Annotated in this window: 51 protein-coding genes and 2 pseudogenes (1 of these 53 running past the window's edge); 34 read left to right on the top strand and 19 right to left on the bottom strand. The window is 31.7% G+C overall.

Annotated elements, in window-relative coordinates; translation table 11 throughout:
- The 4 genes and pseudogenes from dnaA to IF125_RS05695 all read left to right on the top strand — a co-directional run.
- Positions 1 to 1100, top strand: the 3' portion of a protein-coding gene (gene dnaA / locus IF125_RS05710) for a chromosomal replication initiator protein DnaA (protein ID WP_171621777.1). Its footprint begins 325 nt before the window's first position; only the last 1100 of its 1425 coding nucleotides appear in the window; the start codon falls outside the window, past its left edge; its stop codon occupies positions 1098 to 1100.
- 18 nt (positions 1101 to 1118) lie between these two features.
- Entirely contained in the window at positions 1119 to 1565 is a 447-nt protein-coding gene (locus IF125_RS05705; protein ID WP_225541813.1) for a low molecular weight protein-tyrosine-phosphatase, read from the top strand.
- 9 nt (positions 1566 to 1574) lie between these two features.
- Complete coding sequence (locus tag IF125_RS05700; protein WP_171621575.1) at positions 1575 to 2282, top strand: SAM-dependent methyltransferase; 708 nt, start codon at positions 1575 to 1577, stop codon at positions 2280 to 2282.
- Positions 2283 to 2467: 185 nt separating this feature from the next.
- Positions 2468 to 2628 (top strand): annotated as a pseudogene (locus IF125_RS05695) (HU family DNA-binding protein); the annotation flags it as partial.
- A gap of 33 nt (positions 2629 to 2661) precedes the next feature.
- Here IF125_RS05695 and IF125_RS14325 read toward each other — a convergent pair.
- The 6 genes and pseudogenes from IF125_RS14325 to IF125_RS05665 form a co-directional block, all read right to left on the bottom strand.
- Positions 2662 to 2951 (bottom strand): annotated as a pseudogene (locus IF125_RS14325) (integrase core domain-containing protein).
- 165 nt (positions 2952 to 3116) lie between these two features.
- Entirely contained in the window at positions 3117 to 3458 is a 342-nt protein-coding gene (locus tag IF125_RS05685; protein ID WP_171621578.1) for a transposase, read from the bottom strand.
- A 239-nt stretch (positions 3459 to 3697) separates the two neighbouring features.
- Positions 3698 to 3820, bottom strand: a complete 123-nt coding sequence (locus tag IF125_RS14320) for a transposase (protein ID WP_225541812.1) — start codon at positions 3818 to 3820, stop codon at positions 3698 to 3700.
- A gap of 109 nt (positions 3821 to 3929) precedes the next feature.
- On the bottom strand, positions 3930 to 4364 hold the full coding sequence (locus tag IF125_RS05675; RefSeq protein ID WP_225541811.1) for a hypothetical protein: 435 nt from the start codon (positions 4362 to 4364) through the stop codon (positions 3930 to 3932).
- 81 nt (positions 4365 to 4445) lie between these two features.
- Complete coding sequence (gene secA / locus IF125_RS05670; RefSeq protein WP_171621581.1) at positions 4446 to 7568, bottom strand: preprotein translocase subunit SecA; 3123 nt, start codon at positions 7566 to 7568, stop codon at positions 4446 to 4448.
- Between the two features lie 127 nt (positions 7569 to 7695).
- On the bottom strand, positions 7696 to 7917 hold the full coding sequence (locus tag IF125_RS05665; RefSeq protein ID WP_019976296.1) for a DUF2795 domain-containing protein: 222 nt from the start codon (positions 7915 to 7917) through the stop codon (positions 7696 to 7698).
- A gap of 168 nt (positions 7918 to 8085) precedes the next feature.
- Here IF125_RS05665 and IF125_RS05660 point away from each other — a divergent pair, with 168 nt between their 5' ends.
- The 6 genes from IF125_RS05660 (at position 8086) to IF125_RS05635 (ending at position 16749) form a co-directional block, all read left to right on the top strand.
- Positions 8086 to 9027 (top strand): NAD(P)H-dependent flavin oxidoreductase, encoded by a 942-nt coding sequence (locus IF125_RS05660; protein WP_225541810.1) that lies wholly within the window; start codon positions 8086 to 8088, stop codon positions 9025 to 9027.
- A 173-nt stretch (positions 9028 to 9200) separates the two neighbouring features.
- Positions 9201 to 9878, top strand: a complete 678-nt coding sequence (locus IF125_RS05655; protein WP_225541809.1) for a response regulator transcription factor — start codon at positions 9201 to 9203, stop codon at positions 9876 to 9878.
- 3 nt (positions 9879 to 9881) lie between these two features.
- Entirely contained in the window at positions 9882 to 11219 is a 1338-nt protein-coding gene (locus tag IF125_RS05650) for a sensor histidine kinase (RefSeq protein WP_225541808.1), read from the top strand.
- Between the two features lie 72 nt (positions 11220 to 11291).
- Positions 11292 to 12542: a TolC family protein gene (locus IF125_RS05645; RefSeq protein ID WP_225541807.1), complete on the top strand. Its 1251-nt coding sequence runs from the start codon at positions 11292 to 11294 to the stop codon at positions 12540 to 12542.
- A gap of 4 nt (positions 12543 to 12546) precedes the next feature.
- Positions 12547 to 13638: an efflux RND transporter periplasmic adaptor subunit gene (locus IF125_RS05640; RefSeq protein ID WP_225541806.1), complete on the top strand. Its 1092-nt coding sequence runs from the start codon at positions 12547 to 12549 to the stop codon at positions 13636 to 13638.
- Between the two features lie 3 nt (positions 13639 to 13641).
- On the top strand, positions 13642 to 16749 hold the full coding sequence (locus tag IF125_RS05635; protein ID WP_225541805.1) for an efflux RND transporter permease subunit: 3108 nt from the start codon (positions 13642 to 13644) through the stop codon (positions 16747 to 16749).
- 78 nt (positions 16750 to 16827) lie between these two features.
- Here IF125_RS05635 and trxB read toward each other — a convergent pair whose 3' ends face one another.
- Together trxB and holA are read right to left on the bottom strand one after the other, a co-directional pair.
- The gene (gene trxB / locus IF125_RS05630; protein ID WP_225541804.1) at positions 16828 to 17772 is read right to left on the bottom strand and encodes a thioredoxin-disulfide reductase; all 945 of its coding nucleotides are present in this window, start codon (positions 17770 to 17772) and stop codon (positions 16828 to 16830) included.
- A gap of 68 nt (positions 17773 to 17840) precedes the next feature.
- A complete protein-coding gene (gene holA, locus IF125_RS05625) occupies positions 17841 to 18851 on the bottom strand; it encodes a DNA polymerase III subunit delta (RefSeq protein ID WP_225541803.1) in 1011 nt (336 codons plus the stop codon).
- A gap of 3 nt (positions 18852 to 18854) precedes the next feature.
- Between holA and IF125_RS05620 the strand changes: the two genes are divergently transcribed.
- Complete coding sequence (locus tag IF125_RS05620) at positions 18855 to 19307, top strand: type I restriction enzyme HsdR N-terminal domain-containing protein (protein ID WP_225539425.1); 453 nt, start codon at positions 18855 to 18857, stop codon at positions 19305 to 19307.
- A gap of 41 nt (positions 19308 to 19348) precedes the next feature.
- Positions 19349 to 19882: a DUF7832 domain-containing protein gene (locus IF125_RS05615; protein WP_225541802.1), complete on the top strand. Its 534-nt coding sequence runs from the start codon at positions 19349 to 19351 to the stop codon at positions 19880 to 19882.
- Between the two features lie 55 nt (positions 19883 to 19937).
- On the opposite strand, the gene can is transcribed toward IF125_RS05615, so the two are convergent.
- The 3 genes from can to IF125_RS05600 all read right to left on the bottom strand — a co-directional run bounded on the left by can (position 19938) and on the right by IF125_RS05600 (position 22631).
- Positions 19938 to 20582, bottom strand: coding sequence for a carbonate dehydratase (gene can / locus IF125_RS05610; RefSeq protein WP_171622307.1), 645 nt, complete (start codon positions 20580 to 20582; stop codon positions 19938 to 19940).
- Positions 20583 to 20625: 43 nt separating this feature from the next.
- On the bottom strand, positions 20626 to 22170 hold the full coding sequence (locus tag IF125_RS05605; protein ID WP_225541801.1) for a SulP family inorganic anion transporter: 1545 nt from the start codon (positions 22168 to 22170) through the stop codon (positions 20626 to 20628).
- A gap of 104 nt (positions 22171 to 22274) precedes the next feature.
- A complete protein-coding gene (locus IF125_RS05600) occupies positions 22275 to 22631 on the bottom strand; it encodes a hypothetical protein (protein ID WP_171622308.1) in 357 nt (118 codons plus the stop codon).
- Between the two features lie 204 nt (positions 22632 to 22835).
- On the opposite strand from IF125_RS05600, the gene IF125_RS05595 reads away from it, so the two are divergent.
- From IF125_RS05595 to IF125_RS05565, 7 genes are all read left to right on the top strand, one after another.
- Entirely contained in the window at positions 22836 to 23654 is an 819-nt protein-coding gene (locus IF125_RS05595) for a hypothetical protein (RefSeq protein WP_171622358.1), read from the top strand.
- 183 nt (positions 23655 to 23837) lie between these two features.
- On the top strand, positions 23838 to 25724 hold the full coding sequence (locus IF125_RS05590) for a S9 family peptidase (RefSeq protein ID WP_225541800.1): 1887 nt from the start codon (positions 23838 to 23840) through the stop codon (positions 25722 to 25724).
- 172 nt (positions 25725 to 25896) lie between these two features.
- A complete protein-coding gene (locus IF125_RS05585; RefSeq protein WP_225541799.1) occupies positions 25897 to 26598 on the top strand; it encodes a hypothetical protein in 702 nt (233 codons plus the stop codon).
- A 5-nt stretch (positions 26599 to 26603) separates the two neighbouring features.
- A complete protein-coding gene (locus tag IF125_RS05580; RefSeq protein ID WP_225541798.1) occupies positions 26604 to 28793 on the top strand; it encodes an ATP-binding protein in 2190 nt (729 codons plus the stop codon).
- Positions 28783 to 29337 (top strand): biliverdin-producing heme oxygenase, encoded by a 555-nt coding sequence (locus IF125_RS05575; protein WP_225541797.1) that lies wholly within the window; start codon positions 28783 to 28785, stop codon positions 29335 to 29337. The genes IF125_RS05580 and IF125_RS05575 overlap by 11 nt, the downstream gene beginning before the upstream one ends.
- Positions 29338 to 29459: 122 nt before the next feature.
- On the top strand, positions 29460 to 30629 hold the full coding sequence (locus IF125_RS05570; protein ID WP_225541796.1) for a thioredoxin family protein: 1170 nt from the start codon (positions 29460 to 29462) through the stop codon (positions 30627 to 30629).
- A 127-nt stretch (positions 30630 to 30756) separates the two neighbouring features.
- Positions 30757 to 32025, top strand: coding sequence for an alkaline phosphatase family protein (locus tag IF125_RS05565; protein ID WP_225541795.1), 1269 nt, complete (start codon positions 30757 to 30759; stop codon positions 32023 to 32025).
- 105 nt (positions 32026 to 32130) lie between these two features.
- On the opposite strand, the gene IF125_RS05560 is transcribed toward IF125_RS05565, so the two are convergent.
- Positions 32131 to 32688 carry a TlpA family protein disulfide reductase gene (locus IF125_RS05560; protein ID WP_171622314.1) on the bottom strand — a complete coding sequence of 186 codons (558 nt, stop codon included), beginning with the start codon at positions 32686 to 32688 and terminating at the stop codon, positions 32131 to 32133.
- A 184-nt stretch (positions 32689 to 32872) separates the two neighbouring features.
- On the opposite strand from IF125_RS05560, the gene queA reads away from it, so the two are divergent.
- Genes queA through IF125_RS05540 form a run of 4 tightly spaced genes read left to right on the top strand, consistent with a single transcriptional unit; the run spans position 32873 to position 36933 of the window.
- Entirely contained in the window at positions 32873 to 33922 is a 1050-nt protein-coding gene (queA, locus tag IF125_RS05555; protein WP_171622360.1) for a tRNA preQ1(34) S-adenosylmethionine ribosyltransferase-isomerase QueA, read from the top strand.
- A gap of 7 nt (positions 33923 to 33929) precedes the next feature.
- Positions 33930 to 34979: a 23S rRNA (adenine(2503)-C(2))-methyltransferase RlmN gene (gene rlmN, locus IF125_RS05550; RefSeq protein ID WP_225541794.1), complete on the top strand. Its 1050-nt coding sequence runs from the start codon at positions 33930 to 33932 to the stop codon at positions 34977 to 34979.
- 11 nt (positions 34980 to 34990) lie between these two features.
- A complete protein-coding gene (locus tag IF125_RS05545) occupies positions 34991 to 35944 on the top strand; it encodes a hypothetical protein (protein WP_225541793.1) in 954 nt (317 codons plus the stop codon).
- A gap of 56 nt (positions 35945 to 36000) precedes the next feature.
- Positions 36001 to 36933, top strand: a complete 933-nt coding sequence (locus IF125_RS05540; protein ID WP_171622361.1) for a polyprenyl synthetase family protein — start codon at positions 36001 to 36003, stop codon at positions 36931 to 36933.
- Between the two features lie 88 nt (positions 36934 to 37021).
- Here IF125_RS05540 and IF125_RS05535 read toward each other — a convergent pair whose 3' ends face one another.
- From IF125_RS05535 to tsaD, 3 genes are all read right to left on the bottom strand, one after another.
- Positions 37022 to 37375 (bottom strand): hypothetical protein, encoded by a 354-nt coding sequence (locus IF125_RS05535; RefSeq protein WP_225541791.1) that lies wholly within the window; start codon positions 37373 to 37375, stop codon positions 37022 to 37024.
- A 93-nt stretch (positions 37376 to 37468) separates the two neighbouring features.
- On the bottom strand, positions 37469 to 38179 hold the full coding sequence (locus tag IF125_RS05530; protein ID WP_225541790.1) for an RsmE family RNA methyltransferase: 711 nt from the start codon (positions 38177 to 38179) through the stop codon (positions 37469 to 37471).
- Positions 38179 to 39198, bottom strand: coding sequence for a tRNA (adenosine(37)-N6)-threonylcarbamoyltransferase complex transferase subunit TsaD (gene tsaD / locus IF125_RS05525; protein ID WP_171622319.1), 1020 nt, complete (start codon positions 39196 to 39198; stop codon positions 38179 to 38181). Before tsaD ends, IF125_RS05530 begins: the two co-directional genes overlap by 1 nt.
- Before the next feature lie 63 nt (positions 39199 to 39261).
- On the opposite strand from tsaD, the gene IF125_RS05520 reads away from it, so the two are divergent.
- From IF125_RS05520 to IF125_RS05490, 7 genes are all read left to right on the top strand, one after another.
- Positions 39262 to 43857, top strand: a complete 4596-nt coding sequence (locus IF125_RS05520; RefSeq protein WP_225541789.1) for a translocation/assembly module TamB domain-containing protein — start codon at positions 39262 to 39264, stop codon at positions 43855 to 43857.
- Between the two features lie 212 nt (positions 43858 to 44069).
- The gene (locus IF125_RS05515) at positions 44070 to 44540 is read left to right on the top strand and encodes an Lrp/AsnC family transcriptional regulator (RefSeq protein WP_171622321.1); all 471 of its coding nucleotides are present in this window, start codon (positions 44070 to 44072) and stop codon (positions 44538 to 44540) included.
- Positions 44541 to 44572: 32 nt separating this feature from the next.
- Positions 44573 to 45274, top strand: coding sequence for an NUDIX hydrolase (locus IF125_RS05510; RefSeq protein ID WP_171622322.1), 702 nt, complete (start codon positions 44573 to 44575; stop codon positions 45272 to 45274).
- Positions 45275 to 45283: 9 nt separating this feature from the next.
- On the top strand, positions 45284 to 45766 hold the full coding sequence (locus IF125_RS05505; protein ID WP_171622323.1) for a hypothetical protein: 483 nt from the start codon (positions 45284 to 45286) through the stop codon (positions 45764 to 45766).
- A gap of 211 nt (positions 45767 to 45977) precedes the next feature.
- Positions 45978 to 47393 (top strand): L-serine ammonia-lyase, encoded by a 1416-nt coding sequence (locus IF125_RS05500; protein ID WP_225541788.1) that lies wholly within the window; start codon positions 45978 to 45980, stop codon positions 47391 to 47393.
- A 265-nt stretch (positions 47394 to 47658) separates the two neighbouring features.
- On the top strand, positions 47659 to 49548 hold the full coding sequence (locus tag IF125_RS05495) for a DEAD/DEAH box helicase (RefSeq protein ID WP_225541787.1): 1890 nt from the start codon (positions 47659 to 47661) through the stop codon (positions 49546 to 49548).
- A 117-nt stretch (positions 49549 to 49665) separates the two neighbouring features.
- Positions 49666 to 51363 (top strand): AMP-binding protein, encoded by a 1698-nt coding sequence (locus IF125_RS05490; RefSeq protein ID WP_171622326.1) that lies wholly within the window; start codon positions 49666 to 49668, stop codon positions 51361 to 51363.
- A gap of 72 nt (positions 51364 to 51435) precedes the next feature.
- On the opposite strand, the gene IF125_RS05485 is transcribed toward IF125_RS05490, so the two are convergent.
- From IF125_RS05485 to IF125_RS05475, 3 genes are all read right to left on the bottom strand, one after another.
- Positions 51436 to 51759: a hypothetical protein gene (locus tag IF125_RS05485; protein ID WP_171622327.1), complete on the bottom strand. Its 324-nt coding sequence runs from the start codon at positions 51757 to 51759 to the stop codon at positions 51436 to 51438.
- On the bottom strand, positions 51749 to 52096 hold the full coding sequence (locus IF125_RS05480) for a phage holin family protein (RefSeq protein ID WP_171622328.1): 348 nt from the start codon (positions 52094 to 52096) through the stop codon (positions 51749 to 51751). Before IF125_RS05480 ends, IF125_RS05485 begins: the two co-directional genes overlap by 11 nt.
- 62 nt (positions 52097 to 52158) lie before the next feature.
- Positions 52159 to 52518 (bottom strand): YtxH domain-containing protein, encoded by a 360-nt coding sequence (locus IF125_RS05475; protein WP_171622329.1) that lies wholly within the window; start codon positions 52516 to 52518, stop codon positions 52159 to 52161.
- 101 nt (positions 52519 to 52619) lie between these two features.
- Here IF125_RS05475 and IF125_RS05470 point away from each other — a divergent pair, with 101 nt between their 5' ends.
- Together IF125_RS05470 and murB are read left to right on the top strand one after the other, a co-directional pair.
- Positions 52620 to 53822 carry a pyridoxal phosphate-dependent aminotransferase gene (locus IF125_RS05470; RefSeq protein ID WP_225541786.1) on the top strand — a complete coding sequence of 401 codons (1203 nt, stop codon included), beginning with the start codon at positions 52620 to 52622 and terminating at the stop codon, positions 53820 to 53822.
- A gap of 13 nt (positions 53823 to 53835) precedes the next feature.
- A complete protein-coding gene (gene murB, locus IF125_RS05465) occupies positions 53836 to 54855 on the top strand; it encodes a UDP-N-acetylmuramate dehydrogenase (protein ID WP_171622331.1) in 1020 nt (339 codons plus the stop codon).
- A gap of 59 nt (positions 54856 to 54914) precedes the next feature.
- On the opposite strand, the gene IF125_RS05460 is transcribed toward murB, so the two are convergent.
- On the bottom strand, positions 54915 to 56120 hold the full coding sequence (locus IF125_RS05460; RefSeq protein ID WP_225541785.1) for a helix-turn-helix domain-containing protein: 1206 nt from the start codon (positions 56118 to 56120) through the stop codon (positions 54915 to 54917).
- A 175-nt stretch (positions 56121 to 56295) separates the two neighbouring features.
- Here IF125_RS05460 and IF125_RS05455 point away from each other — a divergent pair, with 175 nt between their 5' ends.
- Positions 56296 to 56823 carry a hypothetical protein gene (locus IF125_RS05455; protein WP_171622333.1) on the top strand — a complete coding sequence of 176 codons (528 nt, stop codon included), beginning with the start codon at positions 56296 to 56298 and terminating at the stop codon, positions 56821 to 56823.
- 34 nt (positions 56824 to 56857) lie between these two features.
- Positions 56858 to 57355 carry a hypothetical protein gene (locus IF125_RS05450; RefSeq protein ID WP_225532425.1) on the top strand — a complete coding sequence of 166 codons (498 nt, stop codon included), beginning with the start codon at positions 56858 to 56860 and terminating at the stop codon, positions 57353 to 57355.
- Positions 57356 to 57671 lie beyond the last annotated feature (316 nt).

The following is a 57671-nucleotide window of genomic DNA, read 5'->3' as shown; positions in this document are numbered from 1 at the left end:
TTGAAGCGCCAATGAATTTACAGGCGGGTAAAATGATGAATCCTTTTATTATCCCAGGATTACAAAAACTTAAAATTGATTCACAGTTAAATCACAATTATACCTTCAGTAATTTTATCGAAGGAGAATCAAACCGATTAGCTCGTGCTGCTGGTCGTGCGATTGCCAAACGTCCAGGAGGGACTTCGTTCAATCCACTTTTTATTTATGGTGGAGTAGGATTAGGAAAAACTCATTTGGTGCATGCGATAGGTTTAGAAGTAAAAGATTTACATCCAGAGAAAACGGTTTTGTATGTTTCGACAGAGAAATTTACACAACAATTTATCGAAGCTGTAAAAAATAATAATCAAAATGATTTCATTCATTTTTATCAAATGATTGATGTTTTGATTATGGATGATATTCAATTTTTATCAGGAAAAACAAAAACACAAGAAGTTTTCTTCCATATATTTAACCACTTACATCAAAGAGGAAATCAAATTATTTTGACTTCGGATAAATCTCCTGCAGATATCCAAGACATGGAAGATCGTTTGATTTCTCGTTTCAAATGGGGATTATCAGCAGATTTGCAAAATCCAGACTACAATACACGTCTATCTATTTTGAAACAAAAATTAGAAAATGACGGAATCGAATTCCCTGACGAAGTAATGGATTATATCGCTCAAAATATCGATACAAATGTGCGCGAATTAGAAGGTTCTTTGAATTCTATCATTGCACAAGCAACATTAAATAAACGCGAGATTACGTTAGATCTTACAGCACGTACACTCTCTAAATTGGTGCAAACGGCTCGTAAAGAAATTTCAATTGATTATATTCAAAAAACGGTTTGCGAATATTTTAAAGTGAAGATGGAAGATATTCAATCTAAAACACGTAAACGCGATGTGGTCCAAGCACGTCAATTGGCGATGTATTTTGCAAAACAATACACAAAAGCCTCGTTAGCGAGTATCGGTTCTCAAATTGGTAAACGTGATCACGCAACTGTTTTGCATGCTTGTAAAACAGTTAAAAACTTACAAGAAACAGACAAACAATTCCGTGGTTATATCGAAGATATTTCGCGTAAAATTGCTGATTAAATAGTTAATACTTTTTCTATGAAAATTTTAATGGTTTGTTTGGGGAATATTTGTCGTTCTCCCTTGGCAGAAGGTATTTTACAAGCAAAGGTTGGCGACAATCATTGGGTAGATTCTGCTGGTACAGGAAATTGGCACGTTGGCGAACAACCAGACAGACGCTCCGTTGCAGTGGCAAAGAAATATGGCGTTGATATTTCCGATCAACGTGCGATGCATTTCAATCCAATCTTTTTCGAAGAATTTGATTTGATTTTTGCAATGGATAAACAAAACTCGATCGATTTGCAGCAATTAGCTCGTAACGAAGAAGAAAAAGAAAAAGTAAAATTAATTCTGAAAGAAGGGACAGGTCTTGCGCACAATGTACCTGATCCTTATTACGATGGCGAAGATGCTTTCGAGCATGTTTACCAATTATTAGATGAAGCCACTGACGGTATCATCAAAAAATACAATCTTTAAAAAATAATTATGAATACGGCTAAAGTTTATTTGATTCCTTCGCTATTAGGCGAAAGCGAACACAGTAGAGTATTGCCTTTATACAATCTTGATATTATTCGTTCGTTAACTACTTTTGTCGTGGAAAACGAGAAATCTGCACGTAAGTTTATCAAGCAAGTTTGTCCCGAAAAAGTACAAGCCGATTTAGATATTTACATTCTTAACAAAGATACAGAACCAGAAGAGCTGTTCGATTTGATTAAATTATTGGACAAAGGAATCTCCTTGGGTATTATCTCCGAAGCTGGTTTACCTGCTGTTGCCGATCCGGGTGCACAGTTGGTAAAGGTGGCGCAACAAAAACGAATTCAGGTTGTACCTTTAGTAGGTCCATCGTCGATTCTTTTGGCTTTGATGGCCTCTGGAATGAATGGTCAAAACTTTGCGTTTCATGGCTATTTACCTATCGATAAAACCGAACGTAAAAAGAAATTAGCACATTTAGAAAACGAAAGTGCAAAGACTGGAATTGCTCAAATTTTTATGGAAACGCCTTATCGTAATAATCAAATGGTAGACGATTTAACGAAAATTCTTCGTGCCGAAACCAAGATTTGTGTGGCGTGTCATATTACTTTAGACGACGAAGATATTCGTACCTTATCAATCAAAGAGTGGAAAAATGAACAATACGATTACCACAAACGTCCCGCAATTTTTGTGATGCAAGCTTAAACTAATTTTTTAAACTAATAGATCAACACTTCGTGTCGCTTTTCACGAGTCGTTGTTTCAAAGTAAATAAAATAGCCAACTTCCATAAGTTGGCTATTTTATTTAATCATTTTTTGTGTCTTGTTGAGTATTAATAAAAAAAAATAACTATCTTAATACGAATTAATTAACCAAAACAATATGCTATGGCAATAAAATTTAACTTAGTAGAAAAACCGCAACTAGGAGTAGATAGAGGAGGTGTAAAAAATGGTATGCAAGCGCAAAAACAGATGGCGAAGTTAGCATCGACGAATTAACAGCAGAAATAGAAAAGTTCTCTGCACTTTCTGAAGCTGATATTCGAGTGTAATCTTCCCTTAACTAGCTACATTCAAAACTAATGATTCCACTGATTATTACTACAATTATCTTGCTGAAATGTTGGAAATTCACTTGTATTCGGTTTATTTATTTTTCCATATTTCAACAAAAACTTGTGCGGAGTAAGGTATCCGAGGCTTGCGTGCGGTCTCTCATTGTTATACATCCACATCCAAGCTTGAGAGAATATGTTGAATTGCTTGATTGTTGAAAACTAAAACAATCCAAAACTTCTTGTCTAAATGTACGATTAAAACGTTCGATCAAACTATTTTGCGTCGGTTGACCAGGCTGAATATAAATCAATTCAATAGACTGATTATGACACCAATATTTTAGTGCGTTTGCAATAAATTCTGGTCCATTATCGACTCTTATTCACTCTGGTTTTCCTCTCCATTGAATTAAATTCTCAAGTTCTCTTACTACTCGTCCTGAAGGTAAACTTGTATCGATACAAATACTCAAAATTTATCGATTAAAATCGTCTATAATATTCAAACTTCTCACGCTTTTTCCGTTTTCTAAACTATCATGCATGAAATCCATACTCCACGTTACATTTGGATAAATCGGGCGCAAAAGTGGCTCTTTTACCCGTGCTGGTAATCGTTTCTTGCGTTTATTCCTCAAATTTAGACGCATCATTTTGTAAACACGATAAACTCGTTTATGGTTCCATGAATAGTTCAACTTTCTAAGCCGATGAAACATCAACCAAAAACCCCATGTTTTGTTTAAATCCGCTAATGAAGAGAGTTCTTGAATGATTAAATCGTCCTGATTGTTACGTTTGGGACGATAATAAAACACCGATGTGCTGATACAAAACAATATACAAGCCTGACGAAGACTGAGTTTAAATTCCTCGCGAGAAAAATCAACCAGTTCGCGTTTTTCGTCAGGCGTTAGAGCTTTTTTTCGATAACAGTTTTTAAAACCGTATTTTGAAGGGGTGATTCTGCAACAATCTTTTTATATTGGACTAATTATTTCTCCATTTCTTTTAACTGTTTGAGTTGATTAGCATCCATTCCCGAATATTTACTCTTTCATTGGTAAAAAGTCGGTTGACTGATTCCGTATTCACGACAAATTTCCAAAACGGTTTTGCCTTTGTCCTGTTCAGAGATAATCTTGATGATTTGTACTTCTGAAAATTTGCTTTTTTTCATACTTCATAATTTAAAAAATATTCTACTTTTATGCGTAGCTTTTTTTGGGGAAGATTACAAAAAGGCAAACCTTAATTTGCCTTTTGTATTATTGTGAATGTTTTTGCACTCATTTCAAATAAAAATTTTTTCGAATAAAAATTCTATTTCCTATACTTTTTATTTCATCAGTTTTATGATTTATAGATTTTTGACAAAAATTTTCAAAAGCATGAACTATAATAGAATCTTTTTTGTAAACATACATAATAGGCTCTCCTTTTTTCTTTATTACAGTATCACCTATTTTTATATACTTACTAATTCCAATCAAAGACCTATTTTCTGTAGATAAAATTTCTTTATTTTTTGTTTTTAAACTCAGACCTTCTATAAAAACTTTTGGAAAAGACTGCTCTTTTGTTAAATTTTTTGTTACAATTATATTGCTTTCAAGATTATTAATATCATCATAAAATCTCTCACAATTATCACATGAAATAAAAAACAATATTATCATTATAAGAATCCCAAATTGGATATATTTAGAAAAGAATATTTTCATATTTAATGTAAATCATAAATTTAACAAAAAAACCCTTTCTAAAAACATTCAGAAAGGGTTTAAAAAATTATTTTAAATCTGTTAGTTCGCTGTTTCAGTTTCTTCTACAGATTCTTCTTTTTGTGCATTTGGTAATTCACCTTTGAACAAGAACGAAATAATTTCTTTGTTCACTGTATCTAACATTCTTTGGAAGATATGGAAAGACTCTTGTTTGTAAACAACCAACGGATCTTTCTGCTCGTAAACTGCATTCTGAGACGTTTTACGTAAATCATCAACATCACGTAAATGCTCTTTCCAGTTATCATCGATTAAACTTAATACAACCGATTTTTCGAAATCTTTGATTAATGTTTTTCCATGAGATTCGTACGCTTCTTTCAAATCACAAACAACTGTCATTTGACGCAATCCATCTGTAAACGGGACTTGAATACGAGAGAACATATGACCTTGATTTTCGAAAACATTCGAAATAACAGGGAAAGCAGTTTCTGCAACATACTGCATACGTGCTTTGTAATCTGCAATTGCCGCGTCGTATGTGATGTTTGTTAACTCTTTTACAGATTTAGATTTAAACTCATCTTCTGTAACAGGAGTTCCCATTGTGAAGTATTTAATTAAATCTAATTCATATTGTCCAAAGTCTTCAAAATCTTTGTTTGAACTTACAACAGAAGCAGCTACATCATAAATCATGTTTGCAATATCTACTTCCAAACGATCTCCGAATAATGCATTGTGACGACGTTTGTAAATTACTTCACGTTGTTTATTCATTACATCATCATATTCTAATAAACGCTTACGGATACCAAAGTTGTTTTCTTCTACTTTTTTCTGTGCACGTTCAATTGATTTTGTAATCATAGAGTGTTCAATTACATCTCCATCTTTGTGTCCCATACGGTCCATTAATTTTGCAATTCGTTCTGAACCGAATAAACGCATTAATGAATCTTCTAACGAAACAAAGAATTGAGATGATCCTGGATCTCCTTGACGACCAGCACGACCACGTAACTGACGGTCTACACGACGAGAATCGTGACGTTCTGTACCAATAATTGCTAAACCTCCAGAATCTTTTACTTCTTGTGTCAATTTAATATCGGTACCTCGACCAGCCATGTTTGTTGCAATTGTTACAGCTCCTGGTTTACCAGCTTCTGTTACAATATCAGCCTCGCTTTTGTGTAATTTCGCATTTAAAACGTTGTGATTAATACCACGCAATTTTAACGCTTTTGATAATATCTCAGAAATCTCAACGTTTGTTGTACCAACTAAAACTGGACGTTTGTCATCTTGTGATAAGCGAACAATTTCCTCGATTACTGCTTTATATTTTTCACGATTTGTTTTGAAAACAATATCATTTTTATCATGACGTAAAATAGGACGGTTTGTTGGAATAGAAACAACATCTAATTTGTAAATTTCCCAAAATTCACCTGCTTCAGTTTCCGCAGTACCAGTCATACCTCCTAATTTGTTGTACATACGGAAGTAGTTTTGTAATGTAATTGTCGCAAACGTTTGTGTAGCTGCTTCAATTTTTACATTTTCTTTCGCTTCAATTGCTTGGTGTAATCCATCAGAGTAACGACGACCATCCATAATACGTCCTGTCGATTCGTCAACGATTTTTACTTCACCATCAACCACTACATATTCGATATCTTTTTCGAATAAAGTATAGGCTTTTAACAATTGACTTAATGTATGAATACGCTCCGATTTGATAGAGAAATTACGGAAGAATTCTTCTTTCATTTTAAGAATTTCTTCTTTATCTTTTCCAGAGTTTTCAATTGCTCCAATATTTGTCGAAACATCTGGTAAAATGAAAAAATTCTCGTCTTCCATTCCTTTAGACAAATACTCAATTCCTTTATCTGTTAAATCTGATTGATTTTGTTTTTCATCAATTACAAAGTATAAATGCTCATCAACTTTTGGCATTTCTCGGTTGTTATCTTGAATGAAATGCGCTTCTGTTTTTTGTAATTGAGCACGAATACCATCTTGAGATAAGAATTTAATTAATGGTTTGTATTTCGGTAAACCACGATAAACTTGGTACAATTTGAAACCACCTTCTTTTGTATCTCCTTGTTTGAATAATGTTTTCGCTTCGTTTAATGTTTTTCCTAACATCTCACGTTGCATTTGGTATAGACGATCAATTTTTGGTCGTAACACATCAAATTCGTGACGATCTCCTTGTGGTACTGGACCAGAAATAATCAATGGAGTACGAGCATCATCAATTAATACAGAATCGACCTCATCGACAATTGCAAAGTTTAACTCACGTTGCACCAAAGCGTCTGGCGTGTTTGCCATATTGTCACGTAAATAGTCGAAACCAAATTCGTTATTTGTACCATAAACAATATCAGAAGCATATGCTTCGCGACGACCTGGTGAATTTGGTTGATGGTTATCAATACAATCAACAGATAATCCATGAAATGAAAAAATAGGACGCATCCACGCCATATCTCGTTTTGCTAAGTAATCATTTACAGTTACCAAGTGAACTCCACGACCTGTTAAAGCATTTAAGTAAATTGGTAAAGTTGCAACCAAGGTTTTACCTTCACCGGTTTGCATCTCTGCAATACGACCTAAGTGTAAAGCAGAACCACCAATAAACTGTACATCATAATGAGACATGTCCCATGTTACTTGACGACCGGCAGCATCCCAAGAGTTTCTCCAAATAGCAGTGTTTTCGTCTTTTAATGAAACGAAATCATGTCCACGTTGAACTAATGTTTTATCAAAATCAGATGCAGTTACTTCTAAAGTTTCATTTTCTGTAAAACGTTTACCTGTCTCACGCATTACTGCGAAAGCTTCAGGTAAAATTTCTAATAAAATCTTTTCTTCAATTTCGTAAGCTTGTTTATTGATTTTATCAATTTCAGTATACAAGTCTTCTTTTTCTCCAAAATCTTCAGTTTCTTCTACTTTTTTCTTTAGCTCATCAATTTGAGCTTTCAGTTCTTTAGTAGCTTCTATTAATTGAGTTTTGAAACCTGTCGTTTTTTCTCTTAATTCATCTATAGTTAATGAACCAAGTGATTGACCTGCTTGATTGGCAAGGTCAACATATTTTTGTAATTCTTTTACGTCTTTTGCATTCTTATCACCTAAGAATCCTTGTAAAATTTTGTTTAAAATATTCATATTTTTCTGCGTTCTTCGTCAAAATTAGCCACAATATATTTGAGACTAATTAAGATGCAAATATACGTTAACTATGTTAGTTATAGATTATAGAATCGAAAAAAGCCCCAATTCGGGCTTTTTTATTTTAATATTCGTCCTCGTTCCAAAGGAAATCATCGTCCGTTGGATAGTCAGCCCAAATTTCTTCAATGCTTTCGTAAGAATCTCCTTCGTCCTCAATAGATTGTAGGTTTTCTACCACCTCCAAAGGTGCACCAGTACGAATTGCGTAATCGATTAATTCATCTTTAGTTGCTGGCCAAGGTGCATCACTCAAATAAGATGCTAATTCTAAAGTCCAATACATAGCTTATATTTTTTATTATTAGTAGAGATAATTAAACTCTAATTTGTTTTAAAATTCGATTTTTTGCAAATCAAATAATTTGCCAAAGTCAAACTGTCAGTCTTTATGTTAAAATTAAATTTTTTCGTTGTCTTTATTTATTTAATTTTATGCCTAAATATAACGAAAATGGACACGAATATAACAAAATTATTTGCAATAAAATATCCAATTATTCAAGGAGGTATGATTTGGAACAGTGGTTGGCGTTTAGCATCGGCTGTTAGTAATGCTGGAGGGCTTGGTTTAATAGGTGCTGGAAGCATGTATCCTGATGTTTTGCGGGAACACATAAAAAAGTGTAAAGCAGCTACTAATCATCCTTTTGGAGTAAATGTACCAATGCTTTATCCTAATATTGAAGAAATTATGCAGATAATTGTGGAAGAAGGTGTGAAAGTTGTTTTTACTTCTGCTGGAAATCCAAAAACGTGGACAGAAATTTTAAAAAAAGAAGGCATTACAGTAACGCATGTTATCAGTAGTACAAAATTTGCGTTAAAATCTCAAGAAGCTGGAGTTGATGCTGTCGTGGCAGAAGGTTTTGAAGCAGGTGGACATAATGGCAGAGAAGAAACAACGACTTTATGTCTTATTCCAAATGTAAAACGACAAATCGATATTCCTTTAATTGCAGCAGGAGGAATTGGTACAGGTGCTCAAATTTTGGCAGCTTTTGCTCTTGGTGCTGATGGTGTACAAATTGGATCTCGTTTTGCAGCTACGCAAGAATCGTCTGCTAATCAAGCTTTCAAGGAAGTGATTGTAAGTGCAAAAGAAGGCGATACACAATTAACATTGAAAGAATTGGCACCAGTACGTTTGATTAAGAATGAATTTTATAATCAGGTGCAACAAAAATATCAACAAGGAACAACTGCGGAAGAGTTGAAAGAGCTTTTAGGTAGAGGTCGTTCTAAAAAAGGAATGTTTGAAGGTGATTTGGTAAATGGTGAATTAGAAATAGGACAAGTTTCTGCATTAATTGATTCAATTCCAACTGTACAAGAAGTTTTTGATGATTTAATCTTAGGTTTCAATCAAGCGAAAGAAAATATTTTACGATTTTAATTCCAACTATTTTATATTTTTACAAAGGGTGCCTTTACACTGCCCCCAAAAGTGTCCAACTTTTTGGGGCTGTGTATATTGGTTGAGCTTTTTAAATTAAAAAATAATTAGAAAATACTTTAAATTCATTTTATCTTGGTCAATTTCATTAATTTTGAAAAAAAGGATAGTGTATGCAAATTTTAGTAATCGAAGATGATAAGCGAATTAGCGATTTTTTAATCAAAGGACTAGAAGAAAATGGATATTTGGTTACGCTTTGTAAAGATGCAGAAACTGTTTTAGATGAATTTATTACGATTCAGTTTGATTTGATTATTTGTGACATTATGTTACCAAAAATGGATGGAATTCAGCTTGTACAAACACTTCGTTACAAGAAAATATTCACTCCAATATTGATGTTAAGCGCTTTGAATACAGTTCAAGATAAAGTATCCGCTTTAGATTATGGTGCAGATGATTACATTACAAAACCATTTCATTTCGACGAATTATTATCGCGAATCAAAGCTTTGACGCGCCGGAATCAGTTTCGTTCGCAAGAAGCTCCTGAAAATAAATTGATTTTTGATGATTTAGAAATTGATTTGGATCAATACAAAGTTTTTGTAAATAAAGAAGAAACAGAACTTTCTCCACGAGAATTTAAGTTGTTGAATTATTTAATCGAAAATATAGATAAAACCGTTACTCGTATCCAAATTTTAAATGCGGTTTGGGGAATAACATTCGATAATCACACCAATGTTGTGGATGTTTACATTTCGTATTTGCGTAATAAAATAGAGAAAAATGGTACGAAATATATTCACACGGTAAAAGGCGTTGGTTATATGTTTAAAGCCTAACTTATGAAATTAAAACACCGATTAGCACTTTATTCAGTCGTTATTTTCAGTATCATTATTCTGATTGTTTCTACAATTATTTACTTTTCTTTTTATACCGAAATGGAGAAAAAAGAGATCAAATCATTGCAGAATAAGACACTTTTGGCTTCTATTTATTATTTAGAAAAGGACGAATTACCTGTTTTAGAACATAATAATATCAAAAGTCAATTAGAGAAGACGATTTCCCGAAAAAATATTTTAATTGTTGATCATAACAACAAAAAATACAATGGAAATATGTCTTCTAATAAAGATATTTCAACCAATTTTATAGAAAATATTCGTGCCAATAAATCCGATTTTTTTACAAGTAAAGATTTCTTTTATAACGGAATTTTTTATCATGATAACGAAGGTGATTTTGTTGTAATCACGCGTGAATCTAAACAAGAATTTAACGAACAAATGCAATCGTTACTTCAAATTTTGATTTCGGTTTCATTGGTTGGGTTGATTTTTATTTATCTATTTTCTAATTTTTTAGGAATAATTGCTTATGAGCCGATCACAAAAATTATTGAACAAATAAAAGAGCGTGATGCGAAGAATTTTACTGAACCTTTAAAGCTTAATAAATCGTATGCAGAAATTGAGGATTTAATCAAAACCTACAATCACTTTATTGATCGAATGGCGCAAACTTTTAATGTACAAAAGAATTTTATTGATTATGTTTCGCACGAGTTACGAACGCCAATTACTGCATTATTAGGGACTTTAGAGGTGACAAATCATAAAAAAAGAACGCTCGAAGAATACGAAGACGTAATTGTACAGCTTAAACAATATACGAATGATTTACAAGAAACGTTAGACCAAATGATGTTACTTTCGGGAGCAAAAACGAGTTTTGAATTTAGTCAAATTCGAATTGATGAAGTAGTTTGGCAAGTGATTGAAAATGCTGTTTTGTATCATCAAGCACGTATAAATGTGGATTTACAAGTCGAAAATAATCAATTGTTAACCATTCAAGGAAACGAAAAATTATTAGAAGTTGCGTTGAATAATTTAGTAAGTAACGCAATAAAATATTCGAACAATCAACCGATTTTAGTACAGTTTTTGGAAATTAATCATCGTTTGCAAATTCATATTTCCGATTTAGGAATTGGTATTTTAGAAACCGATATCAAACAAATTAAACAAAACTTTTTTCGAGGAAAAAATACGCAAGATTTTCAAGGAAAAGGCATTGGACTTTCGATGGCGAATATTATTTTTACACTTCATCAAATTGATATCGAAATTGTTCCGAATAAACCTAAAGGAACGATTGTTAAACTCATTTTCTAATCTACTTTTAATCTAACTTAAAATTCACCTTAATCTTACACTTTTACTTTTGAATTTTCAAAAAGAGTAGAAGTGAAGAAGATCTATTATACAGCAATTCCAATTGTTCTTGCGATACAAACACAGGCGCAAAACATAACGTTGGACAATTTAGAAGCAGCGTTTTTACAAAAAAATTATGCGCTTATTGCGAATAAATTCAATGTAGACAGAATTGATGCTGAAATTATTCAGGAGAAATTATGGCAAAATCCAACGTTGAGTATTTCTGAGGTTAATCTTTGGAAAACTTATAATGTAGAAGAACAGCCTTATTTATTCGGTAAATACGGGAAAAATCAACAAATTTCTGTCGAATTAGAGCAATTAATTGAAACCGCTGGTAAACGAAAAAAGCGTGTTGCGATTAAAGAATTAGAGAAGAGTTCTGCACTTTTTGAGTATGAGGAATTATTGCGTGAGCTGAAAAAAGAATTAAGACAAACATATTTTTCGTTGGCGCGTATTCAATCTGAAAAGAAAGAATTGCAAAATAGCGTTGATTTGTTTAAACAAATGATGATGCAATATCAGCGACAAGCAGATTTAAAAAATGTTCCGAAAGCAGATTTTTATAGACTTCAAACCGAATTAATTGGTTTACAAAAAGATCAAATTGAGCTAGAAAATCAAGAAATTGAATACATCAATAAACTTCGATTGTTAACGCAAAACTCAGATTTAAATGTAAATGAAATCGATTTTTCAAGATTCAATTCTCACTCCAAATCAATTCCATTTAATGCTAAACAATTAGCGAAAGAGCAAAATATAGCGTTAAAAAAACAAGAGAATGAAATCAATTTAGCTGAAAAACAATTGATTTTAGAAAAAGCACAACGTACACCAGATTTGGCTTTTCAAGTAAATTATGATCGAGGTGGAAATATTATGCGCGATTTTGTTGGTGTTGGTGTAAGTATTGATTTACCGATTTTCAATACGAATAAAGGAAACATCAAAGCTTCTGAAATTGTACTGAATCAACAACAAATTACGAAAAATGCGCTACATTCAGAGTTAGATATTTCGATCGATCGACTTCAAAATCAAATTAGTCAATTGGATAAAGCACTTATTCAGTGGAAAAAATTGAATAATCAAGAGCAATTAACCATGATTGACAATTATAAAAAACATCTCCAAAATAAACAAATCACTTTACTAGAATTTATTGATTTTACGCAGGCTTATCGAGAATCTCAACAAGCTTATTTTGATTTGTTAGAGAATTATCAAAACACATTCGAAGAATTAAATTATATCGTTGGACAAGATTTATAAGATGATGAAAAAAACTTTATATTTTTTAGCTGCTTTTACCTTGTTTTTAAGTAGTTGTAACAAACAAGAACCCCAGAAAGAAGCGGTAAAAGAAGACAAATTTTGTTTGAACGAACAACTGAAAAAATCAACTGAAATTGTAGCTGTTTTAGAGCAGCCGATTCACGAACAATTAACCTTGTCAGGAAAAATTGAATACAACGAAAATGATTTGGTTGGTTTTAAAAGTTTGCTGCAAGGAGTGGTAGATAAAGTGAATTTTGAATTAGGCGATTATGTTCGTCAAGGTCAAGTTTTGGCAGTTGTAAAATCGAACGAAGTACTGGATTTGGTGCAGCAAAAGCGTTATCATCAAAATCAAATGGATTTGATTCGAAAACAAATCAAGTCGAAGAAAGAATTGCTGAATGATGGAATGGCTTCTCAGCCCGAAGTTACCGAGGCAGAACACGAATTACAATCAGCGCAAATTGAAATTGATAAAATCAATGCAACCTTGAAGATGTATCGTGCAGTTGGCAATGGTCAATTCCAGATTTTATCACCTAAAAATGGTTATATCGTTCAGAAAAACATGAGCGTTGGTCAATCTATTACTTCAGATTCAGATGAAAATCTTTTTTCTATTTCAAATTTAAAACAGGTTTGGGTAATGGTAAATATTTACGCCAATAATCTGCAATATGTAAAAAAAGGTGATGCTGTAAAAGTGAAATCTATGGCGTATCCTGATCGAATTTATGTTGGAAAAATTGATAAAATATACAATGTGTTTGATGAAAATGAACACGTTTTGAAAGCGCGTGTTGTGTTAGAAAATCAAGATTTGAACTTGATGCCAGGTTTGAGTGCAGATATTATTATCGATAAACAAAATATTATTGGAAATGCATTTGCGATACCAAACAAAGCCAAAGTTTTTGAGAACAACAAGGAATATGTGGTGGTATATAAAAATGATTGTACAATGGAAATCCGAAAAATTACGACGATTGGTCAGAATGAAGAATTCACATTTGTTAGCGAAAAGTTTGCTCCAAATGAGAAAGTTATTTCTCGAAACGCTCTAATGATATTTGAGGAATTAAATAAATAATAAATGAAAAAGTTAGTACAATCAGTCGTAACTTTTTCGTTACGAAATACAACCTTCGTTTTATTTGCTGTATTTGCATTACTCTTTGTAGGTATATTTTCTTTAAAACACACACCAATAGAGGCATTTCCAGATGTAACAAATACTAGAGCTCGTATTATAACACAATGGCCAGGAAGAAGTGCTGAGGAAATGGAAAAATTGGTGACTCTACCAGTTTCAAAAGTAATGAATAGTATTCCGCATAAATCAAATATTCGTTCTATTTCTCTTTTCGGATTATCTGTTGTTACTGTTCAGTTTGAAGATGGTGTAGATGATTTTTATGCACAACAATACGTATCGAATAAATTAAGTGGAGTTGATTTACCAGAAGGAGCTGATGCGGATATTGAACCACCTTCTGGTGCTACGGGAGAGATTTTTCGTTATGTGATCAAAAGTGATTTACCGATTAAGGAAGTTACAGCGATACAAGATTGGGTAATTGAGCGTGAATTACTTTCTGTATCTGGAGTTGCAGATGTTGTAAGTTTTGGTGGAGAAGAAAAAACATATGAAATTAAAATCAATCCGACAGAATTAAAAAATTATAATTTATCGCCTTTAGATGTTTACGAAGCAGTTTCTAAATCAAATATAAATGTAGGTGGAGATGTTATTCAGCAAGGAGATCAAGCTTATGTAGTTCGTGGTGTTGGTTTGTTAGATAAGATGGAGGATATAGGAAATATTACTGTTGCTCTAAATGGTTCTACACCAATTCTTATCAAAAATGTAGCAGATGTTGTTGTTTCAAATAAACCTAGATTAGGACAAGTTGGTTATAATGAAAATGATGATATGGTACAAGGTATCGTTATTATGCTACGAGGAGAAAATCCATCTGAAGTCATTGGAAATCTGAAAGCAAAGATTGGAGAATTAAATACAAGAACTTTACCAGATAATGTAAAAATTGAAACAGTTGTAGATCGTACCAAATTGGTTGATAATACAGTACATACGGTTTCTAAAAATATCATTGAAGGTATTTTATTAGTATCATTAATTGTTTTTGTTTTTTTATATAATTGGAAATCAACATTTATTGTAGCTTCGGTTATACCGCTTTCGTTTTTGTTCGCAATTATTATGTTGAAAATACAAGGATTACCAGCGAATTTAATTTCAATGGGATCATTGGATTTTGGATTGTTGTTAGAAGGAACTTTGGTAATTGTGGAAACAGTTTTTGTTGCTTTAGCAACCATGCAACATAAAGTAGGAGCAGAACGTTTCGCAAAAATGAGTAAAATGGGCGTTATAAAGAAAAGCGCAGGAAGTGTAGCTTCTTATATTTTCTTTGCTTTACTTATTCTTATTGTTGCTTTATTACCGATATTTTCATTCCAAAAAGTGGAAGGTAAAATGTTCTCTCCTTTAGCATTTACATTGGGATACGCATTATTAGGATCTTTAATATTAAGTCTAACTTATGTTCCTGCAATGTGTAAGTTGCTTTTTAAGAAAAATATGGAGGAGAAAGAGAACTTTATTACTCGATTTTTTCAGAAAACTATTTTCGGATTATATGAAACAGCATTTCGTTATAAAAAAGCAACAATAGGAATTTTTTTAGGGATTTTAGCTCTTTGTTTGTTTAAGTTCTCACATTATGGATCAGAATTTCTTCCGAAATTGAATGAAGGAGCAATTTACATTCGTGCAACTTTACCAAATAGTGTCAATTTACAAGAATCAACTCGATTAACAAAAGAGATGAAAGAGCTGATGCAGAAAAACTGTGATGAAATTGATTTTATTTTAACACAAACAGGTCGTCCAAATGATGGAACTGATCCAACAGGATTTTTCAATATTGAATTTAATATTCAATTAAAAGATGAAAAAGATTGGAAACGCAAGGTTTCAAAAGAAGAGATTATTCAAGAGATGCGAGATAAACTGAATCATTATCCTGGAATTGTATTTGGATTTTCGCAACCCATTCAAGATAATGTTGAAGAATATGTAGCAGGTGTAAAAAGTTCATTAGTTATTAAGATTTTTGGTGATGATTTGTATGATTTAGAAAAATATGCAAATAAGGTAGCTTCATCTATCGAAAAAGTAAATGGAATAACGGATATCAATGTTTACAAAAATATTGGATTACCTGAACTTAGAATAGAATTGAGTGATACAAAAATGGCGAAATATGGTATTAGTACAGCGGATGTTCAGGCAGTAATTGAAATGACAATTGGTGGACAAGCAGCTACTAAGTTTTATGAAAATGATAGACAGTTTGATGTTATTCTTCGTTTTCAGGAAGCTTATAGAGATACTCCTGAGAAAATTGGAAATATCTTGATTCCGTCAAGTAACGGGAACAATGTCCCTTTGCAGGAAATAGCTACAATTGGTTATCAAACAGGACCTGCTTTTATTTATCGAGAAGGAAATAGTCGTTATATCGGTGTAGGATTTAGTATAGAAGGTCGTGATTTAGGAAGTACAATCGATGAAGCGAAGAAAGTAGTGGCCAAAGAAGTTAAATTACCGAAAGAAAATTACATGGAATGGGCTGGTGAATTCGAAAGTAAAGAGCGCGCAGCAAAACAATTAGCAATGGTTGTTCCGATTTCGTTGGTTTTGATTTTATTATTACTGTACACTAATTTCGGAAATGTAAAAGACACAGCGATAGCTGCATTAACACTGCCTTTTGCTTTTATTGGAGGATTTATTTCGCTTTGGATAACAGGAACTATTTTTGGTATATCTGCGGGAATAGGTTTTATTATTCTTTTTGGAGTAGCAACAATTGATGGTATTGTTCTAATTGGTGTTATTCGAGATAATTTAAAACATAAAATGCAATTAAAAGAAGCAATAGTTAATGGTGTCAAAAGTAGAATACGCCCTGTTGTGATGATTGCGCTTATGGGATCGATGGGATTATTACCAGCAGCACTTTCTACCGGAATGGGATCAGAAATTCAAAAGCCTTTGGCAATTATGATTGTAGGAGGATTAATCATTTGTTTAATCCTATCCTTTACAATTCTTCCAGTTGTATTTTATTATGCATACAGAAAAGAATATCAACAGAAATTCCTGAAATAATTTGTAGTTGTTTATTTTATTAAAAGAAATAGCGAGCATTAGCTCGCTATTTTAGTATTTATAATTTCTTCTGAAAAATTATACTTCAAAAAATTCTGCTACATAGCGTTCTGCATCTAAAGCTGCACCACAACCAGCACCTGCTGCTGTAATTGCTTGTCTGTAAACAGAATCTTGTACATCACCCGCAGCAAAAACTCCAGGTACATTTGTTTTGTACGAACGATCTTGCGTAATTAAATAACCTGTTTCGTCCATATCCAATTTACCAACAAATAAATCTGTATTTGGTTTATGTCCAATTGCTATAAAAACACCATCTACAATTAATTCTTTTTCTTCATTCGTTACATTGTTGATAATTTTAGCTTTTTCCACAACATTATTTCCATCAAGACCAATTAATTCGTGGTTGTATAAAACCTCTAAATTTTGTGTATTAGCTACACGATCTTGCATCGCTTTAGAAGCGCGCATTTCGTCTTTACGAACCAATAAATAGACTTTATTACAAAGTTTTGATAAGTATGTAGCTTCCTCAGCAGCAGTATCACCACCACCAACTACAGCAACATCTTTTCCGCGGTAGAAGAAACCATCACAAGTAGCACAAGCCGAAACTCCGCTACCAGCATACTTTGTTTCATCATCTAATCCTAAATATTTTGCAGTTGCACCAGTAGAAATAATAATAGAACGTGTTTGATACTCAGCTGTATTTGTTTTTACATGGTGGATATCACCTTCTTTTTCTCCAAAAGTTACTTCCGTTACATATTCATATTTAATCTCAGTTCCAAAACGCTCTGCTTGTTTTTGTAAATCAGCCATCAATTCTGGTCCAGTTACTGCTTCAGGGTAACCCGGGAAATTTTCAACATCGGTTGTTGTTGTTAATTGACCACCAGGATCCATTCCTGTTAAAATTAACGGATTCATATTAGCACGAGCCGCATAAATCCCTGCAGTATAACCAGCTGGTCCCGATCCTATAATGATGACTTCTCTTACGTTATTTTCCATTGTGAGTTTTATTTTTTACAAATTTAGTTATTCTAATTTTACTTTTAGTATAAGATTATTTCTTAAAATTATAGATGCATAATTTTATACACTAATTCAATCAACAATTGGCTTGGCGTTACATTTCCTGTTGTGCCAACACCTTTACCTTTCAAGTCATATTCGCGAATAAAAGAAATAATTCTCGTTGCTTTTTTCAACGGATAATTATTTGCTGCCGTCATCATTCCTTGTACAAAATAAGGGTTAATACCTAAAACTTTTGCCAGATTTTGTTTCGATTTATCCGCTGTTACATGGATTTGAATGATATTCGTAAACAAATTGAAAATTGTTGTGATAGAAACCACATACGGATTATCTTTTGGATTTTTTTCGAAATACTTGATAATTTTAAATGCTTTCTCGATATTTTTCGTTTCGATTGCATTTCGTAATTCAAATACATTATAATCCTTGCTAATCCCAATATGTTCTTCGATATGTTTGGGTGTAATCGTTTTATCAGCACCAACTATTGTAAATAATTTTTCTAATTCATTGTTCAAACGAGATAAATCGGCACCAACATATTCGGTCAATAGAAACTTTGCTTTTGGTTCAATTTTAAATTGATTGGTAGTTACTTTTTGTTCTATCCAAGCAGGAATTTCGCTTTCATAAATCTTTTTAAATTCAAAATAAAACCCTTTTTCATTCAGAATCTTGTAGATTTTTTTACGTTTGTCTAATGTATTTCCTTTGTAATTGATGATTAAAATTGTTGAATCTTGAACTTGATTTGCATACATTTCCAATTGATCAATCGAACGACTCAAATGTTGAGCTTCTTTTACAATAACAACCGATTTTTCCGCACCCATTGGGTATTGACGCGCCATTCCAATTAATTGTCCAATTTCTACATCTTGTCCATAAACAATTGTTTGATTAAATCCTTTCTCTTCTACAGGTAAAATAGTTTCTTCTAACAAATTAGTTACCTGATCGATGAAAAACGGTTCGTCGCCCGCTAAGAAGTAAATCGGTTTATAGTGTTTGTTTTTTATATCTTTGATCAAAGATTCTACAGGACTCATACAATGACTGAATTAGTACAATTAAATTTTTCCGAAAAATACCAAATAAGATTGAAACAAGCCCAAGATAAATTGTATATCTTTTGTTTGATTCGAAAAAAATGGTTGGTCTATACACCCGAAGAATGGGTTAGGCAACACGTTCTGAATTATTTAATCTACGATTTAGGTTATTCAACTTCTGCGATTGCCTTAGAAGTTCCTATTGATATCACAGGAATGCGAAAACGTGCAGATATTGTAGTTTATCAACAAGAAAAACCTTGGATTATGGTAGAGTGTAAAGCACCTCATATACCAATTTCGCAAGCAACTTTTGATCAAATAGCACGTTACAATATTGTGTTAGGTTCTCAATTATTGATGGTTACAAATGGGTTGAATCATTTTTATTGCATGATGGATTTTGAAAATAAACGGTATAATTTTTTGAAAGAGTTGCCGAAAAAATGTTAATTTGCTAATTCGGTAATGAGTTGATGTGAAAATAATATGATTTGAAAAAGATTTTTTTATTACTTGTAATTTTTAATATAAATTGTTCTAAGCAAAATAATAAACTTACTGAACAAGTTTTTAAGTACGATGATGCTTCTTGGCATTATGGAAATGATTATCCAAAAGATTTAACTCAGGAAAATGCTTCTACGCATATCGGAATGTATTTAAAATGGTGTATTCATCATAATTTAATTTCTTCTGAATTGATTGAAGATACAAAAGATGGTATTGATGATGTGAAGAGCAATAGAATTACTGGAGCTACTTTTCTTATTAAATATTCTGACGGAAAATTTTTAGATTCTGATTTAAATGAAATTGGTAAGAATTTTACAAAAGATTATTATGAAAATGATTCTAAATTTTCTAAGATGTATGGTTCATATTTGGATGATTATACAAATCTATTTCAAAAGATTATTGATAATAAATCTGTTTACCATGTTGAAGACTCAGAGCTAAATTATTTGCTAATAAAAGAAAAGATTGATAAAAAGTTCGAAATTTGGAAAAATTTTGAATCAAAATAACAAAATCCACTCAAACGAGTGGATTTCACATTTCTTAAAATCTTATCTAAAAAAATTAGTGAGAGATGTTTAATTGGAAAACAGCTTCCAAATCATCATTAGAATTAAGAGACACACCTAAATCTTTTACTAGACCAGAACTAACTCCATAAACCCAACCGTGCACATGTAAATCTTGACCTTTTGCCCATGCATTTTGAACAATTGACGTTTTTGCTAAATTAAGAACTTGTTCAGCAGCATTAATTTCGACTAAGCGATCACATTTTGTGTTCTCATCTGTAATGGCATCCAATTCTGCTTTATTGAAACGATAAGTATCTTTGATGTGACGTAACCAATTGTCAATTAATCCAACGGAAGCATTTCCCATTGCTGTTTTTACACCACCACATCCATAGTGTCCGCATACAATAATATCTTTTATTTTTAAGACATTTACAGCATAATCTAACACAGAAAGCATATTCATATCTGTGTGAACAACCATGTTGGCAATGTTACGATGCACAAATACTTCACCAGGTTGCGCACCAATAATTTCGTTGGCTGGAACTCGGCTATCAGCACAACCAATCCACAAAAGAGGAGGTTGTTGACCTTGAGCCAATTTGGTGAAAAAATCGGGGTCTAAATTTAATTTTGATTCAACCCATGCTTTGTTATTATCTAATATTTGTTTGTAATATTCGTTTGTCATTTTATATTGTTTTGTTTGAAAAATGTTTTGTTTTTATTTTTTTTTAATGTGCTCCAGCGACTAATACGTAACCAAAAAATTCTCTAAAAGAGGGAGGATTATCGACAGTTCCACGTTCAGAAATTAATCGGATATTAATGTTATTATTTTTAGCTTTTACCTTAAATTCATCCAAATATTCGATGATATCATAATCTAATATTCGAGTTTTACGGACATCTAATTCTAAGTTAGATCCAGGTTTCAATCCATCTAATTCTTTTACAATTGCTCCGCGGTTAACAAAAGTTACTTCTTCAGCAAAATTCATATGAAAAATGTTTCCTTCTTTTACTAACATCACATGCGAATTATTATACGATTTGATCAATGAAACGACAACACCAACAATTAAACCGATGATAATTCCTTTCAGCAAATCTGTTGCAAGAATAGCAATCACTGTAACAGCGAATGGAATTAATTGATCTTTTCCTAATTTTTTCATGTCCAAAAATTGTTTTGGATTACCTAATTTATATCCAATAATCAATAGGATAGAAGCTAATACAGCATTCGGAATTAAATTTAGAAAAATTGGAATAGATATTACACTTACTAATAATAAAATTCCATGTGTAATTGTCGATAATTTAGTAAGACCTCCACTCATCGCATTAGCAGAGGAACGAACAATTACTTGTGTGACGGGTAAACCTCCTATTAATCCAGATAAAGAATTTCCAATTCCTTGAGAAATTAATTCGTGATTAGTAGGCGTTTGACGTTTTAATGGATCTAATTTATCAGTTGCCTCAACAGAAAGCAAAGACTCTAACGAAGCCACAATGGCAATTGTAAAGGCTGTTTGCCAAACTAACGGATTCGTTAATCCATTCGCAAAATCAGGTGTCGTAAATTGAGCAAAGAAGTCTGTGATACTTTCTGGAATAGGAACTTTTACCAATAGATTATGATCGATAGAGAATACTTCGTGATTGGTGTCTCCAATCGTAATTTGATATAAAATTCCAATTAAAACCGCTACTAACGATCCTGGTAATAATTTGAAAAAGTTAGACTTTTTGCCTAAGATATTATCCCAAACGATCAAGATAAATAGAGAAATTATGGTGATAATAATCGCTCCTGGTGTAGCATTCGAAAAACTGAATTCGCTAAACGAAAAATTCCCTTGATACCCGAAAGCTAACGGAATTTGTTTTAAGAAAATAGAAATACCAATAGCACATAACATTCCTTTGATCACTGAAGAAGGAAAGTAATACCCAATAACACCAGCTTTTATAATGCCTAAAAGTATCTGAAATATACCAGCAATTACAACTGCAACTAAGAATAATTCATAAGCACCTAAATCGGTAATTGCATTTAAAACAATAACGACTAAACCTGCTGCTGGTCCAGAAACTCCGATTTGTGATTTTGAAATTAAGCCTACTACAATTCCTCCAATAATTCCAGCAATAATCCCAGAAAATAAAGGCGCACCACTGGCCAAAGCAACACCTAAACATAATGGCAATGCAACGAAAAAGACAACAATACTCGCTGGTATGTCCTTTTTCCAATTTTGAAAAATGTTCATAATGATATAAAATGAATAATTTATTATTTTTAAAAATGATATGAATATTGCTGTTCTATTTCCAATAATTGGAAGAGAATGAAGCAAATAATCTGTAAAAAAAATTAAATTAATTCAGGAGGTGGTGTTGTAACTCTATTGTTCAAAGATGAATAAAGTTTGGAATGATGAAAGTCTATAAAAGAATTTTCTTTTGATTTGAAAAATGTAAACAAATTAATCTCATGAAAATAATGTATTTTTTCGGTAATTTCTTTCGAAGACGTATGATGATTTTCTTCTTCTGTCGAAGTTTGTGAAAAAAGTGCTTTCGTTGCGTCGTTTGTAGAATTTTCACAAGCGTTTTGCTCTAATTTTATCTGATAATCTAAGTACCCAGCAATACCTTGCATGTTCGTGCTGAACACCAAAATAAGCGTAAAAAAAATTCCAATGATATGTTTGATCAGATTGTCTTTCATGACGAAACAAAAATATATTTTAATTTTTAATTACAAAATATCTAAAGAAATTATTAATAAATATTTATCATTTTATATCGCTTTATTATATTTATTGATTAAAAATATATAGAGATACAAAATTGATATCATAAATCATTTTTAATCATTCATATTAGGGGTAAATTTGCAAAAATTTAAATTTTGAAAAAGTATATAAGTGTAATGTTTTTAGTAGCTTTGGTGGCGACTACTTTTGGACAAGGAAAACATAATAAAGGAAAATTTTATGTTTATTGGGGTTGGAATCATGCGCAATACACAAAATCAGATATTCAATTCAAAGGAAATGGATACGATTTTACATTAGACAATGTAGTGGCACATGACCGTCAAACTTCTTTTGGAATTAAGTATTTCAATCCAACATCAATGACAATTCCTCAGTATAATTTCCGTTTAGGATACTTTGTTACAGATAATTGGAACATCTCTTTTGGTATTGATCACATGAAATATGTAATGGATCAAGATCAAATGGTTAACATGAATGGATCGATTAATACTGGTTCTGAATTTGATGGAAATTATAATAATGTCAATCAAAAATTAACAGAAGATTTCTTAACATTTGAGCACACAGATGGATTAAATTATGCGAACTTAGAAATTCGTCGTTTTGATAATATTCAGCATTTTCCAATTACTAAAAATGGAAAAGGAATAGATGTTAACGTAACTGCTGGTTTGGGTGCAGGTATTTTATACCCACGTTCTAATGTAAAGTTAATGAGTAACGAACGTTACGATGAGTTTCATTTAGCAGGTTTTGCAACAGCAGCAATGGTCGGAATTAACTTTACTTTCTGGGATTATTTCTTTATACAAGCAGAAATGAAAGGAGGTTATGCTAATATGAATGATATTCGTACAACTGCCAATAAATCGGATAAAGCAAAACAAGATTTTTTCTTCTCACAACAAAACTTAGTTTTTGGAGCGATTATCCCAGTTTTTACTCATAAAAATAAGTTAAACTTTTAATTAAAGGATTAAATATAAAATATATAGCTTAATTTCAAACATCGATTAGACGATTTGAAAAAATTATTAGCGGAGACATCATTTGTATACATTTTGTATTGAATGATGTCTTTTTTTATGGGGAATATTTACCTTTCTCAATAAAGAATTGTTATTTTTACAAGGAAATTGAATAAAATTAACATGAATAGATTTTCTATATTAGTCGCAAGTATTTTAATGACGACGACAGCAATGGGACAAAAAGTGATGACGCCAGAATTGCTATGGCAAGTAAAAAAAGTTTCTCCAGTTGGAGTAACAAAAGATCAAAAAAATCTTATTTACAAAGTAACATCTACAGACGTTAAAACACAAGAAGACACGTCAAAAACATATATGATTTCATTAGCAGGTGGTAAAGCTTCAGAAATTGAAGACTACAAAACACTATTGGCTGATGTTTCATTAAATAAATCTCAACAATACAAAGCTGAAACAGAAAAGGTTAAATTACAAAAGGTTTTTGGGTCAGATTATTATCCAGAAATGGACAAATCAAATGTTCAGATTTACAATGAGTTAAATTATAGACATTGGGATACTTGGAACGATGGTCATTTTGAACATTTATTTGTGTCAGAAAATAAAGAAAATGCAACAAAGATTGATGTTTTAAAAGATGAACCGTATTCAGTTTCTGAATTTGTTTGGGCACCAGATGGGACAAAAGTGTTGTATGTTTCTAAAAAGAAATTTGGTACTGATTATGCGTTGAGCACAAACACAGATATCTTTCAATACGATTTAACAACAAAGAAAACGACCAATATCACAGAAGGAAAAATGGGGTATGACAATACACCAAGCTTCTCGTCTCAAGGAGATTTCGCTTTTTTGAGTATGGCGCGTGATGGTTACGAAGCGGATAAAAATGATTTAATTGTTCGTCGTGGTGATCTTGAACTAAATATTACAAAACATTGGGACGGAACTGTACAAAATTACAAATGGAGTAATGATGGTACAAAAATATATTTCAATGCACCAGTTGGAGGAACTGTTCAATTATTTGAAGTTGATGTCAACTTCAAAATGAAAAAGATGCCTTTCATAAAGCAAATTACAAAAGGTGATTTTGATATAGCAGATATTAAAGAAGTTGTAGGGAATAAGGCTGTCGTAACAAAAACAGATATCAATCATGCAGCAGAAATATATGTAGTTGATCTTAAATCTGGATCGTTAACACAATTGACAAACGAAAACCAAGATATTTTTGATAACATTGCGTTGAGTGATGTAAAAGCAAGAACGATCAAAACGACAGACGGAAAAGATATGCATGCTTGGGTAATTTATCCACCAAATTTTGACCCAAACAAAAAATACCCAACTTTATTATATTGTCAAGGAGGTCCACAATCTGCTTTAACTCAGTTCTATTCTCCTCGTTGGAATTTTCAATTAATGGCTGCTCAAGGTTATATCGTGATTGCGCCTAATCGTAGAGGAATGCCAGGACATGGAGTAGAATGGAACGAGCAAATTTCGAAAGATTGGGGTGGGCAAGTAATGGATGATTATCTAGCAGCAATTGATGATATTTCGAAAGAACCATATGTTGATAAAGATCGTCGTGGAGCTGTTGGTGCATCTTACGGAGGATATTCTGTTTATTATTTAGCAGGAATTCACGAAGGTCGTTTCAAATCATTTATTTCGCATAATGGTGTGTTCGATTTGAAATCAATGTACGGAACAACAGAAGAAATTTTCTTTACAAACTGGGATGCTGGTGGTGCTTGGTGGGAAACGAACAATAAAGCTGCACAAAAAACATATACTAAATTTGATCCAAGTAGTACCGAATTAGTCAATAAATGGAATACACCAATGTTGATTTATGTTGGAGGTCACGATTACCGTGTACCAATGGGACAAGGACAAGAAGCATATCAAATTTTACAATTGAAAGGAATTAAATCTCGTTTTATTTATTTCCCTGAAGAAAATCACTGGGTGTTAAAACCACAAAATTCAATCATTTGGCATACAGAATTTTTCAAATGGTTAAAAGAAACGTTATAATTCAATTATAAACATATCAAATAATAAAAAAGTGCAATTTCTATAGAAATTGTACTTTTTTATTTGTTTGAAAATCAATGACAATATTCAATAAGTAATCCAATTATTTTTTAAAATTTTGCAGAATAGAATAATCGTTGTAAATTCAAAAACAGAAGTCAAACCCCAATTTATGAGTAAGGAAAATAACAAAATATACTTTTCAAATAGCCCATTTACAAACGGCCACAAAGTAATAGATTTTGTTTGGAGTGCTCGCCTTGATGAAAATTTTGATCTATGGATGGATCTTCATTTAGAATCTGATAATTACGATCAAGAAGAGGAATATAAAGACGATTTAGATGAAATAGACGATATCTCGCAAGAAAATGCTACAAAACAACTTTGGATCAATTATGATCATGCCATTATTTCGAGCACATATTGGAACAATAAAGGAATTAAGATAGAGAATAATGAGCAATTAGATTTTAATCAGCTCAATAATAAAGTATTCGAAATTGATCCGCTTCCGATTAATCTTGATGAATCAGAAAATTTAGCCTTTGGTGTTTCGATGTTAGGGAATGACACTGTTGCACAACACGAAATCACATTTTTGGATACAGAAGAATTTGGTGTTTTTGATATCAAATGGAAAGGGAAAATTGCCAATACGCATTTAGGAGAAACTGATTTTGATTGTGATTTTTATGTGTACATGAAGAGCATAAAATTCAATGGAATTAAAGTACATCCATCTCTTGAAAAAAATAAAGTTGTTGAGTTTTTTACATCTCAATTAGCGCATTATAATGACTTTGAATTGGTTGACACAGATGAGTTAGAGTTAGAAAATTATATTTTAAAGTTAAGAAAGCAAGAAGATTAATTTTTATGATCAACCAAATTATCAAAAACGATGAAGAAGAGGCTCCTCAATTTCTTAATGAAATTCAATCTTTTGGCTATCTAATTGGTATCCATAAAAAAACGAGTGAAATTGAGTTTGCTTCTCAAAATATAACCGAAGTTTTTGAAATTTCTCCTAATCAAATTTTAGGGAAAAATATCGCTGAATTATACAATTTCGAAATCAACTTTAATGACGTTTTAGCACTCGAAAAAGGTGAGTTTTATCGTTCTCATATAGAAATTAATTCAGAAAAGTATGATGTAACCACTTTTTATACAAACGACTATATTTATATTGAGTTAGAAAACTTACAAACTTTAGAAAATAGATTAGATTTTTATAAATATTCTGAAAAGATTCTTTATGCAAAATCGACCGAATTAACTTGGGACAACTTAATTCTGTCAATTAAAAACCTGACAGGTTATGACCGTGTAATGTTGTACCAATTCCTTGAAGATGGAAGCGGAATTGTGATTAATGAAAAAAAGGACGATGATTTAAGTTCGTATTTAGGATTACACTTCCCAGAGTTTGATTTTTCTGATCAGATGAAAGAATTGTATTTAGAGAAGAAAAGTCGAATGGTTTCAGATGTAAATGGACCGCAGATTAAAATATTAAGCGCAAAAAATCAAAAAATTGATTTGAAATATTCATCTGTTCGAGCACTTTCACCCGAACATATCCAGTATCTTCGAAATTCGGATTGCTCTGCAAGTTTTTCAGTTTCTGTAATTATGAATGAAAAATTGTGGGGAATTGTTATTTGTCAGAATACAGAGCCAAAATATATACCTAATCAAATTCGTTTGCAAAGCGAGTTGTTGACGCGTTTAGGTAGATTGACGTATGTCAATTTTAAGTCAAATGAGCGATTAAAATTTCAAAATCAATTTAATGAAATTGCTATAAAGCTTAAAGAAAATCTTTTGACAGAGGAAAATATAGAAAATTCAATCAATACTTATTTAACTCAAGTTCTTCATTTAACCCAAGCCGATGGAATAGCTTTGGTTAATTTTGGGAAGGTGTATTACGAAGGTGAAACACCAGAAATTGAAGAGATTTTGAGAATTAGAGATTGGGCAATTCATAATCATCCGACTCAATTATTTTCATCAAATTCTTTTTATGTTGATTATGGAAAAGAGTTAAATATAAGTGTAAAAGCCGCCGGTGTAATGTGTGGTTTTTTGGGACAAGGATTTAAGCATTTTGTGATTTGGTTTAAAAAAGAACAATTGCAAAAATTAAATTGGGTAGGGAACTCAAATCAAACCGATAAAATTGTTGTGATAGATGATAAAGAAGTGGTGTATTCATCTTCTAAATCATCGTTCAAAATTTGGCAACAAGAAATTAAACATAAATCGTTTATTTGGTTAGAAAAAGAGAAATATGTTGCAAAAGAAGTCGTGAAATTAATTATTGAAACACTTCATTTACAATCCTTCAAAATTCATAGTTTATACGAACAGTTGAAAGAAATAAATGATGAATTAGATGCATTTACTTATACTGTTTCTCACGATTTGCGCACACCTTTATCTGTCATGAAATTAAATTGTCAAATGCTTCAACGAAGTTTAAAAGACGATGAAATAAAGAATGATCGATTACAAAATGTAGTGAAAGAAATTGATCGAATGGCAGAAATGATGCAGGATTTATTAGCTTTGAGTAAGGCTAAAAAATCCGAAATTGAATTATCTAACATTCAGACAAAACCAATTATTGAGAAGATTGTGCGTGATGTATTATTGTATTACAAATCAACAAATGCAGAAGTAGTAGTAGAACATATCAATAATGTATTAGCAGATAAAACAATGTTTTATGAAGTTTTTTTGAACATCATTGGTAATGCGGTAAAATATTCATCGTTAGAATCACATCCAAAAATTAATATTTCATCAGAAATAGCTGGTGAATATGTCGTTTTTAAAGTAAAAGACAACGGAATTGGAATAAAAGATGAAGATCATGAAAAGATGTTTCAATTGTTTAGTCGAATGTCAAATACTGGAAATATTTCGGGAAATGGAGTTGGATTGGCGATTGCACATCGTATGATGAATAGAATGGATGGAGATATATCTTTTGAAAGTAAAATAGGGGAAGGAACAACTTTTGTATTAACATTTAAAAAATGTACGGATGTTATCTGATTATTTAAAGAAAAAAACAGCAAATTATCACGCAGAAATTGAGCAAAAATTAGAATCTCACAAATTATTTAATGGCACATTTACAGATAAAAATTATTTTAAAATGTTGCAGGTTAACCACGTTTTTCTGAAATCGTATGAAGAATCGATTAAATATTTATTGAATGATAAGGATATAGAAAATTTGGCTTTAACAAAATTGAATAAATTGCCTTTAATCGAAAAAGATTTACAAGAATTAGGTATAAATGAATTACAAGTAAATAAGCAATTTGAGTTAAAAAATAGAGCAGAAGCTATCGGAGCACTTTATGTAATCGAAGGATCGATGCTTGGAGGGAATGTGATTGCAAAAACACTAAAAAAATACCCTTTTTTAGAACATAAAAGCTTTAATTATTTTGGACATTATGGTGAAAATCTTGGTTCAATCTGGAAAACTTTTATTGCTTACATTGACCAAGAATTTACAACAGAAAATGAGCAACAACAAGTTTTTGAAGGTGCAAAAAAAGCATACGAAGATCTGATTAGCTTTGCATAAATATAATTCTAAACAAAACCTCTTTTTAACCTAAAAAAAAAGGTTTTGTTTTTTTATTCAGTTCTCTATTTGTTCTTCGTAAGAATATTTATATTAGACACCAATAAGATAAACAATTAAGTATGAAAAAAATTCTTACACTCACAGTGCTTGTAATTAGTGTATTTTCATTTAGTCAGACAGGGATGAAATTTGAAGAATCAGATTTTAAAACGGTTTTAGCGAAAGCAAAAAAAGAAAATAAATTAATCTTTTTAGATGCGTATGCCGCTTGGTGTGGACCTTGTAAGTTAATGGTGAAAAATATATTTCCTTTACAAACGGTTGGCGATTATTACAATGCAAATTTTGTGAATGTAAAAATTGATATGGAAAAAGGGGAAGGAATTGAATTGGCTAAAAAATTTAAAGTTCAAGGATATCCGACATATTTATTTATTGATGGAGATGGAAACGAGGTACATCGAACAATGGGTTACGTAAAAGAGGAAGATTTTATTCAATTCGGTAAAGATGCACTTAACCCAGAAGGAAGAATAGCATCGCTTGTCAAACGTTTTGAGGATGGTGATAATGATCCAGAATTTTTGAAAAGTTTTGTGATGAAAGCGGTTTATGCTGATAGAGATTTATTTGAAAAAGCACTAATTCGTTTATATAATGTAAACAAAACAGAAGAGTTGACAAAAGACGATGTTGCTTTACTTCAATATGGAATCAGTTCAATTGAAAGTCCAACATATAAAATTTACAAAGAAAGAAAAGCGGCTATTGAGAAAGTGATTACTCCTGCAGCTTACACAAAATTTGAGAATAATCTATTATTATCAAATGTTTATAAAAAAACCTATAATAAGGATTCAAAAACCTTAGATGAAACACAATTCTTAAAACAAGCTCAAGATTTTTTAACAGAGAAAGAGGCTCAGCGGGCATTAATTTCAATTAAAGGAAACATTGCTTATAGTAAAAAAGATTATGCAATGTGGGAATCATTGATGTTAGAAAAATACAAAGACGTATCTGCTGTTGATGCAAACGAATTAAATTCTGTTTCGTGGAGATTTTATGAAAATGTAACTGATAAAGGGGCTTTGCAAAAAGCAATTTTATGGGCACAAGAATCAGTAAAAAAGGACCAAGGTTATCACAATACCGATACCTTAGCACATTTATATAGTAAAACTGGCGACAAAGTAAATGCTAAAAAATGGGCAACAAAATCTATCGAATTGGCAAAAGCTGAAGGAGAAGATTTTGAAGGAACTCAAAAATTATTAGAAAGTTTATAATCAAATTAGAGGTATAATTCTATCAGAATCGTTACATTATTGTAACGATTTTTTTATTTATACTTTTTCGAAAAAAAATGACATTTTTTTAATTCATTCTAAGCATAAAACGTTCTAAATTTGAAACATGAAAAAAACAATACTTAGTATATTTTCTGCAATTGTTTTAACTTTTTCTGTTACAGCAAATGCACAAGAAATTGAACCTCAAATTGTACTTGAAAATCGTGTTAATGATATCAAACAACAAGAAAAACCTTATGTGATTTTGATATCAGCAGATGGATTTCGTTATGATTATGCAGAAAAACATGGCGCTACGAATTTATTAGAATTTGCAAAAAAAGGAGTAAAAGCAGATGCAATGTATCCATCTTTTCCTTCGGTTACTTTTCCTAATCATTACACAATTGTAACAGGTTTAACTCCTATTCATCACGGTTTGGTGGGGAATAATATGTTAGATAGAGAGTCGGGAGAACGTTATTCTTTAGGAAACAGAAATGCAGTTATTAATCCGAAGTGGTACGGTGGAACGCCAATTTGGAATCTTGCAGAACAGAATAATATGTTAGCAGCTTGTTACTATTGGCCAGGTTCTGAAGCGCCAATTAATGGAATGTTACCCACTTATTCTTACAAATATTCAGAAAAATCTCCGATTGATTTTCGAATACAACAAGTTGTAAATTGGTTAGAGTTACCTGCGGATAAACGACCTCATTTGATTACGTTTTATTTTCCTGAAGTTGATCATGCTGGACACGCTTTTGGTCCAGATGCTCCTGAAACAAGGGATGCAGTTCGTTTTGTAGATGAATCGATTAAGAAATTGAATGATGAAGTTGCAAAAACTGGGTTAAACGTAAATTTTGTTTTTGTATCTGATCATGGAATGACAAGAATTGATAACGAAAATCCGTTGAAATTACCAATAAAAATCGATGAGTCTAAAATGCAAGTCGCTTCAAACGGTTCGTATGTTAGTTTATTTGTAAATGATAAAAATGATATTGAATCGATTTACAACGAATTAAAAGCAACACAAAACGATAAATTCGAGGTGTATAAAACTACAAATGTTCCAAAAAAATATCAGTTTGATGCAAAAAATGATCGATACAATCGTATTGGTGATATTATTTTGATTGCGCATGCACCAAATTATTTTGCAAATAAAAATGCACCAAAAGGTTCGCACGGATTTTATGTAAAAGAAACACCAGAAATGAAATCAACTTTTATGGCTTGGGGACCAAATATTAAGGCTGGAAAAGAGATTAAAGTTTTTCCTAACACGCAAGTATATCCAATGATTGCTAAATTATTAGGTTTACCAATTACAGAAAAAATTGATGGAAATAATCAATTAGCCAATAAAATTTTGGTAAAGTAATTCGCAAAATATTTCAATACTTTTTCTTCTGTTAAGAACTATTAGAAATAATTAAATATTAAAATATTCAATGAACTAAAAAAAGCTTCCAAAAGGAAGCTTTTTTTAGTTCATCATTTTGAAAATATCAACTAATTGTTGGTTTATTTCTCCTGTTTGATAATCCATTGGTGCTGGCGCACTATCAATCATAATATTTCCTTCTTTATCTAAAATTAAAAAAGTTGGAATGTATTGTATTTGATAATCGTAGCCAAAATTGTTTTCTCTTCCTGCAAATAATTGTACGCCAGACATCTGATTTTCTCTTACCATTTTCTCCCAAATAGGCTTATCCTCTTCTTTATCCAAAGAAATACTTACAAAATGAATAGGTGCTTCTCGAAATTGTTTTTCCAATTCTTTCATAAAAGGAATTTGCACTTTACAAGGTCCACACCAAGTTGCCCAAATATCAATGTAGACATATTTCCCTTTGAAATCAGATAAATCAAATCGTTTTCCATTGATATCGGCTAACGAAAAGTCAGGCGCTTTAACCAATTCTTTTGGTATTTCAGTTTCTGGTGATTCATTTGTTGCAACAGAATCAATTTGTTCTATTTCAGTCGATTCTTCAACTTTTTGTTCTGATTTGTTACAACTAAAAAATGTAAAAATCATTGATAGTATTAGCAGTTTTGTTTTCATTTGTTGATTTCAACTAATTTATAAAATCTACTTGGTAAAGCAGTTTAACTGCCAAAAATAAACATTTAAACGTTATCAATTTCATAAAATACCTCAATTCACTTGACAAAGGGGTACCCGAGGTTGTATATTTGTAAAAAATTGTACAATTATGAAAATGAAAACCTCCGATTTCGATTTTACTTTACCTGAAGAACTTTTAGCAGATCGTCCTTCTGAAAACAGAGATGAAGCTCGTCTAATGGTTGTTCACCGTGATACCGGAGAAATTGAACATAGACAATTTAAAGATCTAATTGATTATTTCGATGAAGGAGATGTGATGATTCGTAATAACACCAAAGTTTTTCCAGCTCGTTTAATGGGTAATAAAGAAAAAACAGGTGCACAAATCGAAGTTTTCTTATTAAGAGAATTAGATGCAGAAACTCGTTTATGGGATGTTTTAGTAGATCCAGCACGTAAAATTCGTATCGGAAATAAATTGTTTTTTGATAATGATGATACATTAGTTGCAGAGGTAGTAGACAACACAACTTCTCGTGGACGTACTTTACGTTTTTTGTTTGATGGATCTTACGAAGAATTTCGTGCAAAATTAAAAGAATTAGGAGAGACTCCTCTTCCAAAATATATTTTACGCGACGTTGAGCCAGAAGATGCAGAACGTTACCAAACTATTTATGCAAAACACGAAGGGGCAGTTGCTGCACCTACAGCTGGTTTACACTTTTCTAAACACTTATTAAAACGTTTAGAAATCAAAGGTGTTGATTTTGCTGAATTAACATTACATATTGGTTTAGGAACTTTTCAGGCTGTAGAGGTTGAAGATTTATCTAAACATAAAATGGAATCTGAGCAAGTAATTATTCCTCAAGAAACAGCAGATTTAGTAAATCGTGCAATAGATGAGAAGAAAAAAGTTTGTGCCATAGGTACAACTTCTATGCGTTCTATCGAATCTTCAGTTTCTGCTGATGGTCATTTAAATGCTTTTGATGGATGGACGAATAAATTTATTCACCCACCTTACGATTTCTCTATTGCAAATTGTATGATTACAAACTTCCACACACCAAAATCAACATTAATTATGATGATTTCTGCGTTTGCTGGACACGACTTAACAATGAAAGCGTATAGCGAAGCAGTAAAAGAAGGATATAAATTCTACTCTTACGGAGATGCAATGTTAATCTTATAAGACAAGTTTGAATACAACAAAAAAAGATATACGAAAGCTTTCACAAGCTGAGATTGAAGACTATTTCAAAGGGATTGGAGAAAAGTCATTCCGCGCAAAACAAGTGTACGAATGGTTATGGAAAAAGAATGCCCATCAATTTGATGACATGACAAATATTTCTAAAGCTTTACGTGAGCAATTAGGAGAGTCTTTCCAGATTCAACCAGTTGAAGTTGATCTTCTACAAAAATCTAACGACGGAACCATCAAGAATGCTGTAAAGCTTCATGATGGTAACGTTGTGGAATCTGTTTTAATTCCAACCGATACGCGTACAACAGCTTGTGTTTCGTCTCAAGTTGGATGTAGTTTAGATTGTACATTCTGTGCAACAGCTCAATTAAAACGTATGCGTAACTTAACAGCTGCCGAAATCGTTGATCAAGTTGTGATAATCGATGACGAAAGTAAACGTTATTTTAACCGTCCATTAAGTAATATTGTGTTTATGGGAATGGGAGAGCCTTTGTTAAATTACAATGAAGTAATTTCTGCTATCAAAAAAATAACTTTACCAGAAGGATTAGGAATGGCTCCAAGACGAATAACAGTTTCAACTTCAGGAATTCCTAAGATGATAGAGAAATTAGCAGACGAAGAATTACGTGTTAATCTTGCGGTTTCTTTACACTCAGCTCGAGAAGAAGTTCGAAACGTAATTATGCCGTTTTCGGTTAAATTTCCGTTGACAGATTTGATGGAAAGTTTACAATATTGGTACGATAAAACAGGTTTGCGCATTACATTCGAATACATTGTTTGGGGAGGCGTGAATGATAAAAAAGAAGACATTGATGCCTTGGTGAAATTCTGTAAAAAAATTCCTTCAAAAGTGAATATCATCGAATATAATTCGATTGATGACGGAATCTACAAACAAGCATCAGAACAAGCAATTGATCATTATATAAAAGCATTAGAGTCAAATAATATTGTGGTAAATGTTCGTCGCAGTCGCGGAAAAGACATCGATGCAGCTTGTGGACAATTGGCCAATAAGACTGGTAATGATTAAAAAATAATCAAATGAAATATTTAGCCATATTTTTATTTTTGATTCTAACTAAATTCACCTACGCTCAAATAGTAGAAAATATCGATACAATTTCAATCGATGATTATAAAATGGAAAGTTTTAACTTACCGACTATCTTGAACGAAATTTCGGCTTTAGAATATGAAAAAGAAGATAAAAATGTGGCTTCTTTTTGGGGTTTGAATGATTCTGATTCCAAACCAGAATTGTATCGTTTTAATGCTAAAACAGGGGAAATTATCAATACAATTTTCATCTCAAACGCTCCCAATGTAGATTGGGAAGAAGTTTCTTCAGATGATAATCGAATTTATTTTGCTGATTTTGGCAATAATTTGGGTAAGCGTAGAGATTTAGCCATTTATTTCATCGAAAAATCGAAGATAGATTTCTCTAAAACTTATCAAGAATTAAAAGCAGAAAAGATTGAATTTTATTATCCTGAACAAGAAACTTTTCAGTTCAAAAATATGACGACGAATTGGGACGCAGAAGCATTTTTTGTCTACCAAAATCAATTGCATATTTTTACAAAAGAATGGTCAAATTTGGCAACTACACATTATGTTGTTCCGATTGATACTTCTCAAAAACACGCTGCAATAAAAGTAGAAACTTTCAAAACAAATTACGCTGTAACTTCGGCGTATATTGATTCTGACCCAACAAGTCCAACCAAAGGAATCTATTTATTAGGTTACACAAAAGAAGCTTTAGCGTTTATTAATTGGTTCGATTTGCCAAAAGATAACAATCCATTATTCTTCACTTTTCAAGTTAAAAAAATAAGTTTACCTTTGGGCTTCACGACACAGTTGGGACAATTGGAAGGAATTTCAGTTTTACCAACAGCTAATAAAATTTGTGTAAGCGGTGAAGAATTTAAATTTAAAGAATTTTACGCTAAGCAAGTTATACATTGCATCAATAATTTTACGAATTAAAAAACTAAATTTTGGCTAACACGGTAGATTTGATTAAAGCTCCAATCGCGGAGGAAATGAAATTGTTTGAACAGAAATTCTTCGAATCAATGAAGAGTAATGTTTCGCTTCTTGACCGTATTACCAATTATATTGTTCGCAGAAAAGGAAAGCAAATGCGTCCAATGTTTGTTTTTTTAACGGCGAAATTAAATGGAGAAGTACAAGAACGTACCTATCGTGCGGCTTCTTTTATCGAGCTTATACATACCGCAACTTTGGTTCATGATGATGTCGTAGATGACAGTACTTTGCGTCGAGGTTTTTTTTCTCTAAATGCTATTTGGAAAAATAAAGTAGCCGTTTTAGTTGGTGATTATTTTTTGTCTAAGACGTTGATTATTTCGACTAAAAACAAAGATTTTGATTTACTTGAAGTTGTTTCTGTAGCGATACAAGAAATTTCTGAAGGTGAGTTATTACAAATCGAAAAGGCGAGAAAATTGGATATTACAGAAGATGTTTATTTCGAAATTATTCGAATGAAAACTGCCACGCTTATTGCTGCTTGTTGCGAAGCTGGAGCGCGTTCTGTTGGTTGCTCGGAAGAAGTTGCGAAAAAAATGCATCGTTTTGGTGAATTGGTTGGAATTGCTTTCCAAATCAAAGACGATTTGTTTGATTACACCACTTCTAATGCAATTGGAAAGCCAGTTGGAATTGATATTAAAGAACAAAAAATGACATTGCCTTTAATTTATTCTATCAATAATGCGAACGAAAAAGATCGTAAATGGTTGATTAATTCAGTGAAACGCTACAATAACGATAAGAAACGTGTGCGTGAAATTATTCAATATGTGAAAGATAACGGCGGAATTGAATACACGCAAAAAATGATGAAAAAATACAGTCAAGAAGCGTTGGATATTCTGCACGAATTTCCTGAATCTGAATACCGAAATTCATTAGAAACTATGGTGAAATACGTTATCGAAAGAGAAAAATAATATTCTTCACTTATCAAAAGAATTAATAATATCAAACAATATTAGCTCGTTTATCGAGCTAATATTGTTTGATATAGTTTCCTCTAACTTACTTTCGTTTTTTCAAGATGTAATAAAGTGCATCGTCATCATTTTCTTTCGAAGTGTAAGCAAATTGAAATTCATATCCATTTGAAGACATAAAATTTAATGCATCAATCATCGAATTAAATTTGATGGTATTTCCTTTTTCATCTTTAATTTTTAGCCCGTTTTTAAAAGAAATAGATTTAGTTTCTTGACCAAAATCTAATCTGATATTCATTTTTGTGCTCAAACCTCGTCCAGTTCCAATAATTTGTATATACTCAACATTTATATCTTTAATCGGTACATCATTTACTGTTTGTGCAAACGACAAACTTCCGAAAAGTAATCCAAAAGTAAGTGCTAATTTTTTCATAGTTTTAATTTTAACAAAGATATTTATTTACAAATAAAACAAAAAAACCGATTCAAAAATGAATCGGTTTTGGTATAAATTATTGTTTTTGATTTATTTTTCTAAACCCCAATCAACTGCAAAAACGGCTTGTAGAGCTGCTGTTTCAGTTCGAAAACGTTGATGTCCAAGACTAATTCCTGTAAAATTATGTTCTTCTGCTGTTAGAATTTCATCTCTCGAAAAATCTCCTTCAGGACCAATCAGAATTAAAATTTTCTGCGGATTATTTTCTAAAACTGTTCGTAAAGGCGTACGTTCGATATCAGATTCACAATGTGCGATACATTTTGTGAAACTTTCAAAATCTTGTTTGATAAACTCATTGAATTTTATCAAATCATTTACTTTTGGTAAATATGCTTTTAACGATTGTTTTGTGCCAGATTGTACAATTTTTTCGATGCGTTCGATTTTAATATTTTTTCGTTCCGAATGAAAAGTTTGTAAAAAAGTAATTTCGTCAATACCAATTTCAGTTGCTTTTTCTAAGAAAAACTCCAAACGTTCCATTGTTTTTGTCGGTGCTATTGCAACATGCAAATAATAGTTTTTTTGCTCGAAATTTGTTTTTAAATCAACAATTTTTCCTTCAACTGCTTTTTTAGAAATTGATGTAATCTCAACTTCTGCCAAATTTCCTTTTCCATCTGTGACATGAACTAAATCGCCTTCATTTCCGCGTAAAACTTTTGCAAAATGATGACTTTCTTCTTCGTTTAGAATTGCTGTATCGTGATGAATTTCTCCAAAAAATAATTTCATTAAATATGGTATTTCGCTACAGATTTTGCTGTATTTTCTGTAAAGATTTCTTGATCAAATTTTAAACTTCCAACCATTGCAATCATGGCAGCATTGTCGGTTGTGTAGGCAAATTTTGGAATAAAAGTTTTCCAACCAAATTCAGTTTCTCCATCTTTTAGTCGTTGACGAATTTCTGAATTTGCAGAAACTCCACCTGCAATTGCAATTTGTTTAATTCCAGTTTCATCAGATGCTTTTTTAACTTTTTCCATTAAAATATTCACGATAGAACGTTGAATTGAGGCACACAAATCGTCAATATTTTCTTCAATAAAATTTGGATTCGCTTTGACTTCTTTCTGAATAAAATATAAAATAGACGTTTTAAATCCACTAAAACTAAAGTTTAAACCTTCAATTTTTGGTTTTGCGAATTTGAATTTTGTAGGATCTCCAATCTTAGATTTTTTGTCGATAATTGGACCTGCAGGATAAGGTAAATTTAAAATTTTACCTGCTTTATCAAAAGCTTCACCAGCGGCATCGTCAATCGTTTCACCTAAAATCTCCATCTCAAAATAATTGTTAATTTTTACAATTTGAGTATGCCCTCCAGAGACTGTTAAACATAAAAAAGGAAAAGTAGGTTTTTCATCGTTTGCATCTTCAATAAAATTTGCCAAAATATGCGCTTGCATATGATTGACTTCAATCAACGGAATATCCAAAGATTGACTGAATGATTTTGCAAAACTTCCGCCAACCAAAAGCGAACCCATTAATCCTGGACCGCGCGTATAAGCAATTGCTTTAAGTTCTTCTTTGTTAATATTTGCCTGTTTTAGGGCTTGATCTACGACGGGAACAATATTTTGTTGATGTGCTCTCGAAGCTAATTCTGGTACTACGCCACCATATATTTCGTGAATTTTTTGGCTTGCCACAACGTTAGAAATAATTTTATTTCCGTCAATAATTGCTGCGCCTGTATCATCACAAGAAGACTCTATGGCTAAAATGTAGTTTTTATCGCTCATAATTCCTTGTAGAATAAAATTTATAACTTATTTTTACCCTGCAAATATCGTAAAATTATACCATTGAAAATAGTCAGACGAATAGGAAGATTTTTATTGTCGTTGATTATACTTGTTTTAACCTTGGTTTTGACAGTAGCAATCGTCATACAAATTCCTGCGGTACAGACAAAATTAGCACATTTCGCTTTAGAAAAATTAAATAAATCGTTGAATACGCAAATGTATGTTGACTCGGTTGATATTGATTTTTTTGGGCGGATATATTTCCATGGTGTTAAGATTAAAGATGATCATAAGTATGATTTTATGAAGTCTAAAACGTTGGAAACCACAATTGATCTTTGGTCGCTTTTGCCAGGTATAAAAAAAGACCATATCGATTTAAGTCAAGTGAAATTGATTCAACCCGAAATAAATGTGATCACATACAAAGGCGATTCGGTTTCTAACTTTATAAAATTTGTCAATGGTTTTAGCTCGGATAAACCTAAAGACCCGAAAAAGATTTTTAAACTTGATGGCGATTTTGTTTTAGAAGAGGGTAAAGTGTCAATTGTTAATCAAAATTCTGGCAATATTTGGTTGGATGCAAAACAACTGAATTTGACGGTGAAGAAATTTAGATTGGTCGATTCTGATATTACAGGAGAATTAGAGAATTTCTGTTTTGTTGCAACAAAGAATAAAGAGATATATAACGTTCAGAATTTTACAGGGAAAGTTCATTATTCTAATAAAGAAATTCGAATTGGAAATTTGAATCTACGAACAGATACTTCTGTTTTAAACGGAAATCTATTGTTGAGCTACGATGAGCCTTCAGATATGTCCGACTTTTCGAATAAGGTACGTTGGGATGTTTTCTTTGATAGAGGTTCAAAAATTAACTTTAAGGAGATTCGCTATTTCACCGAAATATTCGACAAAAATTCATCTGTAGATTTGTACGGTAAGGTAGAAGGACCGTTGAATAATTTAACATTTTTGGATTTCGAATTGAAAGGTGAAGATAACTATGTCGGTGCATCCCGATTACAATTACAAGATGTATTAAATGGATCTTTATTAAATTTTTCAACAAGAAATGCCAAGATTAATACGTCATATCAGTCGATAACTAAGTTGCTTCCGACTTCAATAGCGAAGAGCATTCCCGATTTATTAACACGTTTTGGAGCGATTAATTACCGCGGTGATATTTCATTAAATCCAAATGAAATTAATGCAAATGGATATGCTGTTTCTGGTTTAGGAGATGCGGACATTAATGCTCAAATTAGAAATTATAAAGATGTAAAATCGTTAATATACAAAGGAACGATTGACGCTAAAAACTTAAATCTTCATCAATTAACGAATGCAAAAGATTTGGGGTATGTAAGTGGACAATTTAAATTTGATGGAAAAGGAACAGATCTTAACAATATCAATTTAAATCTTGACGGTACACTTCGTTATATTGATTTAATTGGTAAGAGATATCAAAATATTACGGTTGATGGTTTGGTTAAAAATTATCAATTTAATGGATTATTTGATATCAAAGACCCTAATCTGAATGCGCAATTGAACGGAAAAATTAATTTTAGTGGAAAACCTTATGATTTTGATTTTACATCAAATATCCGTCAAGTTAACTTAGATTTTATCGGTTTAACAAAGAATTTAGGAGCGGTTGTAAGAGGTGATGTAACGGGGAATTTTCAGTTAACAAATATTAATGATTTACGAGGGAATATCGACGTTAAAAATCTGTATTTCCGCTCAAAAAAAGATACGTTAGAATTGGCACATGTCATGTTAAATTCTGAAATAAGCGGATCAAATAAAATCATGACATTAGATGTTCCAAATTACATGAAAGCTACTGTTGATGGACGATTTAATGTTACCGAAATTGCAGATGTAGTCAATAATTCATTGGTTAATTTAGTGCCGTCTTTTCGCATGAAAAAAGTTTCGCCAAATCAAGCTTTTTCGTTTGATGTCAATGTGCAAGAAAACTTACTAAATTATATAGACCCTTCGATTTCTATTGAGCCAGACACGCATGTAAAAGGTTTTATAGACGGAACGAAGAATCAATTAGAAGCAACTTTGGAAACACCTGGAATAAAATATGCAGGAATTCAATTGTTTCAATCGAATGTAAATTTGAATACAATAGCCGAATTGCCTACACTGAACGCTAAAATTGATAGTATGAAAGTGAGTGGTGTTACGCTGAATGAAATCAATGTAAGCTCGATTCCGAAAAATGATACAATGATTGTGAAAACAGATTTTAATATTGGACGAAAAAATCCAGTAGTATTTAATTTAAATCTTTTTCATACAGTACAAAATAAGAATGATTTGATTTTTGGATTTTCGCCTTCGACTGTTCAAATCGATTCGACTCAATGGACGATTAATCATTTAAATGATGCAAATTCAAATCGTGTAATTTTTAATCGGATCAATAATTCGTTGAAAGTTGAAGATTTATCGTTAGAGTCAGAAGAACAAAGTCTGAATGTTAGCGGTTTGTTTAACAATAATATTGATTATAATTTCAATGCAGATTTTAAAGATTTATACCTCGAAAAAATTATTCCTAAAACAGTTTTAAACAACCTTAAAATTGTCGGAATTGCAAATGGAAATGTCAATATAGTCCGAACAAAGGAAAAGTTAGAACCAACGCTCGAAGCTAAAATTGATCATTTAGGGTTAAATGATTTTGAACTCGGAAATTTGACTTTACAAGGAGGTTATAATGTAGAAGATAAGCAATTTAATTTCGAAACAAGTTTACAAAAAGAGCAGATTCAATCATTGGTTGCTTATGGTAACATTATCAATAAACCTACAGGTCCAGAGTTGGATGTAGATGCCAATTTTGATGAATTTCACATTGATTTCTTAGAAGGATTTTTGAAATCAGTTTTCTCTAATATGCGTGGTACTTTATCAGGAGATTTAAAAATGACAGGACCAGTTGATTTACCAAATCTAAATGGAAATATGGTCGCGAAAGATCTTGGGCTGAAAGTTAATTTCTTGGGAACGGATTATTTATTTGAAGGAGAAAACGAATTATTTGTTACCAAACAAGGTAAAGGACAAGGGATTATTATGTTAAATGATATTGCATTTAAGGACACTTCTTTTAATACTAAAGGAAAAGTGGACGGAGCAATTCTGTTTAGAAATTTGAGTAAATGGGGTCTCAACTTAGATTTTGATACAGACAATTTATTGGTGATGAATACAACGATAAAGGACAATGAGTTATTTTATGGTAAAGTATTTGCTAAAGGAAATGTAACGATGTTTGGTGCTGTAGAAGAACTGGAGATAGCGGGAGACGCAACAGTAGTTGGAAACTCAGAATTAACGATAAACACTGGTAGTACAACAATTGAATCTGAAAATAATTTGGTTCGTTTTGTTCCTAATCAGCATTTAGACGAGATAGCAAAAAACAATGAGCCACATGCACCAAAAGGAATGTCGATAGATGTTAACATCAATGCTTATCCAAATGCTATGGTGAATTTAATTTTTGATGCTGCGACAAATGATAAAGCAACAGCTCGCGGTACTGCAGAAAATCTACGTTTCTTGATGAACAAAGCAGGGCTTAATATTACAGGGGTTTACAATATAGAAAGTGGAACATATGAGTTTAGACAATTTCCTCTGATTCCAAAAGATTTTAAAATAAAGAAAGGTTCATCTGTTCAATTTGCGGGCAATCCACTGGATGCAACATTAAATATTACAGCAGAATATCAACGTTCAGTTTCTAATGTAGGCGATTATTTAGGTGTTGGATATTCTCAAATTTACGATGCAATTCTTTCCATTGATATTTCCGAAACGCTTAAAAAACCAATCATTGATTTTGGTTTATCAATTCCGAATGCTGGATCAGATATTAATTCACAGTTACAATCAAAATTCCGTTCTAACACAGAAGAGCAGATGCTCCAATTTAGTTATATCTTATTGACAGGTAAATTTGGAGACGCTTCTGCTGTGCAATCAGGAGTTACAAGTACAGCTGCTGATATTGGCTTATCGACAATTGCAGGTATGTTGTCATCTATTGCAAATAATGTAGATATTCAAATGGAATATGTTGGTGGTAGTGCACAGTCTGATACAAATGATAAAATTAGAACATCTGTTTCTTATCGTATCAATAATCGTTTAAGTTTAAGAGGATCTTATGGAATTGCCGTAACAAATAACCGCAATGTGCAAGAGAATTTTGATGGTAATTTTGATATTTCTTATGATATTTCAAAATTAAACAATGGTTCATTGGTTTTAAAAGCATTTACAAAACCAACGACTTTTGGACTATTACCTGGTATGGAAAATAGCTTGAATCAAAGTTTTGGTGTCGGAATTCAATACAATAAAAGTTTTGATACCTTCAGAGGATTTTTAGGAATAGATGAAAGAAAGAAAGAACCTAACAATAAAAATACTGAATATAAACAAGAAAAATTTGATTCGATTATACTTCCAAAACAATTTAAAAAAGAAGAAAATAAAATAGATTCTGCATATCAAGCTCGTAAAGATACAGTCAACGTTACTTATCAAAAATTTTCTCAGCCAAAGACACAACAAAAGCGTCGCGGTTTAGTCAGAATTAAATAAAAAAAAATGAGTTTATTGTGGTTAGACAATAAACTCGCGCAAACAAACAAAAGTGATTAGTTCTTTCTTTTTTGAACTATTATTACAGCAAAAGTAAAATATTAAATAAATCATTAAAAAATATTTTGATGTTTGTTTGTTTTATTTATAATTTTGCTAAAAATTAATTCGATTTTTTATTAAAATAATAATAATAATCAAAAATTAGGAAAATGAATTACATAATTGATGATGTTGATAAGAAGATTTTGATGTATTTAATTGACAATACAAGAATGCCATTTACAGAAATAGCAAAAAAAATGAATGTTTCTGCTGGTACTATTCATGTACGTGTCAAGAAATTAGAGGAAGCGGGAATCATCAAAGGAACTACACTAATTACAGATTATGATAAAATGGGTTATCAGTTTGTTGCATATGTAGGTTTATTGCTTACGAAAACAAACAAAACTCAAAAAGTAATCGATGAATTATACAAAATTCCAAACGTAACAGTTGTTCACGTAGTTTCTGGGAAATATAATATTTTCTGTAAAATTCGTGCAAGAGATACAGCAGATGCAAAAGATGTTATCTACAAAATTGATCAAATTGATGACGTTTTGAGAACAGAATCTATGATTTCGTTAGAAGAATCTTTTAATGATAAAAATAGATTAATGCATTCAATCTTTCACTAAGAAAAATTCAATTTTTTAAATCATCCCACAAAATGACAGACGAAGAAAAAGAAAAATATTTTCAGGTCGCTCTCTGTTCAAGTCTCGTGCTTTTCGGGTTTGATGGAGAAGATCTAAAAATATTAATATATAAAAAACTTAACGATCCTTTCAAAGGAGCATTGGTTTTACCAGGAAAATATATTGCACCAACGGTAAGTAACGATCAGGCAATTCACGAATTATTAATCGAGAAAATTGCTTACGATGAGCATCAAACCTATATCGAACAACTGAAAGCTTTTACAAAAGTTTTTCGTAATCCATTAGGACGTGTTGTAAATGTTGCTTATTACGCACTTGTAAAACTAACACCTCAAATAGAGGAGAAAGTAAAAATGCAAGGAGGTGAGTGGTATCTATATGACCGCATACCAGATTTAGCTTTCGATCATAATGAGATTGTAAAATACGCAAAAGAACGTGTAAAACGCCGCGTAAAACGTCGCCCAGTTGGTTTTAACCTTTTAGGAGATGAATTTACAATTGCACAATTACAAAGTTTATATGAAAAAGCTTTGAATAGAGAACTTGATAAACGTAACTTTAGAAAGAAAATCTTTAACTCAAATTTAATTATCGAAACAGGCAATACAACCGACCCGAAACTTCATCGTAAAGTGTCGAAATTATACCGTTTTGACGAAGAAAAATACGAAAAATTGAGCTTGAAAGGATATGATTTCTTATTTTAAAACAAAGCTATGACAGATAAAAAAAATGAAACCAATAAAGAAAGAGAAGATCTTTTTGATGCTAATGTTTTAATGTCTGATAATACAAAATCAAATGACTTAAAACACAAAGGAGAGAAAAAATCATTCTTATTCAAATCAATGATCTTTATAATGGTTTTTCTTTTATTAAGTATTCTATATCGAGGTTACCAATTGTTAGTGACAAATGATTATTTAATGCGCGATTTACTGAATCAAGATGCACCAGAAATGCCAAGTTGGTATCCAATTTCAACTATTATTTTTGGTTTAATTGGTCTTGCAGGTATTTTCTTGGTAAATAAATACAAACGAATAGGTGTATATATGGTCGCAGGTTCATTATTTATATCTGCAGCAATACAACCAGAATTTATGGCAGATGGAACACTATTTACAATGTTCGCTTTATTTGTGTTTATAGGTTATGGTTTAGCAATTATTTATCCTTATTGGTATAAATTCAAATAATAAAAATTTGATAAAATAGAAAAAATAGGTTACAAAAAATTGTAACCTATTTTTTTTGATTGAAAATTAATTGATTTAATATCATTCAATATGAATATTTTAAAATCTATAACTGATTAAGTTGATTAAAAATATACTGAAATAAAACGAATATGTGAATTTAACGGTTATATTTGTCTTGTGTGGAAAAAATATAAATTAAAAGTACAAAATGGATTGTATTTCAGTATTTGATATGCTCAAAATTGGCGTAGGTCCTTCAAGTTCTCATACTTTAGGCCCTTGGCGAGCAGCAGAGGCTTTTCTAAAAGAGTTAGATGAGGCTTCAATTTTCAATAAAATTACCCGTATTCGCGTAGATTTGTACGGTTCTTTATCCTTAACAGGAAAAGGACATGCAACAGATTTTGCGGTTATGTTAGGATTGAGTGGCGCAGATCCTGAATACATTCCTATTGATGATATTTCAACAATAATCAATACAATTAACAGTGAAAAACAATTAAATTTTGGAAACCGATTTTTAATTGATTTTGATCCCAAAACAGATATTGTTTTTAATAGAGAGTTTTTAGATTTTCATGCAAATGGAATGATGTTTACTGCCTTTTATGAGAATGAAGAATTTACCTCTACATTCTATTCGATAGGAGGTGGATTTATAACAAAAGAAAACGAAGAATCAATTAATGCAGATGTAACATGTGCATTTCCATTTTTATTTAATACATCAACAGAGCTTTTAGCATTTTGTGATAAAGAAAATAAACCAATTTCACAAATCATGTTCGAAAATGAGAAAACACTTCGAACAGAAGATGAAATTCATCACGAATTAATGCGTGTTTGGAATACAATGTTAGAATGTATGTATATAGGATGTCACACAGAAGGTACATTGCCAGGCGGATTGAATGTAAAACGTCGTGCGTATGACATGCACAATAATCTGATTGGAACAACTCCTTATTCTAATCCACAAGAATGGATTATATCTATTCGGAAAACCAAAGTATATTTTCGCCAAATTCTGAAATGGGTAAGTTGTTTCGCACTTGCAGTGAATGAGGTTAATGCCTCGTTAGGTAGAGTGGTAACAGCACCAACAAATGGAAGTGCAGGAGTAATTCCTGCTGTATTGATGTATTATTTGGTGATCGAAAACCACAAAGCGGGACAAAAAGAAATTGAACAATTTTTAACAACAGCAGGTGTTATTGGATCTATTTTTAAGAAGGGTGCTACCATTTCTGCCGCGATGGGAGGTTGTCAAGCTGAAATTGGAGTGTCATCTGCAATGGCAGCAGGTGCTTTGTGCGAATTAATGGGAGGAAGTCCTGCACAAGTAACTATTGCAGCTGAAATTGCGATGGAACATCACTTGGGTTTAACTTGCGATCCAATAGGAGGGTTGGTACAAATACCTTGTATTGAACGCAATACAATGGGAGCAATTAAAGCGATAAATGCTGCTGAATTGGCATTGGATACAGATCCTTTAAATGCAAAAGTACCTTTAGACAAGGTTGTAAATACAATGTGGGAAACTGCAAAAGATATGAATAATAAATACAAAGAAACTTCTGAAGGAGGCTTAGCAGTTGCTGTGAATATTGCAGATTGTTAATAAAGTATTTATATTCAATTAAATAAAGAATAGTGTGTAATTTGTAAGGATTGTGAAAGTGTGTTGTGTGTTTCAAAAAAAATCCTTACATTTGCACAGCCTTTTAGAATTAAGGTACGGATGTTAAAGAATATTCATTTAGGGATTTTTTAGGCTGCTCAGCCATTTAATTTTATTCTTTCATATCTGTTGGTTATAATAATTTAAAAATAAAAACCGGATATGAAATATAAATGAATTTCAATATCACGGTATCGTATCTAACATGATTACATTCAAAGAATTAGGACTTCAAGAAGAACTCCTAACTGCAATTGAGAAAATGGGCTTCGTTAACCCTTCTCCAATTCAAGAAAAAGCTATTCCTCAAATCCTTTCATCAGACCAAGATGTTATTGCATTGGCGCAAACAGGTACAGGAAAAACTGCAGCATTCGGGCTTCCGATTTTAAATCAATTAGACAATAGTTCAAAATCAGTTCAGGCAATTATTTTATGTCCAACTCGTGAGTTATGTTTACAAATAGCAAAAGAAATCGAAACTTTTGCAGCTGATACACGAGGAGTACGTGTACAAGCAGTTTACGGTGGAGCTGATATCGTTAAACAAATTAGAGGATTAAAAGATAATCCACAAATCGTTGTAGGAACACCAGGTCGTACAATGGATTTAATTAAACGTGGTGCATTAAAAATTAATGACATTACGTGGACAGTTTTAGATGAAGCTGATGAGATGTTGAACATGGGATTCCGTGACGAAATCGATTCAATTTTAGAAACTACTCCAGAAGAAAAACAAACTTTATTGTTCTCAGCTACAATGCCTTCAGAGGTTCGTCGTATCGCTTCAGAATATATGCACAATCCAGTTGAGATTGCTGTTAGTAAAGTAAATACTACCTCAAAAAATATCGAGCACCACGTTTATTTAGTACGTTCATCAGATCGTTACTTAGCTTTAAAACGTTTGGCCGATTATTACCCAAATATTTATGGTATCGTTTTCTGTAGAACACGTCGCGAAGCGAAAGATGTAGCAGATAAATTGATGCAAGATGGTTATAATGCAGATGCATTACACGGAGATTTATCACAATCACAACGTGATCACGTGATGGAAAAATTCCGTAACCAAAACATTCAAATTCTTGTAGCAACAGACGTTGCAGCTCGTGGAATTGATGTTAATGAGTTGACACATGTTATCAACTTCAACTTACCAGATGATCCAGAAGTTTATGTTCACCGTTCAGGTCGTACAGGTCGTGCAGGAAACAAAGGAATATCTATTATTATTTCAGGTGGACGTGAAGCACGTAAAATTAGAGATTTAGAAAAATTAATTGCTTCTAAAATCGAGCCTAAAAACGTTCCAACTGGTGCAGAAATTTGTGAAAAACGTTTAATTTCTTTAATTGACAAAATCGAAAATATCGAAGTTGATGAAGAGTTAATCGAGCCTTACATGGAAACTGTAAACGAAAAATTAGCTGATATTGATCGTGATACTTTATTGAAACGTTTCTTAACAGTAGAATTTAATTCGTTCTTAGAATATTACAAAAATACGAAAGACATCACTCCAGAAGGTGATCGTGGTGATAGAAGTGATCGTTCTTCTAATCGTCGTGGAGGTCGTGATTTCTCAAGATTCTTCATTAACATTGGACAAAAACACAACTTACGTGTTCCAAACTTAATTGGATTAATCAACGAACAAACACGTAACCGTAACATCGAAATTGGAAAAATTGAAATTTTACGTAATTTCTCTTTCTTCGAAGTAGATACACAATTCGAATCATTAGTTTTAGAATCTTTCAAAGATGCACAACGTGATGGAGTTGATTTAGATGTTCAAATCTCTAAACCAGAACCAAGACGTGGTGACGGTGAGCGTCGTGGAGGCGGAGATCGTCGTCGTAATGGCGGAGGAGATTCTCGTGGACGTGGTTTTAACAGTCGTCGTGACTCTGATCGTGAAAGAAGCGGTGGAGACCGTGGTGGTTTCCGTGGAGGAAATCGCGATAGAGGAGGTTACCGAGGAGGAGACCGTGATCGTGATAGCCGTGACAGTAAAGGAGGAGATCGTGGTGGTTACCGCGGTGGAGACCGCAACAGAACGGGAAGTTCAAGAAGAGGTAGAGATTAATATTTCTCAAAAAATAACAACTAAAAAGGATGATTTTTTTTAAATCATCCTTTTTTTGTGCTTAAAATTTGTATTTGAATTGATAATTTTTCTATATTTATTCAAAACCACAAATAAATGACAGTACAAGAATTGTTTAATTCTATTCGAGCTTCTATCGAACAAGAGAATTATGCGCAGTTAAAAGAAATTAAAATTTTTAAACCAGAAAAATTTAATTGGGTTCGAGACATTTTCGAAACGTATAATGTTACTCAATTAGGTGAGCAAAAAGGATTGATTTGGAAGTACAATAATCAACGAGAAGATTATACGTTTCAAGATTTATCTATTAAGTACAATCAATTTTTAAATTATTTACGTAACAAAGGTATTGTAGAAGGGGACAAAATGTTTTCTCAAGTTCCTTTATTACCAATTACTTGGATTGGCTATCTGGCATCAATCAAAGGTGGATTGGTTATTATTCCAGCGGCTACAACGTTAGAAGCACGTGATTTAACTTTCCGTTTTGAATCATCATTTCCAGAAGTGGCATTGGCTGATCAAGCGAATGCTAATAAAATAGATGAAGCAGAAGCAAAATTTGAGCAGAAAATCAAAGTTAAATTAATCACGGAGGGAGAAAGAGAAGGATGGATAAATATCAACGATTTATGGAATGAATCACCTGAAGCCGAAGCTGCCGATACTAAAGCAGACGATGATTTGTTTTATTTCTTTACTTCTGGTACAACTGGAATGCCAAAAGTGGTGGTGCACACACATTACACTTATCCGCTTGGAGGCTTTACAACCTCTTCTTGGGTTGGAATGAAACAAGGTGATTTACATTACAATATATCACAACCTGGATGGGCTAAATTCTTTTGGAGTAGTTTCTTTGCTCCTTGGAATATGGGGGCTACAATTTTAGGATATCATGCAGATAAATTTGTTCCAAAGGAACAATTACAAACAATTCAGGATTTAGGTGTGACAACATTTTGCGCACCACCAACTGCTTTGCGTGTATTAATTTTAGAAGATTTAAAAAATTATCATTTCAAACTTCGTCAATGTGTTGCGGCAGGCGAACCGCTTAATCCAGAGATTATAGATGTTTGGAAAGAAGGCACAGGCATAACAATTCGAGATGGATATGGACAATCGGAATCTACAGCTATGATTGCCAACTTACCTAACGAAAATATAAAATATGGTTCGATGGGTAAACCTGCTTTTTTATATGAAATTGTAATTGCAGATGACAATGGAAATATAGTACAAGATTGTGAAGAAGGAAATATCTGTGTTGTGTACAACGAAGAAAGCATTAATGGAATTTTTAAGACATATCTTATTCAGAAAGATAAGATGTCAAAAGTTTTTAAGCATGGATTATATTATACAGGAGATAAAGCGTACAAAGACGAAGATGGCTATGTATGGTTTGTTGGGCGTGATGACGATGTGATAAAAGCATCAGATTTTAGAGTTGGACCATTTGAAGTAGAAAGTGCGTTATTAGAACATGATGCGATTATGGAAGCTGCTGTTGTAGCAAGTCCACACGAATTGCGAAGTAATGCAGTGAAAGCGTTTGTTATTTTAGCCCCAGGGTATGAAGCTTCGGAAGAATTAGCGAAAGATATTTTCAGGTATACGGAAGAACATTTAGCACGTTACAAAATTCCTCGAATTGTCCAATTTGTTGAATCATTACCCAAAACAATTTCAGGTAAAATACGTCGCGTAGAATTACGAAACCAAGAAGCGAAGGATAAACAAGATAAAATTAAAATTCTAAACGAGTATTTCCATGAGAAATATTAATAGAGCTTAAATTTATCGCATAAAAAAAATAGCCTTACAATTTGTAAGGCTATTTATATTTAAAATATTTTATTAGAGTTTTTCGTCTAAATATTCCTGAATTTTAGTTGTAATTATAGGTACAGCTATCATAATTAATCCCGAAATGACAATTTTTGTAATCCCTTTCATTGGGTATTTATTTGATGCTTTATCTCCAACCCAATTTAATGCGTTTTCAACTTTAGAAGACGTAAAATGAGTATCAGTTTTTATATTCGATATAAGACCCACAGCCTTATTCACAATAGAATTATCGTGCTTGTTTTCAGAAGCCTTCATTTCAATACGAAGCTTTCTTTTAGCAAGTCGTAAATCTTCTAAATTTTTAATTACTGGTTTTTCTTTATTTGTCATCTTCGTCGTCATCATCTTGGTTAGACATAGCTTCCATAGCATTCTCAATCGCAATGTTTGTTAAGAATAATTTTAATTTCTTTCTAAACAAAAGGCATAGTACCATTACTACAAAATAAATTCCAGTAACAGTTAAGAAACCTAATCCTGTATCATCAAAATAACTGCCTAAAATAAATCCTAATGCTAAACTACCTAACAACAATAAGAACAGCGCAAAAACGGCAATAATCAGTACGTAAATCCCGCTTGCTAACATGTTACTGACAGAATCTATCAAGTCATATTTAGTTAACGTGATTCTATTATTGATATAGGTTTTTAGATCATTAAACATAAAAATTGTTTTAGTTTAGACAAATTTAATTATAATTTTTAAGGATTATTGACTAAACTGAATTAAACTCCTACGTTTTCTTGAAATTCGTCTTTTAAATCTTCTTTAGCTTGATTTGTTTTAGTTTTCAAATCTTTTCCAGCTTCTTTGGCTTTCGCAACAAATTCGTCTTTTTGATCTGCTAATTTAGATTTAATTTCTTCTAATTTAGCTTCTAATTCTTTTTTTGTTTGCTTTGCTTTATCAGAAAAATCATTTGCGTATTTATCTAACTCTTTTTTGTATTTGTCAGCTTCTTTTTTTAATTTTTTGCGCGTGTCTTTCCCTGATTCTGGCGCGTACAATAAACCTACTACTGCTCCGATTGCTGTTCCAATTGCTAAACCTGCTAATAATTTAGTTGCATTATTTAATTTACTCATAATAAAGTTTTTTTTGAGATTAAACGTTTTTTATATTTACACATTAAAATTACAAAAACAATACCAAAGAATTAAATTTAAATTTAAAAAAATTACAATAAATGTTAATATTATCTGAAAAATCACAAAATATGCCAGCTTCTCCTATTAGAAAGTTGGTTCCATACGCAGATGCAGCTAAAAAGAGAGGTACAAAAGTATATCATCTGAACATTGGTCAACCTGATATAGAATCGCCAAAAGCTGTTTTAGAAGGATTGAAAAAATTTCCATCTAACATTATTTCTTACACGCATTCAGAAGGAACGTTAGAATATCGTCAAGCGTTGGCAGACTATTTCACTAATCGTGGAATTGAATTAACTCCAGAGAATTTTATTGCTACGTTAGGAGGTTCAGAAGCTTTATTGTTTATTTTTGGGATTATCGCAAATCCGGGTGATGAAATCATTATTCCAGAACCTTTTTACGCAAATTACAATGGATTTACGTGTGAAAATGATGTAAATATTGTTCCTGTACCTTCAACAATTGAGAATAATTTTGCTTTACCTTCTGTCGAAGAGTTTGCAAAAAAGATTACAGATAAAACGCGTGCAGTTTTAATTTGTAATCCTGGAAATCCAACTGGTTATGTTTATTCGAAAGAAGAATTAAATCAATTGAAAGATTTAGTTTTAGAACATGATATTTATTTAATTGCAGATGAAGTGTATGCTGAATATTTATATACAGAAGAAGAATTTACATCTATTTTAAGTTTTCCAGAATTAAAAGATAATGCAATTGTAATTGATTCTGAATCGAAACGTTTTTCTTTATGTGGTGCTCGTTCTGGAGCGTTAATTACACGAAACGAAAAGTTCTTAAAAGCAGCTATGTTGTATGCACAAGCGCGTTTGAGTCCAGTTGAGATTTCTCAATACATTGCAACATTAGCGCATAAAAATGTAGGATCTTATTTCGAAGATTGTCGTACAGAATATTTAAAACGTCGCAATACATTAATAGAAGGTTTAAAACAGATTCCAGGGGTGGTTTGTCCAAATCCAAAAGGTGCTTTCTATTGTATGATTCAATTACCAGTTGATAATGCGGAAAAATTTGCAATTTGGTTGTTAGAGTCATTTTCGTCAAATGGGGAAACTGTCATGTTGGCACCAGGAGCGGGATTTTACTCAACTCCAAATTCAGGAATACAAGAAGTTCGTTTGGCATATGTGCTAAAAGAAGAAGATTTAGTACGTTCTGTAGAATTACTAAAAGAAGCTTTAGAACAATATCCAGGAACAATTAGATCATAAGAAATATACGAAGATGGAAATCATCGAAAATTATTCATTAAAATTATATAACACATTCGGAATAGAAGCAAAAGCAAAATATTTTGCAGATGTCGCAACTATTCAAGATTTACGAAAAGTATTGGTTTTTCGTCGTCAAAAAAATCTTCCCATTTTATTTATTGGAGGAGGAAGTAATATGCTTTTTGTAGACGATTTTCCAGGAATTGTGTTAAAATTAAATTTGAAAGGAATCGAAATTATCAATGAAGAGGATGATTTTGTGTACATAAAAGCGCAAGGAAGCGAAAATTGGCACAATTTTGTTCAATGGACGTTGGAAAATGATTTCGGAGGATTAGAAAATCTTTCTTTAATTCCAGGAAATGTTGGAACAGCACCGATGCAAAACATTGGAGCCTATGGCGTTGAAGTAAAAGATTATATTGAAGAAGTTCAAACATTAGAATTAGAAACAGGTGACGAGCGTACTTTTACAAATGAAGAGTGTCAGTTTGGTTACCGTGAATCTATTTTCAAGAATGAATTAAGAGGTCAATATGTTTTGGTAGCAGTTACATTTAAGTTATCAAAGAGAAATCATCAATTGCATATCGATTATGGGGCAATAAAATCTGAATTGGAAAAGGAGCAAATTTTTGAGCCTTCAATTCAAGAAATTAGTGCAGCCGTGATCAAAATACGTCAAAGTAAATTACCAGATCCTTCGCAAATAGGAAACTCGGGAAGTTTCTTTAAAAATCCTGTTATTACGAACGAAGAATTTGTGGAGATTGAAAAACGTCATCCCGAAATTTCTCATTATAAAACTGATTCGGGTGTAAAATTAGCTGCAGGTTGGTTAATTGAACATGCTGGTTGGAAAGGAAAGCGTTTTGGTGATGCTGGTGTTCACGATAAACAAGCATTGGTTTTGGTGAATTATGGTAATGCTACAGGACGTGAAATATATGATTTGTCTGAACAAATTATTGAAGATGTGAAGTCTAAGTACGGTGTCACATTAGTCAGAGAAGTTAATATTATTCAATAATTAAAATCCTATTTTTATTTATACAATGCCCATAAAGTATCTAACTTTTTGGGCATTTTTTATAAAGAATTTCGACTATCAATACCTAATGTTGTGTAAATTACTTTTAAATGGTACTTAACTGTATTTTCAGAAATATATAATTGAGTAGCAATCTCTTTGTTGGTTAATCCTTTTCTTACAAAATCAATGATTTCTAACTGTCTTTCAGACAGATTGTAGTCCGAAAAAGTGAATATTTTCTCGTTTTTTGATTTATTATCAATTAAATCTGAGAGTTCTTTGCGCATTCTTTCGTTCTCATTTTCAACTAATATTCTTTTTTCTTTATTAATTTTATTGTATTTGAAAAGAACTAAAAGTAAAATAGCTAAAATGGTAGAAATTATACCTAAAAAAAATTTGATATTTTTTTGATTTCGAACCTCTAAATTATTTCGTTTATTGATAATTTCTTTCTCTAAACTTTGTAATTTTCCACTTTGATTTATTGCGTCGTAATCGGTTGCAAGATCATTTACAATTAATCGCGTTTTGTAAGCTTTTTCCCAATCTTCATTTTGTGCATAATGCCAAGTAAGAGATTCGTACATATTCAGAATATATAATTTTGTATTGAATTTTTTAGCATAGTACAGTCCGTTTTCAAAAGCCTTTATCGCTTTTTGATCTTCATTGGTTTCGGTGTAAAGATGCAATAGTTTTCGATATATATTTGGTAAATGTTTGGGTGATTCTTTTTTTAATACATCTACAGCTTCATTATATTCTTTTTCAGCTTGTTGATAATCCTTATTAAGGATATTGATTGTGCCTAAAACAGAAATATAAAAAGCATACGTTTCTGGATCTAAAAAATGAAGATTATTCTTTTCTACTTTTTTAAGCAATTCATTTACATTATCATATTTAAGGTAATCAAACTGAATGAAAATTCGCTCAATTAAAATTTTTGTTTCAACTTCTTTTTTACGGTTAGGATCCTTTAATCCATATTTTTCAGCAATATTTAGATTTTCTTCAGCTTCTGGATAATTCAATAAAGTTTTATAGGTAATATATTTTAATAAATACAAATTGTATAAATCATAATTACTAACTCTCTCAGAGTAGATAAGACTATCTAATTTGAAAATAGATTTATTATAAGCACCAATTTGGTTGAAATTACTAATCTCTTTCTTTAGAATTTCGGAATTAATTGTGTTTCCAAACCCTACTTGAGTATAAAAAGAAAAAAATAATAATAAGAGAAATTTTTTCAAGATTTAGATCATTTAGTTGATTATATGCGTTTTACATAGACTACCCGTAGGTAGTTTAATATAAACTACCCATTAACTATGCTTGCAAAAGTAGGAATTTATTTTATGATTTTTAAAATTTGTGAAGATTTATAACAAATGTAAGTCGTAATAAATTAGATAATTAAATAGAAATATGAAAAATATTTTAACTCTTTTATTAGTCATGTTGTCTAATGTGATTTTTGCTCAAAATTTAGATTACAAAACGTTAAAACAATTTATCGGTAATCGAGTAACCGAATTAGAAGATTATTATCAAATAAAATCCAGTTCTATAGATGATAATTTTGGTAATCAAAAAGTACACTACAATTCTATCACAATAGATCCATATACTATAAGTATGGAGGTGGAAACTGAAGGTAAGAACATTAAACGAATTGTTGTTGTGAATTCTGAAAATAGAACTAATTTTTTTCAAAATATCGCACAAGAAATAGAACAAACAACTCCAACAAAGAAAAACTATAAAACAGTTTATATTTCTTTAGTTAAAAATTCTACAAAAAAGAAAATCTATCAAGAGTCTATAAGTCATTTGATTGATTTAATGAAAAAACCAACAACAAATCTAAAAGAGAATCATGGTCTTTTAGAATCAAGTACTTTAAATACTACTATATCTATCGATGACACTGCAAGTGTTTTAATTGTAAACTAAATAAATACATTATATACAAATTAAAAAATTAACTATGAAAAACATTTTTATTTTAGGATTAGGTTTTATGTCTTCTGTGGCTTTTGGACAAGTTGATAAAATTTATAAACATTCAGGAGAAATTATAGAAGGTCAAATAAAGCGTGTAGGAGAATTTACTGTAGAATTTACTTATGATGGAGAAGATGCAATACAATCATTAAGTAAATATTCTGTAAACAAGGTTTTCTACGGAAAAAGCACTCGTATCGAAGATGTTTCAGAAAAGATAGAAATTACCGATGACAAAGATTGGCCGAAAGTTATTATTTTAGAAGATAAATCTTTAGTTGCTGGATTAAAAAAAGGGGATGATTTGAAATCAAAAACAGGTTGGGTAAACTTTAGATCTGGAAATGGAAAAGATGAGCGTGCTGAGAAAGTTTTAAAACAACAAGCTGCGGAGGTGAGATGCCCATTTATTCTTTTATTATCTGATAAAATGGCAGGTAAATCGGCTAAAAAAACTGGAAGTTGCTATAAATATCAATAAAACGGATTAACAACTAACTAACTACTTAATGTATTTTTGACCAATAAGTCGTGAATTGATTTCACGACTTATTTATTGTAAAATGAAGAGAATAGTGCTGACAAAAAAACGAAAAAGAACAACAAAATTTGGTTCGAAAAAAATAAATTATTTGGATATTTTAATTGTAGTTGCAGTTAGTATTGTGACCATTTTAATTATCATAGACTTTTTAAATTAACAAAAAAACATCACTACTATACACTGCCCCCAAAAAGTTAGACACTTTTGGGGGCATTTTTTATGACAAGAAAAGTAAAATATGATGTAGCATTTA

Origin of the sequence: Empedobacter stercoris (assembly GCF_020281205.1) — a bacterium.
Taxonomy (GTDB): Bacteria; Bacteroidota; Bacteroidia; order Flavobacteriales; family Weeksellaceae; genus Empedobacter; species Empedobacter stercoris.
Note: the sequence above shows the minus strand (reverse complement) of the source record. Positions and strands in the feature narration are given on the sequence as shown.

Bases quoted from the DNA above. Each gene is read 5' to 3' on its own strand.
- IF125_RS05705 (WP_225541813.1), top strand. From the start codon at position 1,119: ATGAAAATTTTAATGGTTTGTTTGGGGAATATTTGTCGTTCTCCCTTG.
- IF125_RS05700 (WP_171621575.1), top strand. From the start codon at position 1,575: ATGAATACGGCTAAAGTTTATTTGATTCCTTCGCTATTAGGCGAAAGC.
- IF125_RS14320 (WP_225541812.1), bottom strand. From the start codon at position 3,820: ATGAAAAAAAGCAAATTTTCAGAAGTACAAATCATCAAGATTATCTCT.
- IF125_RS05675 (WP_225541811.1), bottom strand. From the start codon at position 4,364: ATGAAAATATTCTTTTCTAAATATATCCAATTTGGGATTCTTATAATG.
- secA (WP_171621581.1), bottom strand. From the start codon at position 7,568: ATGAATATTTTAAACAAAATTTTACAAGGATTCTTAGGTGATAAGAAT.
- IF125_RS05665 (WP_019976296.1), bottom strand. From the start codon at position 7,917: ATGTATTGGACTTTAGAATTAGCATCTTATTTGAGTGATGCACCTTGG.
- IF125_RS05660 (WP_225541810.1), top strand. From the start codon at position 8,086: ATGGACACGAATATAACAAAATTATTTGCAATAAAATATCCAATTATT.
- IF125_RS05655 (WP_225541809.1), top strand. From the start codon at position 9,201: ATGCAAATTTTAGTAATCGAAGATGATAAGCGAATTAGCGATTTTTTA.
- IF125_RS05650 (WP_225541808.1), top strand. From the start codon at position 9,882: ATGAAATTAAAACACCGATTAGCACTTTATTCAGTCGTTATTTTCAGT.
- IF125_RS05640 (WP_225541806.1), top strand. From the start codon at position 12,547: ATGAAAAAAACTTTATATTTTTTAGCTGCTTTTACCTTGTTTTTAAGT.
- IF125_RS05635 (WP_225541805.1), top strand. From the start codon at position 13,642: ATGAAAAAGTTAGTACAATCAGTCGTAACTTTTTCGTTACGAAATACA.
- trxB (WP_225541804.1), bottom strand. From the start codon at position 17,772: ATGGAAAATAACGTAAGAGAAGTCATCATTATAGGATCGGGACCAGCT.
- holA (WP_225541803.1), bottom strand. From the start codon at position 18,851: ATGAGTCCTGTAGAATCTTTGATCAAAGATATAAAAAACAAACACTAT.
- IF125_RS05620 (WP_225539425.1), top strand. From the start codon at position 18,855: ATGACTGAATTAGTACAATTAAATTTTTCCGAAAAATACCAAATAAGA.
- can (WP_171622307.1), bottom strand. From the start codon at position 20,582: ATGACAAACGAATATTACAAACAAATATTAGATAATAACAAAGCATGG.
- IF125_RS05605 (WP_225541801.1), bottom strand. From the start codon at position 22,170: ATGAACATTTTTCAAAATTGGAAAAAGGACATACCAGCGAGTATTGTT.
- IF125_RS05600 (WP_171622308.1), bottom strand. From the start codon at position 22,631: ATGAAAGACAATCTGATCAAACATATCATTGGAATTTTTTTTACGCTT.
- IF125_RS05595 (WP_171622358.1), top strand. From the start codon at position 22,836: ATGTTTTTAGTAGCTTTGGTGGCGACTACTTTTGGACAAGGAAAACAT.
- IF125_RS05590 (WP_225541800.1), top strand. From the start codon at position 23,838: ATGAATAGATTTTCTATATTAGTCGCAAGTATTTTAATGACGACGACA.
- IF125_RS05585 (WP_225541799.1), top strand. From the start codon at position 25,897: ATGAGTAAGGAAAATAACAAAATATACTTTTCAAATAGCCCATTTACA.
- IF125_RS05580 (WP_225541798.1), top strand. From the start codon at position 26,604: ATGATCAACCAAATTATCAAAAACGATGAAGAAGAGGCTCCTCAATTT.
- IF125_RS05575 (WP_225541797.1), top strand. From the start codon at position 28,783: ATGTTATCTGATTATTTAAAGAAAAAAACAGCAAATTATCACGCAGAA.
- IF125_RS05570 (WP_225541796.1), top strand. From the start codon at position 29,460: ATGAAAAAAATTCTTACACTCACAGTGCTTGTAATTAGTGTATTTTCA.
- IF125_RS05565 (WP_225541795.1), top strand. From the start codon at position 30,757: ATGAAAAAAACAATACTTAGTATATTTTCTGCAATTGTTTTAACTTTT.
- IF125_RS05560 (WP_171622314.1), bottom strand. From the start codon at position 32,688: ATGATTTTTACATTTTTTAGTTGTAACAAATCAGAACAAAAAGTTGAA.
- queA (WP_171622360.1), top strand. From the start codon at position 32,873: ATGAAAACCTCCGATTTCGATTTTACTTTACCTGAAGAACTTTTAGCA.
- IF125_RS05545 (WP_225541793.1), top strand. From the start codon at position 34,991: ATGAAATATTTAGCCATATTTTTATTTTTGATTCTAACTAAATTCACC.
- IF125_RS05540 (WP_171622361.1), top strand. From the start codon at position 36,001: ATGAAATTGTTTGAACAGAAATTCTTCGAATCAATGAAGAGTAATGTT.
- IF125_RS05535 (WP_225541791.1), bottom strand. From the start codon at position 37,375: ATGAAAAAATTAGCACTTACTTTTGGATTACTTTTCGGAAGTTTGTCG.
- IF125_RS05530 (WP_225541790.1), bottom strand. From the start codon at position 38,179: ATGAAATTATTTTTTGGAGAAATTCATCACGATACAGCAATTCTAAAC.
- tsaD (WP_171622319.1), bottom strand. From the start codon at position 39,198: ATGAGCGATAAAAACTACATTTTAGCCATAGAGTCTTCTTGTGATGAT.
- IF125_RS05515 (WP_171622321.1), top strand. From the start codon at position 44,070: ATGAATTACATAATTGATGATGTTGATAAGAAGATTTTGATGTATTTA.
- IF125_RS05510 (WP_171622322.1), top strand. From the start codon at position 44,573: ATGACAGACGAAGAAAAAGAAAAATATTTTCAGGTCGCTCTCTGTTCA.
- IF125_RS05505 (WP_171622323.1), top strand. From the start codon at position 45,284: ATGACAGATAAAAAAAATGAAACCAATAAAGAAAGAGAAGATCTTTTT.
- IF125_RS05500 (WP_225541788.1), top strand. From the start codon at position 45,978: ATGGATTGTATTTCAGTATTTGATATGCTCAAAATTGGCGTAGGTCCT.
- IF125_RS05495 (WP_225541787.1), top strand. From the start codon at position 47,659: ATGATTACATTCAAAGAATTAGGACTTCAAGAAGAACTCCTAACTGCA.
- IF125_RS05490 (WP_171622326.1), top strand. From the start codon at position 49,666: ATGACAGTACAAGAATTGTTTAATTCTATTCGAGCTTCTATCGAACAA.
- IF125_RS05485 (WP_171622327.1), bottom strand. From the start codon at position 51,759: ATGACAAATAAAGAAAAACCAGTAATTAAAAATTTAGAAGATTTACGA.
- IF125_RS05480 (WP_171622328.1), bottom strand. From the start codon at position 52,096: ATGTTTAATGATCTAAAAACCTATATCAATAATAGAATCACGTTAACT.
- IF125_RS05475 (WP_171622329.1), bottom strand. From the start codon at position 52,518: ATGAGTAAATTAAATAATGCAACTAAATTATTAGCAGGTTTAGCAATT.
- IF125_RS05470 (WP_225541786.1), top strand. From the start codon at position 52,620: ATGTTAATATTATCTGAAAAATCACAAAATATGCCAGCTTCTCCTATT.
- murB (WP_171622331.1), top strand. From the start codon at position 53,836: ATGGAAATCATCGAAAATTATTCATTAAAATTATATAACACATTCGGA.
- IF125_RS05455 (WP_171622333.1), top strand. From the start codon at position 56,296: ATGAAAAATATTTTAACTCTTTTATTAGTCATGTTGTCTAATGTGATT.
- IF125_RS05450 (WP_225532425.1), top strand. From the start codon at position 56,858: ATGAAAAACATTTTTATTTTAGGATTAGGTTTTATGTCTTCTGTGGCT.